The sequence below is a fragment of the Shewanella sp. BJSY2023SW001 genome (assembly GCF_047314685.1).
Classification (GTDB): Bacteria; Pseudomonadota; Gammaproteobacteria; order Enterobacterales; family Shewanellaceae; genus Shewanella; species Shewanella indica.
The window spans coordinates 585-55,229 of record NZ_JBKORF010000056.1 but is presented as its reverse complement, the minus strand read 5'-3'; the positions used below and the strand labels follow the sequence as shown (position 1 = coordinate 55,229).

The window sequence follows — 54,645 nt, the reverse complement described above, 5'->3', positions numbered from 1 at the left end:
GCAACGTAATCCACCTCTTGAGGTAAGACGATATCAAGCTTATTGATGAGAGAGCGGACGGACTCGCCTCTGAATAGAGCCATACCAATCACCGCCCAAATCATGGCATCCATAGGTAACTTACGCCGCCTTAAACTGGCAACACCATGTGAATCAAGGCACGACTGAATTAACTCAGGCTCAAGCACATCGGCCAGACAGGTGAATTCGGTAAGACGATTGATATGAGTACGCGCCAAAGCTTCTGAAAGTTGCATAAAAAAATCCGATGACATGGGGTCATCGGATTTTGATCCTTTCAGTGAGATCGTCAAGCGATCTGTCTTAACTGATCGGCATTACTGCCAAGGCAGCGTTTTTTGTTGGACTGTACAGAAAGTTACTCAAGCTTCTTTAAGAGCTGAGATTCTATCCTGGACGGCATTAAATACCGTACTGTTCACGATAGGCGCTAACGGCGGCCAACTCTTGCTCCATCCCCGGTTTCTCGGCCAGGTAGGCAATCAAATCGGCCAGCTTGATGATGGCCACTATCTGGCAACCAAAGTCGCGCTCCACTTCCTGAATGGCAGACAGTTCGCCCTTGCCCTTCTCCTGACGGTCGAGGGCAATCAATACCCCGGCCAGAGTCGCGCCATTGGCCTGAATGATCTCCATGGACTCGCGAATAGCGGTACCTGCGGTGATCACATCATCCACCAACATCACCTTACCCTTGAGCTCGCTGCCAACCAGATTGCCGCCTTCGCCGTGGTCTTTCTTCTCTTTACGGTTAAAACAGTAAGGAATATCCAGATCATGGTGTTCGGCCAAGGCTACAGCTGTGGTTGTGGCGATGGGGATCCCCTTGTAGGCCGGGCCAAACAGGAGATCGTAGTCGATACCGGCATCCACCAGCGCAGCAGCATAAAAACGGCCCAGGCGGGCCAGATCCCGCCCTGTGTTAAACAGACCGGCATTGAAGAAGTATGGGCTCTTGCGGCCGGACTTCAGGGTAAACTCACCGAATCTCAACACCTGACGCTCAAGGGCAAATTCAATAAACTCGCGCTGATAGGCTTTCACGATCTCTCCTCTTGTGATTATGGGTAAGCCCTTAAGGCTCACGGGTACGAAAAAGTACTCTCTGGAGTACGAAAAAAAGGACCCTCATGGGGTCCTTAAAAAAACTTAACTCAATGCAGCCTTCTGCACATCGATAATCTCACGAATGCCATGCTTGGCCAGCTCCAGCAGACTCAGCAACTCTTCATGGCTGAACGGCTCGCCTTCGGCGGTGCCCTGGATCTCGATGATCTTGCCGGTTTCTGTCATCACCACGTTCATATCGGTTTCGGCGGCGCTGTCTTCGATATATTCCAGGTCACAGATAGGCTCACCTTCAAAAATCCCCACGCTCACGGCGGCGATAAGGAACTTGAGCGGATTGGCCTTGAGAATACCCTTGGCACGAGCCCAATTAAGCGCATCCACCAGAGCCACACAGGCACCAGTGATGGCCGCAGTGCGGGTACCGCCGTCGGCCTGAATCACATCACAGTCGATCACTATGGTGTTTTCACCCAGCAGCTTCATATCCACAGCAGCGCGCAAAGCACGGCCGATGAGGCGCTGAATTTCCTGGGTACGACCAGACTGCTTGCCCCGGGCCGCTTCGCGATCCATACGGCTATGGGTAGAACGGGGCAACATGCCATATTCTGCCGTCACCCAACCTTGGCCCTGGCCTTTGAGAAATCTCGGCACCCCTTCGGTAAAACTGGCGGTACAGAGTACTTTGGTATCGCCGAACTCGACCAGCACAGAACCTTCCGCATGGGCGGTAAACTGGCGAGTGATTGAAATGGGGCGGGTTTGAGCCGGAGTTCTGTTGCTGGGACGCATAGTGAATTCCTGTATTTTGTCGTCTGGACTGAATTGGCTGCATATTATAGGGCCTTGCGGCGCTTGACGCCATGACGGATCCGTATCGAACCGACAAAGTGTATACACTTCACTTTAACCCCGGGGGCAAGCTGTCTATAATCCTCTGCTACACCCGTCTTCAAGCAACTGGAATATCTGATGATCCACAGCATGACCGCCTACGCCCGTATCGAGCATAAAGCCGACTGGGGCACAGCCTCCTGGGAAATCCGCTCAGTCAACCAGAGATATCTGGAAACCTATCTGCGCCTGCCGGAACAGTTCCGCAGCCTGGAGCCTGTGCTGCGAGACAGACTGCGCAAGCGTCTCAATCGCGGTAAGGTAGAAGTCAACCTGCGCTACGAGCTGAACGATCAACAAGGTACCCAGCTGAATATGAATCAGGACTTGGCACTGCAACTGTTGCAGGCCGCCAACTGGGTAAAACAGCAAGCCGGCCAGGGTGAGCTCAATCCAGTGGATATTCTGCGCTGGCCTGGGGTCATGTCCTCATCTGAGCAAGACATGGATGCCATTGCCGCCGAACTGCTCAAAGCCTTCGACGGCGCCGTCGATCAGTTTATCGAAGCCCGCGGCCGTGAAGGCAGCGCCATCAAAGAGATGCTGCTGACCCGCCTGGATGCCGTTGAAGCCCAGATCGCCATAGTCCGCGAGCACATGCCCAAGGTGATGGAATGGCAAAGGGAAAAACTCAGTAACCGCCTGGCCGAAATCCAGGGCGAACTGGACCCGGCCAGATTGGAACAGGAAATGGTATTGCTGGCCCAAAAACAGGATGTGGCCGAAGAGATGGACCGCCTTGAAGCCCATGTGGCCGAAGCCCGCCGGATCCTCAACAAGGGTGGCAGCGAAGGCCGCAGACTGGACTTCATGATGCAAGAGTTCAACCGCGAATCCAACACCCTGGCCTCCAAGTCAATCAGCAGCGAAATCACCGCCGCCGCGCTCGAGCTTAAAGTGCTGATTGAACAGATGAGAGAGCAGATCCAGAACGTGGAGTGATGTTTTAACATTCACAAGTACAGCATAAAGCCTCATTTTTTGAGGCTTTTTTGTTTTCAGAAGATTTCAGGTCTTTGCCTCTGTTTTCAACCAACTGGTGAGTTTAGTGGTGAGTAGGATTGATCTAGTATGCCCTTAAATGGTGAGTAACTTTCCATACCTAAGGAGAACTATATGGGCAAGCTCAATGCACGCAAAGTCGCCGCTTTGGCCAAAGATGAACCACGCAAAACCGCAGATGGTAATGGCCTCTACTTCGTTGTACCCGCCTCTGGAGAACCTTTTTTGGATCTTGCGATTTTCAATCAACGGTTGTCGTCCAGAAATGACAATTGGATCTTATCCAGAACTATCCCTTGCAGATGCACGAGATGCGGCCTTCACGATCTTTTTATATGTTAATTGTAAATTGAAACGTTTGTTTGAATAAGGGCTGAATTTGAGCTCTTCTGACGACCGGCTCAGCGTTTAAATAACGCCTTGGATCTATGGTGATAAATCCCCAAAACTGTAAAAATCGCTTAATAAACCTGGATTCAATGAGCATGCTTAAGTTTCTTTCTGGCGCGAAGTAATCATCTGTAGAGAATGCCTGTAGTAAATCGGGGAAAGCAGTCATCACCTCTTTAACAAGCTGCTCCACATTGTTGTGACACTGAATGCGCCACAGCATAAATAACCAAAATGGTCGCAAGTCGACATCGTATTCAAAGCCGTCCATATACCCCCAGTTATATTTGCTGATTGCGGCTTCTAACATAGGTTTGAAGAATGCTTGTATACCTAAAGCCTGATACTGTTGTTGTGCTAACTTTTTGACATGGTAGCGACCGCTGCGGCGATAAATAATGCTGCTAATTTCGGCTAGCACTCGGGTGTAGTGCAGGGCATTAAATTTATCTTCGTTACTGCCCGCAAACTCGCTGATGCTAATATTTTGTGGGAACTGAGCAACGGCAAACTCAGGCAATAACTCACTGGCCTGTTTGACCAACTTAGCCGGTAAGTTGCCTTTACTCGTGGCTTTGAATGACCCATCTTGCGCCATAGCCTCATCAAGAATAAGAGCTAAATAGCGCATCACAGGACTGGCTAAAAGCGCATCTGGTGTGCTGATTGTCACCCACTGTAATTCATCAAAAGGCGCATAAAGCCAATTGGCCATTTGCGTTGGTGTTACACCACAAAAATCGGGATGAGGTTGATTATTACGATCCTGCACTTTGTGCTGTAAAACAGTGTTGAGTTCATCAAGGCTCAAATTGGGGTTCATTGCCAGCATGGTGTCAATATCATCAAATATTTGGGCATGTTGCTTGGAGACACTGCTCATACAACAACGTTTAAACTTTTTACCACTGCCACAATGGCAAGGATCGTTTCGGCCAAGCTTCATGTTGTCCCTTCTTATTATTATAGAAAAAGCGCTTCATTTTCTTGTTTACGCTGGTTCAATGTATGAGTAATAGCAGACACTGTGATTTTACTTACCCCTTGCTGCTTTGCTAGATGAGCAAACTGACTGATGGCTTCTGCGACTTCTTCAATAACTTGCCTCACCTCATTCCAATTGGCAAAGCCTGCGCTGGCAGCCAGCTTTTGCATTAGCTTAAGCGGTGGCGCTTTGCCATAACCTCCAAAGGCAGTGGCATGTTCGTTAAATGGATGTGGGCTGTAGGTAACATCGTAAAAAGGTGCAGGATTCCATTGGCCATCGTCCGTTTGCAAAAAAGCCCAGTTTTTACTGTGATCGTCTTGGTTAGACGACAGCAGGTTAAAAATGGCACGGCGAAATTGCAGTTGCCCAGCGGCTGGAGATTTACACAGCTGTCGGCTGGCTTTGATTAAATCAATATAATCTAAACTTGGCGTTCGGAAGTCTGCATCAAGCAATCCGCAGGCGCTGTGCATATGCAAGCGGCCTGAACTGCGCTTGCTGCCTAAATTGGTCTGTTCAGCGACATAATCAAAACGCTTGAGTGCTAACCACGCAGGCGCACCGCTTGTATGCGGCGCTTCAATAAGTTGCCAAATTGGCGGTTGGCACTTTGCTTGCTCGGCCATTTGCAAATAAACCGCCTCGCACAAACCTTCTTCATGTCCGAGCGCTAGATTCTTCGAGGTAAACTTAATCAACCAAGCTTCATCACCGGGCTGTGCAAAGGTTCGACAATGCCGAGTTTCCCCAGCAGGCGTATAAATCTGCGCCTTTGGTCTTGCACCACCCGAACTACCTCCGGCGACTAATGCGGCCAACACGTGTTGAGTATGCCCATCTAACTCATCTTGGTTGTCGTCCATATAATCTGACATTGAAGAATCGAACAGTGTTTGTGCTTCTAAACCCAAGGTTGCTAAATCAATGTCAGCGTGCGTCGTGGCTGAAAACTCAGATACCGGAGAAAAAGAGAGCGCTCCCATACCTTTATCACCGACAAAAGCCAGTCTATCCATTGCTGTTAATTGATTAGGCAGAATGCCTTTTTGCCGGAAAATACGATCTTGTAACAGCATGCCCCAACCATCGGGCAAACAATCCCCGAATACACCATGCACACCTTGGTGTGGCTGTTTAGGTGCGGCTTGTACTTGTGTGCTTGCCTGAATAGTAAAAGGCGATAAATTGCCAAACTGCTGCAAATAGCTGTCTGCATACTGAAAAAAAACGCCTTGTCGATTCTGAGCCAAAACCCCTACAGTGACCTGCTCACCTGAGCTTAACGTACGGGATATGGTGAGTTTTTGAATGGGTTTAAAACTCATCTTTTAGCACCTCATCAATGCTAGATGGTGTAGAAACGCGTTCTTTACTTGGTAGCGTGAGCTGATAGAGCCTATCCAATGAGTCGAGGGTCTGCCAAAGCAACAGCAATTGACGAAATGAAATTTGCCCAGTCAGCTCAAACTTCTTAATAGTGGCCGCTGGGACGCAGCTTCGCTCTGCCAGTGCTGTTCGTGACAGCTTCGCTCGTTGACGTAACTCTCGTAAATAAGCCGCATAGGCTTGGCTTACATCGATATCATCAAGTAAAGTAAAATTCATTCGCAATGACTTATTGGATACAGTTATATCCATTGTATAGGAAAATAACCAGAAATGGCTATTATTGTATCCAATAAGTGCAGTGGTGTTGAAAGTTCACTCGATCAAGCCTTCCGAAACTGTTATTTTTGAACCCAACTGTAGAGTGAAAACGGCATTGTTTTTCCGTACTCATAACCAAGAAGTGCTACCAAGATTTAGTAAAAGCCATAGGTTAGTGGTAGGTTTTTTGGTGGTGGAGGCAGCCATTTTTGAACGGTTTATTTTTATAATTTATTGATTTTTAAAGGGTATAGTCTGCTGCTCAATAAGCAGTTCCTGAACCTAGAATAATGTTCCGCGCTGTTAAAAACGTTCAAAAATCCGGCAAACCCATAGCCCCTTCAATAAGGGGCTTTGTCATTTCTAGATCTTACCTAATAGCTGGTCGGCACGCACAAATGAACACTAAGACCGGAGACAGGGCCTAATAGCGCAAACTCTGCATTGAACAGTAGCCAACTGCAGCAAACTCATCAACGAACCCGGCTTACCAACAGCGCCATGCTGCCGCAGGCTAACAGTACCCATCCCAAGTGCTGCACCACACCTGCCAGAGCCAAGCCGCTGCCGATGAGTAAGTAGTACATCAAGCCGAACAGGGCACCGGCGCTGCCGGCCTGCTGTCGGTACTGAGCCAAAGCCATGCTGAGCACATTGGGGATAGCTATTCCGAATGCCATAACCACGAGTAGCATAGGCGCCAGAAACCCGATGGAGTTCAGCGAGAGTTGTACTCCTATGGCTCCCAGAAGCAGCAGTAAAGCGGCGCCTTGCAAGAGCTTGCCTTGAGAGACTCCCTTGGAGATCAGGCATTTATTGCTGTAGCTGCCAACCAGTGAGCCCAGGCCAAGGATTAAGCCGCTGTAACCAAACTGTTCCGGCGTGAACCCAAGCCTGGCAAAGTTGAATCCACCGAGTTGGTAGTAAGAAAACAGGGCGACGTTATAGGCAGTGACCAAGAGTGCGGATTGCCAGATTTGCCTGTCACCGAGCATACGTTTACTCAAGGCGACCAGTTGCAAACTCTGCTTGCTGGTACGGGTTTCCGGCAGCCTGATAAAACAATAGGCGAATAAACCCAAGGCCATAATAAACAAAGCCAAAAACACCGCATGATGACCACCCACCTTGACCAATTGGCCACCGGAAAACATGCCGATAACCGGGCTGATAGCAATCCCAAGTCCCATCACACTAAACACTTTCCCCAACTCTTCACCGCTGAAGGCGTCACGCAGCATGGTTTGGGTGACGATAGAGCCGACAGCAATACCAAAAGCGCTGCAGGCTCTGGCGGCCATCAGCACGGCGAAGCTGGTTGTTGACATGGCCACCCAGGCTGCGACGCCATAGATAAAGAGTCCCAGCAACATGGCCTGGCGACGGCCGCAAGTGTCGGCCACTATGCCCCACACTGCCACGCCCAAAGCGAAAGCCAGGAAATAAACCGATAGAGTTTGCGCCGCCTGAGGGTAGGACACGGCAAATGTCTGCGAAATCGCCCCCAGGGCCGGGCTGTAAATGGTTTCCACTATTTGCGGGAACATTAGTAGCGCCAGCATCAACCATAGCGAAGGTTTGGTTTTCATCTCTTATCCTTATCACAATCAAGCAAGCTGCAAACCACGCCTTGCATCCAGGCTTGATTCGCGCTTTTCCGAGGCGGCGCGCAGTGTATACTCGTGATGAAACGGCACGTTAACGACATAAAGACAAGAAACATCAAAATAGGGACATCATGGCGATTATTGAGCAGGAAACTGAGTTCGATGCGGATACCTTTCCAGCCAGTGTTATCGGCATTGCGGCCGATGTTGGCCAGCATGATTCGGGCATGCACCAACACCATAAAGGGCAACTGCTTTATGCCCCCCACGGCTGCATGAGCTTTGCATTGGAGAACGCCATCTGCATCTTGCCACCCACCAAAGCCGTGTGGATCCCGCCCGGTATTTCGCACCGCGCGGTAATGACCAATGTGGTGGCCTATCGCTCTTTGTATTTTGATTGCGCCAGGTTCAACACTCCGGCTGAGCTTCGCATGATAGAGGTCAACGCCCTCTTGAAAGCCTTGATAGACAAAATGGCGCTGTGGCCGTGGAACACGCCGGAGTCGGATATGGTCAATAGCAGTGCGTTATTTTGGGAAGAGTTTTATGCCGCCAAGAAACATTCATTTCAGTTGCCACTGCCACAGGATCGCAGGTTTCGCCGATTCCGCCAGCAGCTTATCAAGGAAGCGTTTCTTGCGCCTGATATAGGCCGGCTTGCCGGCAGTGTCGGCGCCAGCACCAAGACAGTCACCCGGTTATTCAAGGCTGAAACCGGTATGACTTATCAGCAATGGCGCCAACAGTGGCGCCTTTTGAAGGCCGTAGAACTCCTATCCGGTGCCAGATCAGTCAGCGAGGTGGCCCACAAGCTGGCGTTTTCTTCCGACAGCGCCTTCATTGCCTTTTTTAAAAAGCAGACGGGCCAAACGCCTTTGAGCTTTATTCAGAATTCAATCAATTAAGGACGGTGTGAACAAGCCTCATGCGTACTCTGCGCCGGCTCATAAAATTGAATGCAAGGCTTGCTGCAGAAGCACAAATCCTTTGTAAACAGTGGGAATGGATGAATAACTTCCATAGGCGTTCCTTGCCAGAGACCACTGGGTATCGTTATAAATAACTCATTGACGCCAGGTCCCGCTCACGAGGCTACTGCAGGCAAGTTGTTGAAGCGTTGGCTGGCGTCAAGGTGTTAAACAAAGTCATAAGATTCGGCATGCCTGTTCGCCAGACCATCTTATGTTCCGGTGGTCAACTAAATACACTTTTGAATCCATGCACTATAGTGACCTGGATGTCATCAGAAGCGGTAGTCTACGCTCAGGTACAGTTGCTGGGTGTTGTCCAGCGCATATTTACCTGTGTCTATCTTGTTGTCATAGTCTTGCTTCAGGTAGCGATAACCTATCTCGGTATTGAGGTTGTCGTTCAACTTATACACAAGACCTGTCTGACCACCCCAGACAAAATTATTATCTGATCCCAGAGCGCCGCTGTCCGGTGAGGTGTGGTTAATCCCCGCGCTGGCACCGACAAACCAGTTCAGCTTGTGGGCCTGATCCAAACCTACCAGATAGTCATAGGAAACCAGTCCCATCTGCTGCTTGGCGAAGTCATCGCTGTTGTAGCTATAGGTGGCGTACAGGCGTTGGTTGGGGGTCAGGAAGGCACCACCGCGCACCATGTAGACAGCGTTGCGATCATCATCGCTGAACTTGCCGCCATCAATGGGCTTGTGAGAGTAGTCGTTTTGCTGCGCGCCGACACCACCGCCGACAAACCAGTCAGCTGCAAAGGAAGGGGCTGAGAAAGCGAGAGCCGCAGCGGAAGCCAGTATTAGAGATTGAATTTTCATAATTTACTCCTTGATCCGGGAAAGACCGGATGGCTGTTTTAAGCCGGGTCAACTTGTGTTCATCGGCAGGTTAGGGCCGTTTTGCTGAACTTTGACTGAATGAGAGCCGGAAGAGACTTTTTATCGTATAAGTTAGGTTTTTGTGTTAAAAAACTTGATGTTAGAAATGGCAATTGTTGATAGCCCGTGATGGGGTTGTGGTTGGAAATGGGACTATTAACCTGAGGGAAAAGGGATGAGACTGGTATTTGTACACGGCTGGAGTGTGACCTCCACAGAGACCTATGGTTATTTGCCCCAGGCATTGGCCAAGCTGGCAGACACTGAGCTTGAGGTGAGTCATCTGCACCTGGGGCGTTATATCAGTTTTCAGGACCAAGTGAAGCTGGAGGACGTTGCGCTGGCTTTCGAGGCTGCCAGACGTGAAGTGCTGGGGGATGAGCCTTTCGCGGTGATCACCCACAGCACTGGCGCGGCCGTGATACGTTGTTGGTTGGAAACCTTCTTCGGCGCTCAAAAGCTGGCGGCTTGTCCCGTGACTCATATGATCATGCTGGCACCGGCCAATCACGGCTCAGCTTTGGCACAGCTTGGCAAGTCGCGCCTTGCCAGGATTAAGGCCTGGTTTGATGGATTGGAGCCAGGGCAGAAGATCCTTGACTGGTTGGAGCTGGGCAGCCTGGGGCAGGCTGCTTTAAGTCAAGCCTGGCTTAACTATGATTTTGAAGTTGCTAGGCTTTGGCCCTTGGTGCTGACTGGCGAAAGCATAGATGCATCCCTCTATGATTATCTCAACTCCTATACCGCCGAGCCTGGCTCGGATGGTGTGGTGCGGGTCGCGGCGGCGAATATGAATTATGCTCGGCTGCAATTGGTGGAGCAGGCTCAGGAATGTGACAGCTTTGATGGTGCCTGCGTGGCCAAGCTGGTGCCGGCAAGTTTCATTCAGGCTCCTGTCAGTGGCTTTGGCATTATTCCCAGGGCCAGTCACAGCAAAGAAAAAATGGGGATCATGCGCTCTGTCAGTCGCAGAAATGCCACTAACAAGCCGGTGGTGCAGGCGATTCTTAATTGGTTGAAAGTCGACTCGGTAGAGGCTTATCGTCATGCCTGTCAGGAGTTTGCGCGGCAAACCCAAAGCCGGGCTACCAAGAAGCGTTACACTATGTTGGTGATTCGGGTGTGGGATGATACCGGCGCCGCCATAGAGGATTTCGATTTCTATCTGCTCAGTGGCGAGCAGTATCTGCCGGGTATTTTGCCTAAGGGCTTTATGCAGGATAAACAGCGCAATCAGCAGAGCCGCAACTGCCTGACTCTGTATCTGGATGCCGCCAAGATGCAGACCCTGCCTCAGGGTAAAATCGGTTTTAAGCTGGTACCGCGCCCCGATGATGGCGGCTGTTATTATCGCGCGGCTGAGTTCCAGTCTGATGCCGGCGCGGTATCCAGGCTGCTGAAGCAAGACGCCACTTTGGAAGTGGATCTCTTGCTTAAGCGGCATCGTGATGGCGGGCTGTTTACCCTTGTCAGCCCTGAAGAGGGCGGCGATTTTTCCCGCTTACCTCCCCAGGGGGAACTTGCCGAGATTTGATGGCTAATTTTTTACAGTACTCCTGCTAGCCACAGACCTTGGTCCTCTTGACATTGTTCCGGGCGCTCCCTAGTCTGCTTGAACAATAGTCAAGGTGGTAAGCAATGGAAATCAAGTATCAGTTAAAGCCCGCCGCAGAGCGTCGCTCAGAGCAGTTTTGTCCTGAAGGTAATGTTGGCTTTGGTCGTCTGCGCACCGACCATATGTTCATGATGGATTATTATGATGGCGAGTGGCGGGATCCCCGCATCGTCCCCTACGGTCCGTTTGAGATGGCTCCCGGCGCGATGGCGCTGCATTATGGTCAGAGTATTTTTGAGGGCGCCAAGGCCTTTATGCATGAAGACGGTGAGATTTATACTTTCCGGCTCAACAAGAATGCCGAACGCATGAACCGCTCTGCCGATATCGTCTGTATTCCCAATATTGATGAAGCCATGCAGCTTAAGGCGATCAACGCCCTTATCGATGTCGACCGTCTCTGGTTCCCCATGCAGGAAGGGGCTTGCCTCTATATCCGGCCCTTTATTTTTGCCACCGAAGACAGACTGTCAGTCAGCCCGGCTAACCGCTACACCTTCTGTGTGGTGATGAGTCCCAGCGGCGCCTACTATGGTGAGAGTCTCAACGCCATTCGCCTGCTGATCAGCAAAGAATTCCATCGTGCGGTATCCGGCGGTACCGGAGCCTCCAAGGCTGCCGGCAACTATGCCGCTTCCCTGCGTGCCGGTAAGGCCGCCGCCGCTCACGGTGCTTCCCAGGTGTTGTATCTGGACTCGACCAATGAATATATCGAAGAAGCCGGAGCGATGAACCACTTCCATATTCTCAAGGATGGTACAGTGATCATCCCTGAGTTTACCGATACCATACTCAAGTCGATCACCTCTCAGTCAATTATTGAGCTGGCGCCACTGCTTGGCTGTGATGTCCGCCAGGAGCAGGTCAAGCTTGATGATTTTATCGCAGGTGTCGAGTCAGGCGAGATCATCGAAGCCGGCGGTTTCGGCACAGCGGCCGTGGTTTCTCCGGTCGGCTCCTACATTTTTGAAGATGGCCGGGTGGTCACCGTTGGTGACGGCAAGGTGGGTGAACATGTCAGCCGCATCTATAAAGTTTTCACCGAAATCCAGAAAGGGCACAGACAAGGCCCACAAGGCTGGGTCTGCAAAGTGCCCAGGCAGGAAAAGGCATAAGCCAATAACCCACCATTGATAAAAACGCGGTCATTTGAGCCGCGTTTTTTACGAGCTGATTTTATTTTCGGCTGAGTAAGGCTTGTGCTTGCACTTCTGTCATTGGGCGTCCCAACAGGAAGCCCTGGGCCTGATCGCAGCCCTGGGCGGCGAGGAAGTTAAGCTGGGCCTGGGTTTCAACCCCTTCGGCCACCACCTGTAACTCCAGGCTGTGAGCCAGTACTATGATGGCGCTGGTAATGGCGGCATCGTCAGGATCTTTGGTGATATCGCGGACAAACTCACGGTCAATTTTTAAGGTATCCAGCGGAAAACGCTTGAGATAGGCCAGACTGGAGTAGCCGGTACCGAAATCATCGACCGCCAGGCTTAATCCCAGCCCTTTCAGTTGATTGAGTATTTCCACCGATTCCAGCGGTTGTTGCATCACCGCTGACTCTGTCAGTTCTATCTCAAGTAGATCAGCGGCCAGACCATGCATGGCAAGAGCCACTTCTATGCTGGAAATAATGTCTGACTGCAGCTGTTTGGCAGAGAGATTGATCGCTATCGGAACTGCTTTCAGCCCTTGATTCTGCCAGCGCTCCAGTTGACTGCAGACACTCAGTAGTACCCACTGACCTATGGCGTTGATCTGGCCGGTTTCCTCGGCCAGCGGAATAAACTCTGCCGGAGAAATAGGCCCAAGCTCCTGGCTTTCCCAACGCAGCAGGGCTTCCATGCCGGTGAGTTTGCCGCTATGGACGCAGAATTTGGGTTGATACAGCAGGTAGAATTCATCGCGTTCCAGCGCCTGTTTCAGCCCGGCTTCCAGCTGCACATGGCGCACCGCATAGGCGTTGAGTTTAGCTGTATAGAACTGGAAGTTATTGCGTCCCAGTGACTTGGCATGGTACATGGCGGTGTCGGCAAACTTCAGCAGCTCCAGCGCATCTTCGGCATCATCCGGATAGAGGCTGATGCCTATGGATGGTGAAACATTGAGACTGAAGTTCTCCAGTGAGAAGGGGCGATCAAACACCGCCAGCAGTTTTTCGGCGATGACGGTCGCCGCCTCGGTTTTTTGCAGCCCTTCGAGAATGATGATGAACTCATCACCACCCAGACGGGCAACAGTATCCCCATCTCTTATCGCTTGGGTCAGTCTGGAGGAAACTGCTTTCAGCAGTTGATCGCCCACATGATGGCCCAAAGAATCGTTAATGTGTTTGAATCTGTCCAGATCCAGGAACAGCAGGGCGACCAAGTTACGGTTACGGTGCGCCTGGCGCAGGGCATGATCCAACCTGTCCTGGAACAGAGTGCGATTGGGCAGGCCTGTGAGCTGATCATAGTTGGCCAACAGGCGCAGATCTTCCTCGGCCTGTTTGCGGTCTGTGATATCGGTAAATACCACCACGAAATGGCTGGCTTCGCCCTGGCTGTTGAGCACCTGATTGACTTCCATCCACACCAGCAGCGGCTGCTTGCAGTGGGTGCGGATCTGCACTTCACCGGACCAGTGTTTTTGGTTCAGCAATTGATGCTCTATCTGTTGATAGAAGCTTCTGTCATAGAGGCCACGGGTCAGGAACAGGAAAGGCTTACAGGCGATCTGCTGTTCGCTGAAGCCTGTTGTGCTGCAAAATGCCGGATTGACCGAGATGATGCGGTAGTTGAGATCGCAAACCACCACAGACTCATTCATGCTTTCCAGTACCTGGGATGATAGTCGCAGCGCCTCTTCCTGACCGCGGCGCATACTGATATCTGTGAAAGTGCCTGCCAGGCGCAATGGCTTGCCGCTACGGTCGCGCTCGACGATCTTGCCGCGATCCAACACCCAGCTCCAGTTGGCGTCGGTGAGTTTGATACGATACTCGGCCTCGAAGAATTCGGTATCTCCCTGCAGGTAGCTCTCCAGTGCCGCTTGAACCTGGGGCCTGTCATCGGGATGCACCAGTGCCATCTGCCTACTGGCGTTGGTTTCCGCCGGTGCTTCCGAGCCTTGTTTGGGGCCGGTAACGAAGAAGCGATCATCTTCCAGCTGCCAGTCCCACATGCGGTCACCCGAGCCCCATAGCGCCAGTTTCAGCCTTTCTTCGGAAAGTTGAATGTTGGACTGGGTTTGCTGTTCGAGGCGGCGTTGAGCAAGGAAATGTCTTAGCCAGAGGCTAAACAGTATCAGTGTCAGTGTCAGGTAAAACAGATACGCCTGAGTGGTGCGGTAAAAGGGGGCCGGTACCGTGAGTTTTAGCAGTAGCTGTTCTTGTCCTTCAGGGTTGTGTTGTAACTGATGGCGGACAAACAGCCGATAGTTGCCAGGCGCCAAGTTGGTATAGCTGATTTCGTGCAGCGACTGGGCCGGGTGCCAGCTTTTGTCCCAGCCTTCAAGAAAAAAGCTGAATCTGTGGCGTTGGGGATAGGCAAAATCCAGTGCTGAGATCTCAAAGCTTACCAACTGCTCGCTGTAAGGAATCGTCAATTTGGGAACGTGACCAAGATCCAGCCGTGGGAAATAGCTGTTGCCCATGCGGTAACCTGCCAGGGCCAGTTTAGGTTGTTTACGAACTTTGGGGACTTGTTGAGGGTAGAAATGGTTCAATCCATTGATGCCACCAAACCAGATACTGCCATCCGTATCCTGCCAACTGACATTGCCGTTGAACTCCAACGCCTGTAATCCTTCATGTTCATTGAAAGTCAGCACCTTTTCCTTGTCTACGGCAAAGCGACTGATCCCTGAATTACTGCTGAACCAGAAGTCGCCACTCTCGTCTTGTTCAATGGCATAGACGGTGTTGCCCGGTAATCCCTGATTACGGTCGAAGTGCTGCAGCTCACCTTGACGCAAGCGGCTGAGACCGCCGTGAGTAGCAAACCAGATGTTGCCGTCTCTGTCTTTGAGTATGTCCCGCACCATGGGATTGACCAGACGATCACCGCGGATGATCTGCTGTTGACCTGTGTCAGGTTGCAGCCAATAAGCTCCGTTGGTAGTACCGACCCAGATGCCGTTATTGGCTGTGGTCAGACTGAGGATCATTTGCTCTTGTGGGCCATCTTCAAGATACTCGTTGACAAAGTGAGCTTGGAACCCCCTGGTTTCCGGGTTGAAATGGTATAGGGTGTTGCCGACACCGAGCCAGATATGCTCATCTGGACTGATGAGCAAATCACGAATAGCGGGTTTGTTACCCGGAGGACGATAGAGCTGCATTTCGCCGCTGTTGTTCAGGCTTATCAAGCCGCCACTGCTGGCCAGCCACAATCTTTGGTGACTGTCTTGGGCAATCGCACTCACGGTGAGATCCAAAAAGGATTCATCCTGGCCGAGCAGCTTGGCAAGCTGATTGTGGTGGGAAACAAAGCGGCCATCGGCCGTTATATGAAATAAGCCGGCCCTATCTGTGCCCAAATATAGCAGGCCGTCTTTAGCGCGGAATATAGCGCGGATATTATTGTCCCGCTGACGCTCCAAGGGTTGTTGATTGTTGTAGATATGCTTGAAGTATTGCCGGGCCAGGTTCACCTTGTCTATGCCGGAAAACAGGCTGCCAATCCACAAGATCCCGTTATTGTCCTGCAGCAGGCTGTAGACATCATTATCACTGAGGCTGTTGGGATCCGATGGGTCATAGCGATAGTGTCTGGCTTGCCACTGACCTTCTTTAAGCTGTAGTTGGATAAGTCCTGTCTGTTGCCCACCAAGCCAGATGTCACCTCTGTTGTCGAAGATAAATTCGAGAATGCCCCGATTGGGTTTGGGTAAACGATAGATAAGCTCTGGGTTGTTCAAACCCGGCGGATAACGCCAGAGTGCGTCATCAATTGCCAGCCACAGGGCGCCATCTTCGCTTTGGCGCGCCTGTACCGGATGTCCATGTTCGGCATCGGGTAAGGGCAGGGGCTTGAGTCCTTCATTACGCAAAAGCAGCAAACCATCACTCTGGCTGCCAATCAGCAAGGCATCTTTTCCTATGGGGGTCAGCACTTGGATATCTGTGCTGATATTTTGCCTCAGTGACAGCTCATGCAACTCGTCGCTGTCAGTATCCAGGGCGTAGAGTCCGTTGCCGCTACCGATCCAGAGTGTGTCTCCCACCAGAGCCAGGCGGTTAATTTTTTTGCTGCTGAGCCCCTGGTCGCGGCCAATGGAAGTGAATACGCCTGTTTGTAGATCCAGGCGGTTCAAGCCGCCATTGAAGGTGCCTACCCAAAGTTGTCCCTGGCCATCCTGTAGTATGTCGGTGACATGATTATCCGACAATGTCTGGCTGTGGTAGGGGTCATGCTGAAACAGGGTAAAGTCGATGCCGTTGTAACTGTGTAAGCCATCCTGGGTGCCAATCCACAAGATACCGGCCTTGTCCTGGTAGAGGCTGGTGATGCTGTTCTGGTTAAGGCCATTCATGCTGCTGACATGCTGAAATTTGAGCTGGGGCACAGGTTCAGCCCTGAGCTCAAACAGGCTGACAGATAACAGCAGAGCGGCGAGTAAGCAACAGATCCGCGACAAGAATCCCTCTTCTTTGGTGGCTTGGGTTAGTGATAATGTAACCATTCTCTATGGGGGAGGGCTGACAGGCGTTTCAAGGCATTATTGAAACTGTGCAGGCCAATGTTGACCTATCTTCTGCTTCCTTCCAATGTTTGCCTTGTATAAACATCCATCAGTCTCGCAGAGTCAGTAAACTCCTAATACAGAATGGTATTACTTATAACAGATTTCTTTTCTCTGTTTGGCAAACTTTATATTGCATGGTTGCAAATTGGAATGAAAAAAGGCCCCGCCGGAAGGGAGGAAGCGGAGCCTTTACAAAAGGGAAGCGGCAATCAATTACTTAACAGGGGGGATTGCCTTGAGCTAAAGCTCAACTGAATTTTAGCAGCCGCGGTCCGGGATCCGGACCTGACCTTCCATCAGAATGCGCGCCGAGCGACTCATGATGGCCTTGGTCACCTGCCATTGGCCGTCCTTGAATTCGGCCTCGGCGCCGACTTTCAAAGTTCCAGATGGGTGGCCGAAGCGTACCGAGCTGCGCTCACCGCCGCCGGCCGCCAGGTTAACCAGGGTGCCCGGGATAGCTGCGGCCGTGCCTATGGCCACTGCCGCCGTGCCCATCATGGCGTGGTGCAATTTACCCATCGACAGAGCGCGAACCAGGAGGTCTACATCGGTTTCGGCCAACTGTTTGCCACTGGAAACCTGATGCGCCTGCGGTTTGGCCACAAACGCTACCTTGGGAGTGTGTTGGCGGGTTTCGGCTTCGGATAGCTCCTTAATCAACCCCATTGCCAGCGCGCCGTGTGCCCTAAGCAGCTCAAAGCGAGCGAGCGCCTCGGGATCGCCGTTGATCTCCGGCTGTAGTTCGGTACCTTGATAGCCGAGATCGGCGGCATTGACGAAAATGGTCGGGATCCCGGCATTGATTAGCGTTGCCTGAATTTTGCCACTGGGGTGTACCTCGGTGGGAACCGTCAGCTCATCCACCAGCTTGCCGGTAGGGAACATGGCACCGCCGTCTTCTCCATCATCGGCGGGGTCGATAAATTCCAGCACGATTTCGGCGGCGGGGAAGGTGACACCGTCGAGCTCAAAGTCACCGGTTTCCTGCACTTCACCGGCGCTGACCGGCACCTTGGCGATAATGGTCTTGCCAATATTGGCCTGCCAAATCCGCACTTCGCAGATGCCGTTTTCCGGTACCCGTTCCGGGGCCACCAGACCGGCATGCAGGGCAAAGGCGCCGGCCGCGGTGGAAAGGTTGCCGCAGTTGCCGCTCCAGTCGACGAAGGGCTTATCTATGGAGATCTGACCATAGAGGTAGTCCACGTCGTGGCCGGGAACCTGGCTGGCATTCATGATCACGCATTTGCTGGTACTCGAGGTCGCGCCGCCCATACCGTCTGTGTGTTTGCCGTAGGGGTCCGGGCTGCCGATGACTCGCATCAACAAGGCATCGCGGGCCGGGCCGGGCACTCTGGCCGTCTCGGGTAGATCGTCCAGGCGGAAGAACACCCCCTTACTGGTGCCGCCGCGCATATAGGTGGCGGGAATTTTTATCTGTGGTTTAAATGCCATGGCATTGGATCCTTTGAGATAAATATTTTTATCAGTCGGCCATAACCTTGGCTATGGCCGACTTGGTCACGCATCAAGGGCCGGCTTAAACATTGCCTTGCAAGAAGTCCTGCGCGAAACGCTGCAGCACACCACCGGCTTCATAGATGGTCACTTCTTCGGCGGTATCCAGGCGGCAGCGCACAGGTACTTCCACCGTTTCGCCATTGCTGCGATGCAGCAACAGGGTCAGAGTGGCACCGGGAGTGCGCTCGCCGAGAACGTCGAAGGTTTCTGTGCCGTCTATGCCCAGAGTCAGCCTGTCGGTCCCCGGGAAAAACTCCAGCGGCAACACGCCCATGCCTATCAAGTTGGTTCGGTGAATGCGCTCGAAGCCTTCGGCCACAATGGCCTCGACTCCGGCCAGGCGCACGCCCTTGGCGGCCCAGTCTCGGCTGGAGCCCTGGCCATAGTCTTTACCGGCTATGATGCACAGGGGTTGCTTGCGCTCCATGTAGGTTTCTATCGCTTCCCACATGCGTACCTGTTGCCCTTCGGGCTCGATACGGGCCAGCGAGCCCTGGATCACCTTGCCGTTGTCGTCCTTGACCATTTCGTTGAACAGTTTGGGGTTGGCAAAGGTGGCCCGTTGGGCCGTCAGATGGTCACCTCTGTGGGTGGCGTAGGAGTTGAAGTCTTCCTCCGGCAGGCCCATCTTGGCCAGGTATTCGCCGGCGGCGCTGGATGGCAAAATGGCGTTCGATGGCGACAGGTGATCTGTGGTGATGTTGTCACCCAATACCGCCAGTGGCCGCATCCCCTTGAGCGCACGTTCACCGGCCAGGGCGCCTTCCCAGTAGGGTGGACGACGGATATAGGTGCTCATTGGGCGCCAGTCATATAGAGGGTCGACCCCATCACCGTATTCCACGGCGATATTGAACATGGGCTCATACACCTTGCGGAACTGCTCCGGCTTGACCGACGACTTGACGATGGCATCTATCTCTTCGTCGCTGGGCCAGATGTCCTTGAGGGTTACGGCGTTGCCGTTCTGATCTGTGCCGAGTGGGTCTTTCTCTATGTCGAAACGCACAGTCCCTGCAATGGCGTAGGCCACAACCAAAGGTGGCGAGGCCAGGAATGCCTGCTTGGCATAAGGGTGGATTCGGCCATCGAAGTTACGGTTACCGGACAATACCGCGGTGGCGTACAGATCTCTGTCGATCACTTCCTGCTGGATTTTGGGATCGAGCGCGCCGCTCATGCCGTTACATGTGGTACAGGCGAAGGCGACTATGCCAAAGCCCAGCTGTTCCAGGTAAGGCAATAGCCCTGCCTCGCGCAGATAGAGGTCCACCGCCTTGGAACCGGGTGCCAGAGAGGTCTTGACCCAAGGCTTGCGTACCAGGCCTTTTTCCACTGCGTTGCGGGCGATAAGACCGGCAGCAATCACGTTGCGTGGGTTACTGGTGTTGGTACAGCTGGTGATGGCGGCAATGATCACGGCGCCGTCCGGCATCAGGCCTTCTTGCTGCTCTACCTTGCCGGCAATGCCTTTGGCGGCCAAGTCGCTGGTGGCCAAACGGGCATGCGGGTTGGAAGGACCGGCCATGTTACGCACCACGGAGGAGAGATCGAACTCCAGTACCCGCTCATATTCGGCGCCTTCGAGGCTGTCGGCCCACAGACCCGTGGTCTTGGCATAGTTCTCCACCAGCGCCACCTGGTCGTCATCACGGCCGGTGAGGCGCAGATAATCTATGGTTTGCTGATCGATATAGAACATGGCGGCAGTGGCGCCATATTCGGGAGTCATGTTGGAGATGGTTGCCCTGTCACCCAGGGTCAGGCTGGCGGCGCCTTCACCGAAGAATTCCAGATAGGCACCCACCACCCGCTCTTTACGCAGGAATTCGGTCAGCGCCAGCACTATATCCGTGGCGGTAATGCCGGGAGCGGCCTTGCCGGTCAGCTTGACGCCGACTATGTCCGGCAGGCGCATCCAGGAGGCACGGCCGAGCATCACGCTTTCGGCTTCCAGACCACCCACGCCTATGGCGATCACCCCGAGGGCATCCACGTGTGGCGTGTGGCTGTCGGTGCCGACACAGGTGTCAGGGAAGGCTACGCCGTCGCGGCTCTGGACCACGGGGGACATCTTCTCCAGGTTGATTTGGTGCATGATGCCGTTACCGGGCGGGATCACATCGACGTTTTTAAAGGCTGTCTTGGTCCAGTTGATAAAGTGGAATCTGTCTTCGTTGCGTCTGTCTTCAACGGCGCGGTTTTTCTCGAAGGCATCCGCTTCAAAGCCGGGGTGTTCCACCGCCAGAGAGTGATCCACAATCAGCTGGGTCGGCACCACAGGGTTAACCTTGGCCGGATCGCCACCCTTGTCGGCGATGGCATCACGCAGACCGGCCAAGTCAACCAGTGCTGTTTGGCCGAGAATGTCGTGACACACCACCCGCGCCGGGAACCAGGGGAAGTCCAGATCCCGTTTGCGTTCGATAATCTGTTCGAGGAAGTCGTTGAGCCTGCCGGGCTCGGCGCGGCGTACCAGGTTTTCGGCCAACACCCGTGAGGTGTAGGGCAATTTGGCATAGGCTCCGGGGCTGATGGCCTCGACTGCGGCGCGGGTATCGAAATACTCGAGGCTGGTGCCGGGCAGGGGAATTCGGTAATTGGTATTCATGAGTTCTGTCCACTGAGAAGCAACTGCAAAAAGAGCCGGGCCCCTGCTTAATTGGGTGCCCGCTCTTGCTTATTCATCTGGCGGCCCTTTGGCCACCGCCGGGATCAACGCTCGCTGAGAGGCGTTACCTTGCGTGGCTCAACCCCAACATAATCGGCACTCGGGCGGATAATGCGGTTGTTGGCGCGTTGCTCCATCACGTGCGCGGCCCAGCCGGTGAGGCGGGAGCAAACGAAGATGGGGGTAAACAGCTTGGTGGGGATCCCCATGAAGTGATAGGCACTGGCGTGGAAGAAGTCGGCGTTACAGAAGAGTTTCTTCTCTTCCCACATCAGGGCTTCACAGGCGACAGAAACGCGATAGAGGCGATCATCACCGTATTCTTGCGCCAGCTTTTCCGACCACTCTTTGATGATCACGTTGCGGGGGTCTGACTCGCGGTAGATGGCGTGACCAAAGCCCATGATCTTCTCTTTGCGCTCCAGCTTGCCCTTGAGCACTTCGCGGGCATGGTCTTCATCGCGCATATCCTGAATCAGCTCCATCGCCGCCTCGTTGGCGCCGCCGTGCAGAGGGCCGCGCAGTGAGCCAATGGCGCCCGTGATGCAGGAATGCATGTCAGACAGGGTAGAGGCGCAAACCCGGGCGGTGAAGGTAGAGGCGTTGAATTCGTGCTCGGCGTAGAGGATCAGTGACACATCCATAACCCGGGCGTGCAGGGCCGATGGGGCTTCGCCGTGCAGCAGGTGCAGGAAGTGGGCGCCTATCTGGTCGTCATGGGTTTCTGTGTCTATACGCACGCCGTCATGGCTGTAGCGATACCAGTAACAGATGATGGAGGGGAAAGCCGCCAGCAGACGGTCGGCCACTTCACTCTGCTCGGAGAAATCTTTTTCGGTTTCCAGGTTACCCAGCATGGAGCAACCGGTACGCATAACGTCCATAGGATGGGCATCGGCCGGGATCCGCTCCAGCACCTCTTTCAGTGCCTGTGGCAGGCCGCGCATGCCTTTGAGTTTCTGACGATAGGCCGCCAGTTGAGTTTCGGTGGGCAGTTCGCCGTAGAGGATCAGGTAGGCCACTTCCTCGAAGCTGACGTTTTCGGCCAGATCTTTGACGTCATAGCCGCGGTAGGTCAGGCCTGAGCCGGACTTACCGACTGTGCTCAGTGAAGTTTCGCCTGCGCTTTGGCCGCGTAATCCGGCGCCGCTCAGTTTCTTGTCAGTCATAATGCATTCCCTCTTCCGTTACACTCTTGTCAATTTGTTGGCCAGCCATGGCTGGTCTGGTTTGCGGTTGCCTTTTTCAGCGCTCTGGGGCGCTGTGTAGGGCGGCAACCCCGGGTGTTTCATGGGGCAAACCCTGCAACCGGCGCGTCTGCGCCGGTCAATCATCCCTGGATCCAGCCGTTACTTTTGGCTGAACAGCTCATCGAGCTTGGTTTCGTAGTGGTGGTAGCCGAGGAACTTATACAGATCTTCACGGGTTTGCATGGCATCGACCACATTGCGTTGATGACCGTCGGCCATCAGTGCCTGCATCACTTTCAGGGCGGCCAGGTTGGCGGCGCGGAAGGTGCTCAATGGGTAGAGCACCATGTCGGCACCGGCTTCGGCCAGTTGTTCCTTGTTGAACAGTTCTGTCTTGCCGAATTCGGTCATGTTGGCCAGGATTGGGGCGTTGACGGCCGCCTTGAATCGACGGTACTGATCCAGCTCGGTCAGCGCCTCGGCAAAGATCATGTCGGCCCCTGCCTCGATATAGGCCTGGGCGCGTTCGATACCGGCATCCAGTCCTTCCACGGCAACCGCGTCTGTGCGGGCCATGATGACGAAGTTCTCATCTGTGCGGGCATCCACGGCAGCCTTGATACGGTCAACCATCTCTTCGGTGCTGACCACGGCCTTGTTGGGTCTGTGACCACAGCGCTTCTGTGACACCTGATCTTCCATATGCACGGCGGCGACACCGGCCTTTTCAAACTCCTTGATGGTGCGGGCAATGTTGAAGGCGCCACCCCAACCTGTGTCTATGTCGACCAACAGCGGCAGTTCGGTGGCCGATGTGATGCGGCCGGCATCGATCAGTACATCGTTCATTGAGGTCATGCCGAGATCCGGCAGGCCGTAAGAGGCGTTGGCGACACCGGCACCGGAAAGGTACAGGGCCTGAACACCGGATTGCTCGGCCATCAGGGCGAAATAGGCATTGGTGGTTCCCACGATTTGAAGTGGCTTGGCCTTGGCCAGAGCCTGGCGGAATCTGAGTCCTGCGCTGCGAGTCATCTGTTTGCTTCCTTATATTGAGTCCAGGGCGGCATGCTCCGCCTGAAGCTGTTTGAGTCTGAGTTCGGTATTGCGCCGTCCCTGCTCGATATGACGGCGCATCAGCAAGCCGGCCAGTTCGGCATCGCGCTGGGCTATGGCTTCGACTATGCGTCTGTGCTCGGCGATGGCTTTGACCGGGCGGTTCTTATTGGTGCATTGATAGCGATACATTCTCAGTAGGTGATATAAGCCGCCGATCAGGGTTTCTTGTAGGTGCTTGTTACCGCTGGCGCGGATGATCTGGTAGTGAAAGTCCACATCACCCTCTTCCTGAAAATAGGTATCGCCTTCTGCCAGCGCCGCTTCCTGACGGGCCAGCAGTTGCCATAACTGGCTGAGCTGCTCATCGGTTATCCGTTTGGCGGCCAGTTCACAGGCCATGGCTTCCAGCGTGCTGCGCAGTTCGTAGAGGTCGTTGAGCTCGGCCACTGTCATGGCGGCGACTCTGGCGCCCACATGGGGGATGCGTACTACCAAGCGCTGACGCTCGAGGATCTGCAAGGCCTCGCGGGTTGGACCGCGGCTGATACCGTACTTGAGTGCCAGCGCCTGTTCGTTGATCTTGCTGCCGGGGGCCAGCTCACCCTTGATGATGCTGGTTTGAATTTGCACTAGAATCTGATCCACCAGGGTACTGCTCTTCTCCGAAGTGGTTTTATCGACGCTGTTTTTGTCCAACACAGGTGCCTGAGTCACTGGTTAAGTTTCGCTCGATTGTTGACTATGGTTCGACATTAGATGTGATCCAGGTCATTGTCAACAATCTGCTTACCTAGACGTAAGTCTAATATTTTGTGGTATTTGCTCTTTAAGTTTTTACTAAACAAAGCCTTAGCTATTATTTTAAAACTTGCTGTTAGCATGGGTTTACACTTGCCATTGCAACTATTGTCGACAATCTTGTTTTAAACAGTTTTCTTAATGGGCGACAGATAGAATGCTTCTTGTCAGCGGCAGGCAAGGAAAAGAGGGGGAGCTTGGTTGTTTTTCTGACTGTGGGCCGTTGAATAGGGAGCATGAGTCATTGCCAACCAGGTAAGGGCGGCTCTCCCGGAGTGAGTCGTCCGAGTGATGAGAGAGGCAAGAATGACAAGAGTGAAAAAAGTATGAGCGCAGAAATCATCAGCACAGCAAAACCGAATCGGATATTGATAAGCGCCTGTTTATTGGGGCAAGAGGTACGCTATGACGGTGGCCATAACTTGCTCAATGATGTCAGAGTGCAGCTATGGCAGGCCCAAGGACGGCTGGTGCCTTTCTGCCCCGAGTGCGCCGGTGGCTTGCCGACACCCAGAGCACCGGCCGAACAGATACAGGGACGAGTGCTGACCTGTGACGGTGAGGACGTGACCGAGGCCTTTGAGCTAGGCGCCGAGTTGGCACTGGCCAAGGCACAGCAACAGCAAGTGGTTGCTGCCATTCTCAAGGCCCGCAGTCCTTCCTGTGGCAAAGGCCGGGTTTACGATGGTAGTTTCTCCCGCCAACTTAAAGAGGGCGACGGCGTGACCGCCGCCTTGCTGATGCGCCATGGCATTCAAGTGTTCAGCGAGTTTGAGTTGGACGCCGTTGAGAAGTATCTGACTGAATGCGATAAAAGTGCTTGAGTCGAAATACTCAGTTTTAAAATAACAATGCCGGGCTTAGACCCGGCATTGCTGTGTCTTCGACAATCACTGTCAGTGGCTTTTTTGTGCCAGCTTACGGTAGTCGTCGGCAGGTTGGTATTCGGCCAGTAGTTGATCGATTTGGGCATCCTTTTGTTGCCAGATGTCATTGAGCCAACGCTGAAACTCGACCCTGTACTCTGGTTCGCTGAAGTAGCGAACAGAATCCACCTGCGGCACAGGCAGAGCCTCAATTCGCACCACGATTTTGTGCACTTTACCCTGCATCACTGCACCGAGAATATCCTTGGGAGCATCGGGATAAACCACAGTCACGTTCAACAAGGCATCAAATTGCTCGCCCATGGCCGACAGGGTAAAGGCGATGCCACCGGCTTTTGGCCGCAGCAGGTGTTTGTAGGGGGATTTTTGCCTTTGTCGTTTGTCTTCGGTGAAGCGACTGCCTTCCACATAGTTGATGATGGAAGTGGGCAAGTCTTTGAACTTTTCACAGGAGCGCCGGGTTGTTTGCAGATCCTTGCCCCTGAGCTTGGGGTTCTTCTTCAGCTTTTCCGGGCTGGTACGGTTCATAAAGGGCATGTCCAGCGCCCAGCAACCCAGGCCCATGATGGGAACATACAGCAGCTCTTTCTTGAGAAAGAACTTCAGCATGGGAATGTTGTTGCGCAGGATATAAGTCTGCGCGGCAATATCAAAGCCACTGAGGTGGTTACTGATCAGTAGATACCAACCATCCGGCTTGAGGCTTTCAAGCCCCTGCACATCCCATTCGACCTTGGCTATTAGGTGCAGTATACCGCCATTGCAACTGGCCCAGGCCCACATGAAACGGTTCATTAGCCGGGTCATGGCGATACGGCCACTCTTCCAGGGCAGCAACAATTTGAACAGGCCGCCGATACACACCAGCGAGCCCCAAACGGCGGTGTTAATGATCAGCAGGCTCAGGCTGAGAATAAACAGCACTGGCCCGGGCAGGAAGTGTAACATCAGGAGTCCCCTTGAGAATGGTTTGCCTTGGCGGCCAGTCGCTCCAACACCTCATCCTTTTGCTGCCAGAGGGCGTTCAGCCGCTCCTGGAAGGCTTGTTTGAACTGGCGATCATTGGCGTAGTCACCTCGCATCCCCGGGTCTATCTCCTTGACCTCCAAGTGGAGATAAACCTCGGGCAAACGGCCGCTGATATAGTCCCAAAAACTGGGGATCTTGCCGGGGTAGTAGATGGTGACATCCACCAGTTTATGGATCTGTTCGCCCATGGCCGACAACGCAAAGGCCATGCCGCCGGCCTTGGGTCTTAGCAGGTGTTTGAACGGTGAGTTTTGCTTCTGGTGCTTGCTGGGCTGAAAGCGGGTACCTTCGACAAAGTTCATCACGCTCACCGGCTTGTGCTTGAATTTGGCACAGGCCTTACGGGTAATTTCAATGTCTTTGCCCCTGAGTTTGGGGTTCTTTTTCAACTCGGCCGTGCTGTAACGGCGCATAAAGGGGAAATCCAGCGCCCACCAAGCCAGCCCAAGTACCGGGACGTAAATCAGCTCTTTTTTCAGGAAGAACTTGAGAAAAGGGATCCGCCGATTGAGCAGTCGCTGCAGGATCAGAATATCGACCCAGCTCTGGTGGTTGGCTACCACCATATACCACTCCTGCTCTGATAGCTCCGGAAGCTCATCTATATGCATCTTCAGCGGATGAAACAGCTTTTCTATGCCGCCGTTAACACTGATCCAGGCACTGGCGCAGATGTCCAGAAAGTGGCTGCATAGGCGTTGCAACGGCTTAATGGGAAGCAGTTTTAACAGGCTGCCCAGTAGAATTGGCAGGCTCCAAAACAGGGTGTTGATAACATAGCCGCTAAAGGCAAGACAACCTCGGATCAAGGACAACTTGGGCTCCCTCAGGATCATAAAAAAGAAAAATCGACCGACTATGTTAACCGCAGTCGCCACCAGGCTTCAATCTTAAGCTGGCGTTAACAGGGAGTTAGGGCCTGCTTACTTAACCCTGAAATAGTTGACTTAACCAATATCAGAGGCATAAGTTGCGCCATCTGTTCTTTGCTCTGTGTTGAAGATGACTTGCAATGCAGTGTCTTCCAGTATTTTTCTGAGCCTCTTTCAGTATGTTGCTTTGTGGTGAAATAGCGCCTGTATCTTCAAATCCCCGGCGCATTTTTGGTGGAAGACGGTTGACTGTCAAGCGCAACACTGATGGCGGTAAATGGGACAATCGGCGCCGTTATAGGCTAGGACGGCACGGTGATTATGGCTGGTTAATTGATAGTGGCTTGTAGGCCGGGCAAATACTTTGGTCCAGCTGCTTGACTCTGGAGCTTACTCCAAGCTTTACACTCCTTGGCAATAGCAAACGGCCCGGATAGTCACATTTGAGTTCCGCGGCATCATTTGAGCCATAGCGCGAGGCACAGTTATGAGTCATTCCTGTTGTGATCCCAAATCTACTCCCGAGACTGTGAAGGCGGGGGCTAAGGACCCGGCAAATTGCACAGATAGCCAGATAGCCGGTAATGCCGTTGGTCATTCCAACGAGCATTCTGGCTGTTATTCAGCTTGTTGCCATGATCATCATGAGTCCCATCAGGCCGACTCTGCTACTGAAATAAACACTGCCCGGCTTGCTCAAGGCGAGCAGCATCAGTGGCAAATCCTCGGTATGGATTGTGCCAGCTGTGCCCGTAAAGTCGAAACTGCTGTTTCCAGGGTGAGCGGTGTTTGCAGCGCCAGGGTGGTATTTGCCACCGAAAAGCTGCTGGTGGAACTGACGCCCGGCGTTTCACCCCAAGGCATAGTCGATGCTGTGTCTGCGGCCGGCTTTAAGCTTAAGCAGCAGACCCAAGCAGGTAAGGAAGGCCCAAAACCCGGCTCGGCGAGCCGGCTTGGCAAATACTGGCAACCCAAATACTGGCAACCTTTGTCACTGGCACTGTTAATGCTGCTGGCGGCTCTGGCGCCTGCGAGTATCAGCACCAGTCTGTTCACTCTGGCTACAGTTTGGGGGCTGCTGCCTATTGCCCGCAAGGCCTGGGCCCTTATTCGCAGCGGCACCCCTTTTGCCATTGAAACCCTGATGACTGTTGCCGCCATAGGAGCCTTGTTACTGGGCGAAACGGCCGAGGCGGCCATGGTGTTGCTTCTGTTTATGCTCGGTGAGCAGCTCGAATCGTTTGCGGCCGGTCGCGCTCGCGCCGGAGTCAGCGCCTTGATGGCATTGGTGCCGGATAAGGCATTGAGGTTGCAAGATGGCCAGAGGCAAGAGGTGGCCGCCTCAGAGTTGCGCCCGGGCGATATTATAGAAGTTGCGCCTGGGGCGCGCCTACCTGCCGATGCCGAACTGCTTGATGCCTTGGCGGCATTTGATGAAAGTGCCCTGACAGGAGAATCTATCCCGGTAGAAAGGATTAAGGGCGAACGGGTCGCCGCCGGCTGCCTGGCAGCCGACAGGCTGGTAAAAATGCAAGTTGTCTCCGAGCCCGGCAGTAACGCCATAGACCGCATCCTGCATTTGATTGAAGAGGCCGAAGGGCAGAGAGCACCGATAGAGAGATTCATCGACAAATTCAGTCGCTGGTACACTCCAGCCATCATGCTGCTGGCCGTGATGACAGTGCTGTTGCCGCCTCTGCTGTACGCCGAACCTTGGGAGCAATGGATCTACCGTGGCCTGACACTGTTGTTGATAGGTTGCCCCTGCGCCTTGGTGATTTCGACGCCGGCGGCGGTAACCTCAGCGCTGGCGGCCGCAACCCGTCAGGGAGCCTTGATTAAGGGCGGCGCGGCATTGGAAGCACTGGCACATGTCGATACCGTCGCCTTCGATAAGACCGGCACCCTCACAGAAGGTAAACCTGAAGTCACCTTGGTGGAGAGCCTCACAGAGCAGGATGCGACCAAGTGGCTCAGGGTGGCCGCCGCCATTGAATTGGGCTCACACCATCCCCTGGCACTGGCGATAGTCAATCATGCCAAAGAGCAGCGGTTGGAATTGCCAGGCGCAGAAGCTATTCGGGCTTTACCCGGGATGGGCGTTGAAGGACGAGTCGATTCGCAAAACTGGCGACTGTTGGCCCCTTCAAGGCTGCCAAACCTTGCTCCTGAGTTGCTGCAACGCGTCACAGAACTGGAACAGCAGGGGCAAACCCTGGTGGTACTGTGTGATGCCGAGCGGGAGCTACTTCTTCCTGTGGCCATTATTGCCCTCAGGGATCAGCTGCGCGCCGAAGCCGCCGAAGCCATAGCCAAGCTACGCCGTCTTGGTATCGACAGCATAATGCTGACCGGTGACAACCCAAGAACCGCCAAGGCGATTGCCGAGGAGCTGGCCATCGATTGGCGCGCCGGGCTGCTGCCGGAAGATAAAGTTTCTGAGGTGGCGGCATTGGCCAAGCACCGTAATGTGGCCATGACAGGAGATGGAATTAACGATGCCCCGGCAATGAAGCGAGCCAGTATTGGTATTGCTATGGGCGGCGGAACCGATGCCGCGCTGGAAACCGCCGATGCGGCCCTGACCCATAATCAGTTGGGAGGGGTGGCGGCAATGATCCACTTGGCGAGGGCAACCCTGAGCAATATTCGCCAGAACATAGCTTTGGCGCTGGGGTTGAAGGCGATTTTTCTGGTGACCAGCTTGCTGGGGATCACCGGCCTCTGGCTGGCGGTGATGGCCGATACCGGCGCAACTGTGTTGGTAACCGCCAACGCCTTGAGACTGCTTAGAAAGCGCTACTGAAATGTATTGGTGTTGATAACAATAAAAAGAGGAAGGTACCCGTAGACCTGAGCACCTTCCTCTTTTAAATGGACTCAGGTCATGCCTTGGAGCATGCCATTAGGGTGTAGAGCTTGCCCTCAAAGGTATTGCTGCTGGGCCACACTGCAGTGTCTATCCGCTGAATATTGTTGAAGCCGCACTCGTTTAACAACTGCAGATATTCCTCATCTTGCCAAGCCTGCATCCGGCTGCCGAATCGCGTCACCTTGCCGTTTTCTTCAATCACCCAAAACAGTGTGGAACTGGTTTGGAGTGCCTCGTCCCAAGCATGCTCCGTCAGCAGCAGGTGGGGAGCATCGAGAAATAGGCCCTGTGAATGCCTTTGCCAGCTTGGCTCAGCCTGTCCCTGCCGTTTGACTTCATCAAAGCTGTGAACTTCTATAACAAGCTTGCCATTCGGCATCAGCCAGTTTGCACAATGCTTGAGTAAGTTCTTGGCATCCGCTGCGCTGAAAACATTCAGCTCACCGAAGGTCATCATGATGAAGTCAAACTTCTTGGTCGGCCGGTAGCTTCTGACATCCAGCAGTTGATAGTCGATATCCAGTCCAGCCGCCTGCGCTTGTTGTTGGGCGTAGGTTATAGAGGCTGGTGAGAAGTCGACGCCGGTGCAGCAAAAGCCGCGTTTTGCCAACAATTGAGTGTAAAAGCCGGGGCCACAACCCAGATCCAGCACTTGTGCGCCAGGAGCCAGCTGGCTGTAGAGCCAATTCACCTGGCGCTCAATCACCGCCAGTTTTCTACTGGCCCAATCGTGCTCCTGGCAGAGGTGGTTTTTCAGCATTCGCTGGCTGAAATCGGCATTATTCCAGGGAATTTTGCTTTCGTTCGGCGACAGCCTTATTGGCAAATGTTGGCTGATTAGCTTATTGATATTCATACATTTCCTTGCTTTTCTAAAGCTTACTTGTGTATGCGGCCTGTCATTTTGGTAAAGTTGAACCACTGGCCGTTTTCGGCGGCCATCATCTCGCGATCCCGTACGGCATAAGGGTTGTCGCATGCCAACCACTCCTGCCATGCCTGGGTGCACTGCCCGCTCTCTTCGCACTGCTCCATCTGTAAAAATGCGCTCTGTTGCCAGAGTTGCATCCACCAGTCGACGGTGAAAAAGTTCATCCCAGGCTGCCACCAGGGGGCCAGCTCAGGGGCAACGCTTTGCTGCAGTGGAAAAGGCTTTTTCAGCCCGGGCACCACTATGGCGACCTGGCCGCCCGGCTTGATAAAAGGGGCGAGGTGGGTGTCAAAAAACGCTGAACTGGCACCAAAGTAGTGGTAGGCATCGATAGACAAGACAGCATCGAAACTGTTTTCTGCAAATGGGGCATGTCCCGGCCGCATCTGGGTTACGTCAAAGTTCACTGCCGTGATCTTGTCTTTCACGCCTGCGGCCTTGAATCTTGCCTGATTGTCTTCGGCCGCTATCCAAAGATCCATAGCGGTGACTTCGAGGTTGAAGGCCTTTGCCAGATAGATGGAGGTGATGCCTGTGCCACAGGCCAAGTCCAGCACCCGCATCCCTGGTTGCAGTTGCAGTGACCGGCAGACTTCTTCGGCCAGCAGCAGGGCGTTGGGACCCATCATGTTGCTGTTGATATAGTCACGGGAAAATAGTGTATTCATCTTTCTTTCCTCAACGGTTGTCCAGTTGGGCGCGCACATTGTGCAAGCCGGCCGTGGTTATGCGATAGGGCTGACCTTTGACAGATTTGATCAGTTTTTTGGCTTTGAGCTTTTTGAAAATGGCGAGGGTACAGTCGCAAAGAACAAGCCCTTCGCGGCTATAACATTCAACGGCTGTGACGCGACCTGAAGTGTCGCGGAAATAACAAATGCGTCCGCCTTTGGCGAGGACGTGCAGGGTACGTTGTTCCTGACGGGATATATTCATACTGGAAAAACTCGATAATCATCATGAGCAAAACGTGCGGGCACTTGTCAGTGTCCACCTTTGATTTATGCGCATTGATAATCAGACCGACCTTGGAAGGTCAGTTAACTGATTATCTGATGATTACAATCTCCAGCATCAATGCCTCAATGAGAGTTGAAAGTAGCTTTACCGCTCAATTTTTACCACTAAGGATGTTAGATGTAAATCAACCGCTTGGGGAACTGTGATTTTAGGCTGTTTTTTGTGCAGGGTTATAACGGCAATACTAGGTCACTGATGAAGCTCATGTTTTGAATTGAAAGGCGCTCAGGTAAACGTGGGCTTATTCGTTTATCTGAGCGCCTTTGCATATTTGCTGCTTGGTTCAACTCTTAGGTTAAGTCCAGTGGGAACTACTCCTCGATTTGTTGGTGGCGGGTGAGGTACATAAGTATCAGCATTATCAGTACCAGCAATCCGGTTCCCATCAAGAGGGCGTAATCTTCCAGCTGGAGTATGGAGTAGAGTACACCGTAGAGACTTGCCAACATGGCGGCAACTATCGCTCCTTGGCGCCGACTACCACTGGCGCTGGCAACATACAGCGGAATACTGAGCAGGGGAACCGCAGCTGCCACCAGATAAGCGGTTAAAAACAGCAGGTGTTCCGACAGCGACAGCAGTAATAGATAGAAGAGGCACATGGCGCCACCCACCATCAGATACTGTACTGCGCTGAGGCGTGACTTGTTGCCCAGCTCGAAGATCAGCAGCAGTATGTAGGTCAGCAAAATAAAGAGTATGCCGTACTTGAGCGACCTTTCTATCTTGCCGTAGTGAGTCACGGGTTCGAACAGGGTGACACTGGCACTGATCTCGGTGAGATCCCGGCCATCACTGGCGCGGAACACCTGAGGGAAGTTGCGGCTCAGATGACTTATCTGCCAGTTGGCATCAAAACCTTCAGTGCTGAGATTACGGCTGGCGGGCAGGTAACCCTGAAAACTGGGATGTGGCCAATCGGCATGGATATCTATCTGGCTCAGTTCCGCCAGTGGCAGTACCTCCAAGCCCTCAGAACCTCTGAGGCTGAGCTGGAATGTCAGTTGGTATTCTCCTTGGCTCGGATCCAGCGCTATGGTGCGATGAAAGCCGCGGCTAAGGCCACCTGTGTTATCCAGCCCTGTACCTGACATCAAGCTGGGCACGCCCTGCTCACCAGCCAGATTAAAACGACTGACAGTCTCAATAGCCTGGTTGGCTGAAACGCCGAACACCAAGCGGGCCTGGTTATAGTCAAAGCCGAGTAGCCCTGGGATATTTATTTTAGGCAGTTCGAAGTCGGCCCGGCCTTTGACTTGGCCCAGATACACGAGTGACTGATAGATGCCGCGATGGCGGAATTCATGTTTAAGACCGGCATCGAGCGTCATGCCTTTGGGCAGGATCAAGAGTTCATCGCTGTAGACCTGACGACTGCGGTGTTGTTTGCCGTCGATATTGCTGTCGGAGATCACTTCGTAGCGAAATGGCAGTACCAAAACCGGACCGGCCAAGGTTTGGGCATCGCCCCAGGTATGGCCGATCTCACGCACCACTTGGCGATAGAGGCTTTCTCTGTCCTGGCTGAGATCCTGGATCATTCCAAGTGGGATCAATGACAACAGACCCACCATGGCCACCGCAAATAGCTTAAGAGTTAATTTGGATTTGAGTTGAGGCAGCGACGTGTGACCATTTTGTTTCTTCATTAGGCTTTTCAGCAGTAGATAAGCCCCGAAACCTATGGCTCCAAGCAAGGTCAGCGCTATTAGCATGAGGATAACTTGAAATATCATGAGGTATGTTCCTTTAACCTACTCGTTGCAGCATTAAAGCAGATTTGGCTGGAGATATCATGACAAGTCACTGATCAATAGTGGCAAAATTATGCCTATACCAAATTGGAGAAATATTGAATTAGGTTTACTTGAATAACGCCGACAAGTGAATGGTTTTACTGTCACATTTATTGTGACAATGTGGTCATGATTGAATCATCTATAATGAGTGTGAATCGATGCTGCAGTCATTTAAAATAACCGACCATGTGAATTGGTATGATGACTCTTATGAAGTACTTCTCTAAAGCTTGTTGGTTGCCGATTTTTTTCAGTCTGCCCCTGCATGCTGAACTGGCCGATTTTGACGACTATGGGCCGCTCAGGGTTTATGCCCAGTCTCCTCTGCAGTCCAGCAGTTTGACCCCCATGTTGCGTTCGGGCTTTTCCATGGCAAAGGGACAAAAAGAGTGGTATCTGACCGGTAATATGGCCAGCGTCTGGGCCGAGACAGAAGATTATCTGGCTGACTATTATCACAACTCTTTAACCGGTGGTCTCAAGTGGCAAATCGATGACCGTTGGATGTTGGACGCCAACTATACTTGGCGTTTCAGTGGTAACAACCATTTGGATTCACTGACAATGTGGTTTCACGATGCTTTCGGTTTTGATCAGAATGGTCGTGACCATCAGCCACGAAATCAGAATCAGATCTACTCCAAGCAACATAATGTGAATATCAGCGATTTTGGTGGTGAGACCCTAAACAATGCCTTCAACATTTATCTCGGGTATCAGTTGCTGCAGAATGAGCACCATGGCCTGTCTGTTGGGGGGAGCCTGTATTACAACTATGTGGGCTCGGGGCCTTTCGCCAATGAAAACTTTGAGCAGGCGTTGCAGCTGAATTACAGCTATCGCAACGGACGGCATAATTTCCATTCAACACTTGGCTTGAGTTTCCGTGAGGACGAAGAGGTACTGTCGGACATGCCTTATAAGTCCAATGCTTTGATGCTTGGGCTGGGTTATGAATATCGTGTTGGTCGTCATGGCTGGATGCTGGAGTATCACAGGTACGAAGGAATGACAGAAGCGGATGATGACTTCTCTGAAGCTTCAAATGAAGCTGTGCTGGGCTACCGCTATTATCTGGATCGCAGTGCTATAGAGTTTACTGTGATTGAAAACTTCCTCAACATGGATAACAGCACGGATATCGCCTTTACTTTGGGCTATCGGCATATGCTTTAATTTAGCTGTGTTGAAACATAAGGCCGCTCATGAGCGGCCTTATGTATTTTGGGGTGAGATGGGTTACTCAGCCTGCTCAGCTTTGGCTTCCAGCGCTTCGACTCTGGCTTGCAGGGCTTCCAATTTTTCCCTGGTTTTCAGTAACACGTGTTGCTGCACTTCAAACTCTTCCCGGGAGACCAGATCCAGCTTCAGCAATTGGTGTTGCAGTACTTGCTTGCTGCGTTCTTCAAACTCACCGGCAAATTGCTTCAGCCCAGAAGGCAGGTTTTCGCTCAGCTGTTTGGCCATTTCTTCGATTTTCTTGGGGTTGATCATCTCTTTAATCCACTGGCAAGGTTTTAACTGATTGTAACTTATAGGCTGCATTGAACCCAAGGCTAACCTAAGGAAGATGCGAACCCGTCCCATGAGTGCTCTGCTTTGGCTTACAGACCCGGAAGCAAGAATTGGAGCTCAGCAAATGGCCCTTGTCCTTTGCCAGAAGTATCCCTAACGGGATTTGGGGGCTGTCTCCGGCATTGATTCTGGTATGATCCCTGCTTCTAGAGTGTCCTTGTGTGAGATATCGATAACCCATGAAACTTAATCCTGCCCAGAATGAAGCCGTCCATTATGTTTCCGGTCCCTGCCTGGTATTGGCTGGCGCCGGTAGTGGCAAGACCCGGGTTATCATCAACAAAATAGCCCACCTGGTGCAGAAGTGTGGTTATCAGGCCAAGCATATTGCCGCAGTGACCTTTACCAATAAGGCTGCGCGGGAGATGAAAGAGCGGGTGGCTCAATCCATGGGCCGCAAGGAAGCCAGGGGACTGTGGATTTCTACCTTTCATACTCTGGGGCTGGAAATTATCAAGCGTGAACACAAGACATTGGGCCTCAAGGCCGGCTTCTCTTTGTTCGATGATCAGGACACCTTGGCGCTACTCAAGGAGTTAACCCAGGACGAGCTGCAGGAGGATAAAGATCTGCTGCGGGCGCTGGCGACCATGATCTCCAATTGGAAGGGGGGCTTGGTGATCCCGGATCACGCCCGCAAGATAGCCAAGGGTGAACAGGAGCAACTGTTTGCACTCTTGTATCAACGTTATGCCCAGCATATGAAGGCTTACAATGCGTTGGACTTTGACGACCTTATCCTGCTGCCAACTCTATTGCTGCGGCATAATGCCGATGTCAGAGCCCGTTGGCAGGCACGGATCCGTTACCTGCTGGTGGATGAATATCAGGATACCAACACCAGCCAGTATGAACTGGTTAAATTGCTGGTGGGGGAGCGGGCGCGTTTTACTGTGGTAGGCGATGATGACCAGTCCATCTACTCCTGGCGTGGTGCCAAGCCGCAAAACCTGGTGTTGCTGGGTAAAGACTTTCCCGAGCTCAAGCTTATTAAGCTGGAACAAAATTATCGCTCCAGTCAGCGAATATTACGGGCGGCCAATATTCTGATCGCCAATAATCCCCATGTGTATGATAAGTCGCTGTTCAGTGAGTTGGCCTATGGCGAGCCGCTGCGGGTACTGTTTGCTGCCAATGAAGAGCAGGAAGCCGAACGGGTGGTGGCCGAAATCATTCGCCATAAGTTCATGGGCAAGACCAGCTATGGGGAATACGCCATCCTTTATCGGGGGAATCACCAGTCCCGCTTGCTGGAACGGGCGCTGATGACCAACCGTATCCCCTATAAGCTCAGTGGTGGCACCTCATTCTTTGCCAGAGCCGAAATCAAGGACATCATGGCCTATTTGCGTTTGGTGGTGAATCCGGATGATGATAACGCCTTCCTGCGTATCGTTAACCTGCCCAAGCGTGGGATTGGCCCGGCAACCTTGGAAAAACTCGGGAATTTTGCCAACCAGAAACATATCTCCATGTTTGAGGCGATTTTTGCTCCTGAATTGAATCATCACCTGCCTCCGGCGGCTATGGGCTCACTCTATGAGTTTGGTCGCTTCATTGTCGATACCGGTGAAATCGCTCAGCGGGGTGAGGGAGTTGATGCTATCAAGCAGTTGATCCGCAAGATAAACTACGAAGATTATCTCTACGAGACCAGCACCAGTGCCAAGGCCGCTGAGATGCGGATGAAAAATATCTCCGAGCTGTATCGCTGGGTGACGGAGATGTTGGCCGGTGACGACCTGGATGAGCCCATGAGTCTGCCAGAAGTGGTTAATAGGCTGACGCTCAGGGACATGATGGAAAGAAACAATGAGGATGAAAGTGGTGATCAGGTGCAGTTGATGACGCTGCACGCCTCAAAGGGGCTGGAGTTTCCTTATGTGTTTATGGTGGGGGTGGAAGAACGAATTCTACCGCATCAGACCAGCATAGATGAAGATAATGTCGATGAAGAGCGGCGTCTGGCTTATGTTGGTATCACCAGGGCTCAAAAAGAGCTGTGGTTTATGCTTTGCCGTGAGCGGCGCCAATTTGGCGAAACCATGCGCTGTGAGCCCAGTCGCTTCTTGATGGAGCTGCCTCAGGATGACTTGGTCTGGGAAAATCGCAAGCCGCAGCAGAGTGAGCAGCAAAGGATGGAAACCGGTAAGGCTAATATCGCCAATCTGCGGGATATGTTCAAGAAGTAAGGGTTAGAGCCGGTTTCAAAACACGGCTTAGGCGCAAACTTGGGTTGCCGTATCTATGGGCTTGGTGCTGTTACCCTTGCTGCTGACTGGGTTCAAGCGATTCCCAAGAGCTTGTCCCTGGCCTGAGTTAAAGCCCATTTGTGCCAGTTGCTGTTTCTGCTCTTGGGTATTGATACCATCCAATACCAGCTCAAGTTCCAATGCACCAGCACTTAGGTTTATCGCTTTGAGTAAACGCCTGTGATGTGGGCTTTGCAGATGCGACACCAGGCTGGCATCTAGTCTCAGTACGTTGACCGGCAGGAAGGATAGGCTGATCAAGGGACTGTAACCACTGCCGTAACCTGTGATCCCCAGAGTGACTTGCAAACGTTTAAGCACTTCAAAACCATTGATATGGTTTTCCAAATCCCGTGACAGAGATTGTTCGTGGAAAAACAAACATAGGTCGGTAAGCGGGAACTGACAGTTCCTTAGGCAGTTTTTCAGGCTGCGAAGTGCATGTTTATGCTTGAGGTGCTGGCTACAGATGGCCAGATGTAATTTGGTGCCTGAGTTGAGTTGCAGCTTGGGAAGTTCACTGTTCAGCGCTTCGATTGCATACCTGTCCAGCTCCAGTTGTAAGTTGGCTTGCTCTGCCAAATTGGCGAGCTGTTGTTGTTTGATTTTACCGTGTTGTGGATGGGGCCAATACAGACGCACATCCAGGGCTTGAAGCTGCCCGGTTTTAAGATCCTGCACTGGGAAGTAATCGAGCTGGATTTGCTGGGTGTCCAGGGCGGTTCTCAACTCATTTTCCAGACTTACGTCTTGCATCAATTGCTGATGCGATTTTTCATCGAATACCACATAACAACCCTTGCCGCGGGTCTTGGCCATGTACATAGCAGTGTCGGCATCCCGCAAGATGGACTCACTGGTGTCATCCCTGTGATGGCCGCTGACGGCTATGCCGATGCTGGCGCCTGAGTTGAACTGTTTATCTGCTAGCTCATAAGGGCGTGACAGTTCCTTAAGGATCCGCTCTGCGACTTCTTTGGCATCGTCGGTTGTGCGTAATCCATCCAGCAAAATCACAAATTCATCTCCGCCCAGACGGGCGAGAGTGTCATTGTCGCGGATACAAAACTTGAGCCGACTGGCTGTTTCTACCAGAAACCTATCACCTTCCAGATGTCCTAGCGTGTCATTAATCAGCTTGAATCGGTCGAGATCGACGAACAAGAGTGCGAATTTATCTTGTAGATGACGGCGATTATGTTTAACGGCCTGGTTCAATCGCTCCATAAACATCAGCCTATTGGGCAGGCCTGTCAGGGCGTCGTGTTTGGCGTCGTGCAGCAGTTGTTGCTCAGCCTTACGGCGCTGGGAGATCTCTTTTTGCAACTCTTGGTTGGTGGTGGCCAGTTCACGGGTGCGTTCCAGAATCTTTTCTTCCAGTGCTTCGTTACTGCGTTTCAGTGCCTCTGTGGCCAGCTTACGTTCAATGGCTGTGGCGATATGCTGTGACACAAAGGTTAACAGTTCGAGATCCTTGAACTGGTAGTTCTGATGCATGCTGAAACTATAGATAGTTAGGGCACCGGCAATTTTGTCTTGAATAAATAACGGCACGCCGATCCACTGGTGCATGTTCTGTGTTTGATTCAGGTCAGGTGCCTTGCTGTAAATCTCTTTGGTGCACACCAGAGATTGGATATCGCTTTGATCCAGCAATACAGGACGTTTTAACCTGAGTAGGTATTCCACCAGTCCATCCATCAAGGGGCGACACTTGGGGGCGGTATCATTGAGTTGAGAAACATAGAAGGGAAAGTGCAGCTCAGTTGCGGTTTCATCCAGCAAGGCGATGTAACAGTTGTTGGCTGGTAGCAAATGGCAGAGAACCCGGTGCAGCTCGGTATAAAACTCGCGATCATCCAAGTTGGAGGAAGACAGTTCGGTTATCTCAAACAGGGACTTTTGTAGCCTCTCGGCTCGGCGTCTCTCATAAACTTCCTGTTTTAATCTACCATAGGCCTGGCTCAGCTCCTGGGTTCTTTGGCTGATGGCTTGTTCAAGTTGCTCATGATGCCGCAACCGTTCCATGACTCCTGCGATGTGATGGCTAATAAAAGCCATTAATTCAAACTCCATCTCGCCGTAGGAACTGGCTGGGTTGTAGCTTTGCACCACCAAGACACCAATAGCTCTGTCATTTTGTATTATGGGTACTCCAAGCCACTGATGACAGGATGACCCTAGAGCTATGATTTCGCCGGCATCGGCCAGTTGTTTTGCCTTATGTTCGTCACAAAGCAGGGGGGTGGCAGTTCGCAACACATAGCCGGTAAGGCCTTGCGTTAAAAGTTGGGATAACTCTTGCCCTGGATAGAGTTCGGAAGGGTGGGAGTCTTTTTCATCGGAGAAAAATGGTAGCTCAAGATGTTGTTTCTGGGCATCAAGCAGAGAGATATAAAAGTTGTCGGCAGGGATCAGTTGCTTAAGACATAGATGCATGCCCTGATAGAAGCCCTCCATAGAGGTAGCCTTGTTGGCAATATTGGAGATTTCCAGCAGTGCATTTTGGGTGGCTTCGGCTCGTTTATATTTGGCCGCCAGACGTTTGAGTCTGGCAACTCGTTTTTTCAGTCTTGAGATTTCCAGAGCCGAATTCTGATGGAAAGCGTCATCCCTAAACATGTTATCCGCCGAGGAACAAAATGATAATAGCTTTGTATGGTTTTTAATCAAAGGATAGAAATAACATGAAACATAGTATTATCCAAGTCAATTTTTTGGCTGGTGTCGGATATTTGTTGTACTGTTTCAGTCAAAACTTGAGCAAACAACCGAAAAAAAGCAAATCAGGTGTAGACGTGGGGGGGAAATCCACCTACTATATGCGGCGCTGACACGGCGGGCGCCCATAGCTCAGCTGGATAGAGCGCACCCCTCCGGAGGGTGAGGCCGAGGGTTCGAATCCTTCTGGGCGCACCAGTTTGATTCAAGCGTGCCAGTCAGTGAAAGAAATATCAGTGGTGATTGTAGCTCAGTTGGTAGAGCCCCGGATTGTGATTCCGGTTGTCGTGGGTTCAAGTCCCATCAGTCACCCCACTTCTTTCGTGAAGCGAGTCGGCTTCAAATCTTACGGTGATTAGCGCAGCCTGGTAGCGCATCTGCTTTGGGAGCAGAGGGTCAGAGGTTCGAATCCTCTATCACCGACCAAATTTGATTTATCTGACTTTACGTCGGGTAAAAGCTGGAAAGTATTCAGCAACACAGTATTTCGGTGATTAGCGCAGCCTGGTAGCGCATCTGCTTTGGGAGCAGAGGGTCAGAGGTTCGAATCCTCTATCACCGACCAAAACATTTAAGCCCCTGAGAAATCAGGGGCTTTTTGTTTTTATCTTCATAGTTTCGAGCTTGTGATGACCTTAAAGATATTCTCATGGGTACAAGTGGAATTCAGTGATTAGCGCAGCCTGGTAGCGTATCCTGACTTGGAAACCAGAGTGGAGTAGAGGGTCAGAGGGTCGCATCTTCCATCACCGACCAAAACACTTAAGCTATTGAGAAATAAGGGGCTTTTTGTTTTTTAGCATTCAAAGCCTTCCTGTTTTTATCCTCAAGGTGCGCGAGTATCTTGGAGCTTCCCTGTTTCGACGGCTTAGCCTAAAACAAAGGCTCCCCGAAGGGAACCCTATATCTGTTACTCAACATTCACAGGTGGTGAAATAAAGCCTTGGTATGCTTGGGTCTTTAGTGGTGTAAAGCGCTCCAATTGCGCTTTTTCCTGGATGCCTGTCACTATCACATCGATTTCCAATCCTCGGGCTACGTTGACCAATGCCCGGCACAATTCGCTGTTGTGCTGATTTTCATCATATTGAGCAAAGGATTGGTCCAGCTTGACATAAGCCGGCCGCAGGCTTTGCAGATAAGACATGGAGCCGAACTGACGGCCGAAGTGGTCTATCCCTATGCTGGCGCCATTGTCGCGAATTATGGTGCACAGCGCCTGGCAGGCGTCAATATCGGTATAGATGGCGGCTTCAGGTAACTCAAAGGCCAACCGGCTTGCGTGGCGGCTGTTACGCAGGAAGTGATTGAGCCATTCGTGGAACTTGGGATCGCTGATGCTGTGATGGGTCAGGTTAACCGCAATGGCTTCGGCATTCTTCTCCAACAACTCATCTTCACTGATCTTTTCAATCAGGCAGCGGTCGAGCAAGCTACCCAGAGACAATAGCTCGACATAAGGCATGAACTGGCCTGCATGCACCAGTTTGTCACCTATTTGCAACTGACAGAAAAGTTCCCGCTGCAGTATATTGTCAGACCCTTGATAGTGCACAGCTTGCCAACGGAAACGGAATTGTTTGCGGTTAATTGCGTCGGTAAGCTTATCGCGCCATTGTTCGCGGCTGAACAACTGCTGTTCGTTGGTCTCCAACCAGTGATAAACCTTGCCTTCCTTGAGGGCGATTTGCAGGGCGTTATCCGAGCGCGCCAGCAGCTCGGAACTGGTCATCTGCCCGATACGTTCGGCAATACCTATGGCGTAATCTTCATTGGGCTTACAACCCGCCTTGACCATTTCCTGGTTGGTTGTACGGATCAGGGTTTGTAGATACTTACTCAATTGTTCACGTTCAACATTGGTGATCAAGAAAGCAAATTCATAGGCGGCGATACGGGCAATGACAGATTCACAGATTTCGCCCAACTCATGCTGCAGTTTTTCTGAAAGCAGCTTGATGGTTTCGTCCCGTACCTGATAGCCATACTTGCTGTGGACTTCTTCGAGCCAGTCGAACTTGACCATCATCAGAGCGCCGCTGCCGGGTTCACCTAGCCAACCGCCAACGCGGCCCATCATATACTGACGATTAGGCAGGTTGGATACCTGATCCACCAGATTCTTTTTCCTGAGTGCAGTGACTTCTTCATCCAGAGAACTGAAAATTTTCTTCAGTTGGGCTGACATGCTGTTAAAAGCGTTGACTACATCCCTGAGTTCCAGGGTTTTAGGCAGCGGCATATCCGGGCCGAATTCCCGTTTGGCAATGCTTTTAGCGTGTTCGGCAATGGAGTGCAGCGGGCTGAGGATCCATGTCAGGCCCAGGCGTGCAAACAATATGGCGACCAAAAATAGAATTGAAAAGGCTATTAAGGTATGGCTCATAATGCGCCACAGTTCGTGGTAACCAAACCCAGGGTGTGCGGTAATTTCCAGTTTGGCCAGTTGCAGCCAACCTGAAGTAATGGTGCTTTCTTTACGCAAAGGGGTAAAGATCCCCAGATTGATAAACCATTGGGGAACATCTTCGATGCGGATATTGTTATTCCAGACCTGCTGTTTGCCATCAACCAGCCAAGTTAGCTTCACCTGTTGGTAATAGCCTCCCTCGAAGATGACATTAACCATGGTTTCTGCGGTGGCGAGATCACCGGCCTCCAGTGATGGAACCAACATCAATCCCAATGAATGGCTGACATTATTGAGGTCCGACTCCATCTGCTCGGTTAGAAAGTTCTGGGTCTCATTGAATTGCACATAGCCCACACTGGCGACAACCAAGAGAAACAGCCCAAACAGTAACGAGTATATCTGTCGAAACAGTGTCATTGCTGTAGCTACTCCAGTTTTAATTTTGGCTGACGCAAGCGATCAGCCCCTAATCTGTGTCTCAGATCATTCCACTTTTCCAAGCGAGCGGATGATCCTGCTAATACACCGCGTCCTTTCTCTTTGTTTAGCCACAATTGTTTACCGTTAAAGCTGTATACCGGGATCAGATCTCCACGTTGTGTTGCCGGTTTGAGCTCGCGGTCCAGATTGTCCAGAATAAGAGGGACAGAGGAGGGCGTCTCATAATAGGCCAGCACCATATGGTACTGATTAACACTGGTTGCTTTAACCATAGTGATGCGCATCTTGTCTTCAGGGATGCCCAACTGCAGCAGTGTGAAGTATTTGGCGATGGAGAAGTCTTCACAGTCACCGCCATTTACTCCGATAAACTCCAAAGGGGTGGCCCAGTAATTAGCCATCCCCCAGAGTTTGCTATCATCTACAAAGCGAAACAGGTTAAAGAAGTTGTTTACCTTGGTGATTTTTCCCATATCGTCCAACCCTTGCGCCTCGTCCAGTATCTTGAACCAGGCTCTGGCCCTGAGGCCTGCCCGCTCGCCATAACGTGATTCCAGCGTTTTGGTAATGCTGTTGGCGTCTAGCTGTTGGGTGGATGCGGCGTACAGGCATGACACGGCCAGAGTCGATGCCAGTACTGTGTAATGGCAGACCCTTCTGAGCAGTGAATACTGGTTGAGCCTGCCTGTCATATGGGGATATCAAGGTCCTATTTCACTTCTTGATCCACAGTGTAGATGTTCCACTTCATATCGGCCATAGTATCCTCGCCTGTTACCTCGGCGATAACCCGGCGGTTACGTTTGTGGGCCAACTGAGTGTCTGTTGGATCTACAGGTTTATCGTAGCTGTAACCTACTGCGGTTAGTCTATCGGCGGTAATGCCGAATTGATCTTCCAGCACTTTGGTTACGGCATTTGCCCGATTTTGCGATAGCTTCAGGTTGTGATCATAGCTACCGGTACGGCTACAGTGCCCTTCGATGGTCACCTTGGTGCTGGGATATTGCTTCATAAAGTCAGCAATGACACCAATTTGATCATAATACTGAGGATCTATGTAGAAGGAATCGTTGGCAAACAGTATCTTCAACTCGGAGCGTTCATTGATAGGCTTGATCTTACCACAACCATAGTTATCAATGTTGGCACCTTCGACAGTGCCTGAGCAGCGTTCACGGGCTTCAATAACACCGTCTCTGTCATGATCATTGAGGTCGTTGACCTGAGCCGTCGGTTGATCCATGGATACAGTGTCACGCATTGAGCAACCCGCCAGTATGGCGACGCTAAGCAGAGTGATAAAGAGTTTCATTATTTAACTCCTCCTTCATATTCACGCTCCCCTTTCCATACATCGGGGCGAGTGACTCTAAGCGAGTCGAGTAGTTGTCCTGTGGCATTGAGTACGCGGTATTTGGCAATCACTTCGTCATACTCGGCGGTCAGATAGTCTTTCCTGGCTTCAAACAGTTCATTCTCGGTATCCAGCAAGTCGAGCAGGGTACGCTGACCCAGGTTGAATTGCTGTGAGTAGGCGACTTGAGTGTCCTTGGCTGCAATGACATGATCGCGAATATATTGCTTCTGTGGTCCCAGGAACTCGTATGCGTTCCAGGCAAGGTTGGCGCCTTCAACCACTTCACGATAGGCGCGCTCACGGATCTCCTTCGCTTCACCTATCTTGTAGCTGGCTTCTTTTTCACGGGCTAAATCACGGCCACCAGCGAACAGGTTGTAACGCACTCTCACCATGGCAAGAATGTCATTGTTGTGGCCACCGACATTTTGGCTGGCGATCCGGCTAAAGCCGTCTTCACCGTCCAGGTTGTTGTTCATGTTACCTTCTACTTCCAGCGTGATCTTGGGGTAGTAGTTGGATTGAGCCGAAGACTTCTCATATTCGGCGGCGCGGATATCACTGGCGGCCGATTTGAGAATGGGATGGTGCTCCTGGGCCATCTTGATACTGGAGTCTACGTCCGCCGGCAACATATCGGCATCCGGAACCGGTACTATCAGGTCTTCCGGTTGCTGATGAGTAATGCGGAAAAACTGACTCTTGGCATCGAGGAAGTTATTGCGTGCAGACACTACGTTGGCATTGGCGCGAGCTAGACGACCCGTGATTTGCGACAGATCCGCGGTAGAGCCCAAGCCCGAATCGGTACGTTGCTTGATCTGCTCGTAGATGTCCTGGTGGCTCTTGAGGTTTTTCTCTGCCAGCGTCAACACCTGCTCGCTACGTATATAGTTGATATAGACCTTGGCAACATCCAGCGCCATATCTTCAGCAGCGGCAAACAGCGCCCATTGATCGGCACTGGCTTCGAAGCTGTATCTGTCGACTTCACTGCTGGTAAAGAAGCCGTCGAACAGCATCTGCTTGATGCTGACACCGAATTCGCCCCGTTTTAGTTCAATTTCATCATCCGTGGTGCCGGCCAAACGGCGGCGGGTAGCCGGACTGTCAGTGTATTCATAGCCATAACCACCGGTAATATCTACCGTTGGCATGTAACCGGCTATCGCCTGGTTTACCTGCTCTTCACGAGCTTTGAAACGGTTAAAGGCAAGTCGTAGTTCCGGGTTGGTATCCAATGTTTGCGCTACGGCTTGTTCCAGGGTCTGACTAAACCCTGCCGTGGGCAACATCAGCCCGGTAATCGCCAGTGCCAAGGCACTGGGTTTCACCAGCCGAGTAACTTTCTTGTTCATGCTAAACCCTCCAGGTTTATTGTGACTATGAGCCTAGCGTTCTCTTAACGCTGTTTCTTTGGCTCTTAGAATGGGATTAAGTATGTACTCAAGGACAGTTCTTTTCCCGGTAATTACGTCAACAGAGGTCAACATGCCGGGAATAATGGGCATCTCAGTGCCATCGTCTTTAATTAAGCTGGACTCTTCGGTCCGCACTTTTACCAAATAAAAGCTGTTGCCCTCTTCATCCTGAGTGGTGTCTGCACTTATCTGTTCCACTGTGCCTTTTAACCCGCCGTAACGGGTAAAATCATAGGCAGTAACTTTAACTATGGCGGGCAGCCCCGGATGCAGGAAGGCGATATCCTTTGGCAAAATTCGGGTTTCGATCAGCAGTTGGTCTTCGGAAGGGACTATCTCCATAATATCGATACCAGGTTGGACTACTCCTCCCAGTGTGTTGATATTTATTGTTTTAATGGTTCCGTTGACCGGTGAGGTGATAACGGCTTTGCTGACTTTATCCTTGGTGCCTACCTGGGCTTCATTCATGCGTGCCAGCTTGGCCTGCATTTCATTGAGTTGTGCGCGGGAATCGGCGGCATAAACCAATACCGCTTCCCGACGTTTGAGAATCGCCTCATCCATGTTGGCCTTGAGTTTGGGACGCATCACCCTGAGGGTCGCCAGCTCGCCTTGAATGTCGTTAACTGTACGTTCCAGTTTCAAGAGTTCCACCTCGGGCACTATGCCTTTTTGTGCCAAAGGTTTGGTCAGTTCCAGTTCACGGCTGACCAAGCGGTAACTGGTGCTCAAGGTGCCGATTTTCGAGGTTAACTCTTCGGTTTCCTGTTGCCGCTGTTGAATTTGTCTTGCCTGGATCTCCACTTGGTTGCTGAGGTTATCCAGGCGTCCGGCGTATTCTTCCTGCTGGCGCTTGACCAGTTCGGGTTCTTTTTCTGTCAACTCGGCAGGAAATACCAGCGGGATCTTGGTGATTTTGAGCTGTTCGCGCCAGTCGTTGGTCATATCCGAGATAAAGATGCTATTCAGTTCGGCCTGAAGGCGAATAACATTGGCCTGCAGGCTATAGACCTCTTGTTCCTGCTGGGCGGCATCGGAACGAAAACGGGTATCGTCTATGCGTACCAAGGGCTCACCTTGTTTGACCAGCATGCCTTCCTGAACGTACATCTCTTTCAAAATGCCGCCATCCAGACTTTGGATGACCTGAACCTGGGAAGAGGGGATCACTTTACCCGTGCCCTTGGTAACTCGGTCGAGGGATGCAAAATAGGCCCAGGTGAGGAAGCAGAGTATCATCGCCGCCAGCGACCAGATAATCAATCTGTGGCTGGTGGGTGCATCTGTCATCATGGCGCCGTAGACATCGTCTACCATTTCCAAGTCATCAGAAGTCAGGTGCTTATTCATATTACTTGCCTCCTGCCATCAGCCCTTGGTTGAGCTTTTCGAGCACCTTGTCTTTGGGACCATCGGCAATGATGTGGCCTCTATCCATCACTATGATGCGATCCACCAGATTCAGCAGGTGCATCTTATGGGTGATGATCAGTAAGGTTCTGTCGCGGCTGACATTATGCATCGAGCGCATGAATTGCTTCTCGGCTCTGGCATCCAAGCTGGCTGTGGGTTCATCCATCAACAGCACTGGTGGGTCATTGAGTATGGCTCTGGCCAAGGCCACTGTTTGACGCTGTCCTCTGGACAGCGAATGGCCGCCTTCACCTACCTGTTGATCCAGGCCTTCTGATTCCAAGTCGGTAAACAGGTTGACTCCGGAGAGCTGTACGGCTCGGATCAACTGATGTTCTGTGACCTGACGGGTGCCGAAGAGAATATTGTCCCGAACCGAACCGTGGAACAGGGTGACATCCTGTGGCAGATAGCCGAAGTTACGGCGTAGATCGCTCGGGTGGATCTGGGCGCTATCTATGCCATCGTATCTTAGGCTACCGTTGCTGGGTTTAAACAGTCCAACCAACAGCTTGGCCAGAGTACTCTTGCCGCTGCCGTTACGGCCGATAATGGCTATCCGCTCGCCGGGACGGATCCTCAAGGCGAAGGGGTGCAATACAGGTTTTTCCGAGCCGGGGTAGCTGAAGCTGAGGTCGTCGGCTTCTATCTTGCCCATCAATCGTTGTTTGCTGACAAGGTGGCCTTTGTTTTCAAATTCATCTTCCTGGGTCATTATCTGATCCAGCTGTCTCAGCGCGCTGGCAGTTTGGTTGGCTCGGGTCATTAAATTAGCCAGCTGTGCCATAGGCGCAACGGCCCTACTGGCAAGCATCACAGCAGCAATGATCCCACCCATGGATATATCATTATCGGCAACCCGGTAAACCCCTAGAATAACGACACTGACGACGGTCAGCTGCACCACAAAGTTGGCGACATTGGCCACTGAGTTGGAAAGCTTTTTCGAGCGTAACTGCCAATTGGCCGTGTGACCTATCATCTGCTGCCAGGCTTTCTGTACCAGGCCTTCTGCCCCATAGGATTTAATGGATTCCAGAGAGGCAAGACTCTCGATCAGATGACCATGCTTGAGGCTGGCAAATTTATTGCTTTCCTCAATAGCGGTCTTGAGCCTGGGTTGGACAATCAAGGTATAGCCGATGATGATGAGGCTGGCGAAAAGGGGGATCAGCGCCAGATCGCCTGCGACCAGATAGATAATCAACACAAACAATAATGCAAAGGGTAGATCAACCAGCGTGGTTATTGTTGCCGAGGTGAGGATCTCCCTGATGCTGTCAAACTCACCCAGCTGACGCGCCATACCACCGACACTGGCCGAGCGGTTTTCGAGGGGAATGCCGATTGCCTTATAGAACAGTCGCGATGAGACTATGATGTCGACTTTCTTACCGGCAACATCGATAAGGTAACTTCTCAGCTGCCTCATGACCAAATCAAACAGATAAGCAATACCGGCTCCGATAGCCAGAACCCACAGTGATTCGAACGCCAGGTTGGGCACCACTTTATCGTAGACGTTCATGATAAACAGCGGTGAAACCAGGGCAAACAAGTTCACCAAGATTGAGGCAATCAGTGCATCACGATAGATGGGGGCCGAGTCTTTAATGGTTTGCAGTAGCCAGTGTTTACTGTGGTCATGATGATAGACATCAAATCCCATATCGCCACGGTACTGTTGTTTCACCAGAAACAGATAGCCTACATAGAGGGTTTCCAACTCTTCTATAGATAGGCGTTGTTCGCCGCCGGTTTCCGGCATTTGGATCACCGCATGTTGTTGTTCCAGATCCAGTTCGCGCAGGATGCAAGCTTTCTTGTCTTTCAAAAGCAAAATACAAGGAAGCTGAATGGCAGTAACCTGATTCAAGCCTTTACGGGAAAGCTTTGCCGTCAGACCGGCCCTGGCAGCAGCCTGTGGCACCAGTTCCGGTGACAAAACGGCTGAAGACAAGGGGAGGCCTGCCGCCAGAGACTCGCTGGAACAGGGGCTGCCGAAGTATTCTGTCAATAGAACCAGGCTATCGAGCAGAGGGTCCACAGTGACTCGCTGGGAAGCCGAGATAGTCCATTGTTCAGGTTTAGGTGAAGCGGATGCGGTCACAGAACGACTTATCCTTTCGTTTTATATGATTAATTCTAGTATCAGCCATGCCGGCCTATATTGCGAATTGCAATATAGGCCGGCCTTCAAATCAAAGAGCTTTTAATACACTTCGTCTGGTTTTGACTGCTCCAGCCCAGAAGAACTACTCTGGCTGACATAGGAAGCACCTGGATTGGCCGATTGAGTATCGACAAGCAGAGGACCATCGCCGTTACTTCCCAGCAGGCCATTGATAATGTCGCTTTCATCACTGCCGTATTCCGCAAACAGGTCGACACCGTCGAGCACTATATGCTGATCGAATTCACCGTCCAGATCCGCATCGATAGAGATGGTGGTATTGCCATCAGCAACACTGAACTGGAAATATTGCTCCAGTGAGTTGTGCTCTTCACCCAACAGTAGCTCACTGAGATCCAGCTTATCTTTGTTGAGTTCAAAGTCAGTGATGTGGTCGGTGCCGGTTTCTCCTGCTTTCCAGCTGAAGGTATCTACGCCTTGACCACCAGTGAGCCAATCATCACCATTGCCGCCAACCAGCAGGTCGTTGCCATTACCACCGAACAGCATGTCATTACCATTGTCGCCGTAGAGTTCATCATTACCGCCTTGGCCAAACAGAATATCGCTTCCGTCACCGCCGCGGATGATGTCACCCATATCATTAATGCCTGACTTATCAAAGAGGTTAGGATGCTCGCTGATATAGCCGTGAATTTCAGCATCGGTTGCATTGCTTTGGCCCAACTCGCCGGCAATAAAGGCTTTGAGTGCGCTGTAACCCTGGCCTTGAATGCCATCAAAGCGAATCACATCACCGAAGATGATGTCGTTACCCGCACCGCCATCCAAGGTATCTGAGCCAGGTATATCGGTGATTTCATTGCCGAGAATAGCCTCGGCTAGTTCATCGGCAGAGACATTGGTTTGGACATTTCCATCACTGTCAAACTGTTGCAATGTGCCAGTCGAAATATTGTTACCTATCCCTATGGCTTGCACAATGACATCATTGCCTGTCAGTAATGGCAGGGCACTTAGGGCGTTTTGCAATGCCCAGTAATTACCATTGAGGGTGCTTGATATCTCGTAAGTACCGTCCCCTTGCGCTCGAATATGACCAATATAATTCGGACTCCAATCCCCTCTATCTTTGCTCCATTGATAAAGGTTACCGTCGGCATCTATGATTAGTCTCGCTTCTCCTCCGATATTGGCGTAAAACGCCTCACCCAGAGTAAAGTTATTGACGTTGACCAAGTCATCCAGAGTCTCGCCAGTCTTTCGATTGACTATCGGGTTGGTATCCTCATAGTACTGATAGACAGATGGCGCGCCATCCGTGATAAAGAATGCCAGATTCTCAGCGTTACTGTTGGCAAGAGCCGTATCGCTGTGGAACCAGTTGGCCGTTGTCTTGATAACATCTTCATAGTTGGTGCCACCACCGGTCCAATAACCTCCATCCATGCTATCGATAACGGTTTGGAGCTTACTCAGGGCATCTGGATCTCCCAGGTCGACGCTGACTGACAAATTAGCTTGAGAGTCGAAATCGGTCAGGAATATGTTAACTGTGCCGGCATTATCTGAATCGGCGCTGGCTTTCAGTGTCTCAAATACTTGAGTCAACTGAAGTTTCATCGCCTCCATAGCCCGATATCCAATACTTCCTGAGCTATCGACCATAAAGGCGATATTGTAATCCTGCCCGGGAACCACGACTGAGCCATCCAGGTCGCCGATAACGATATCTTCGGCGTTACCCAAATTGAGCGTTTGAGCGCCTGGGCCCGCTTCAGTGACCTGATAGTTAAATACAGGCACCACAGCGATATTGCCACTGTAAGAGTCGCCATCGGCATCGGTTACCGTGACCGCAAAGTCCAGGTCGCCGTCTTCGGTGCCCTGCATCGTCTGGTACTGATAGAAGTCCCAGTGACCCGTGCCAGGGGTGAATTCCAGCTTAAAGACCAAGTCGCCCGAGTCTGTTTGACCCAGCAAAGTATTGCCTGAAAGGGTCACTTCAACGGCTTCCCCGTCGGCGGTCACCAGGGATGTGTCGGTCACACCTGCCAATGCAAGGCTGCCTTGGCCATCAGCGCCCCATTGGGCCGTTACTTCACCTGAGGCATAGGCGATTGCCGGGGCGTCGCCTGTGCCAGTGAACTCTAAGGATTTGATGGTGAAGTCACTGTTGTCTTCATGGCTGGGAGCTTTACCGTTGTCGGTTGCCTTGATAACAACTCTATCAAAGCCGCCATCCTGCACGTTAAAGTCAGCCGCATAGTCACCGTTGCTTTTATCCGAGCTGAAAGTTTGGCTGGATATCAGTTGGCCATCACGCCAGAACTCAACCACACCGCTTTCAAGCTCACCTCCAAAGATATTGGCAAACTCTATCTTCATGCCGAACGCCAGGGTATTGGGGTCCAGATCTATGATGATCTCTTCAGAAACCCCAGTGCCATCGGCAAATACCCGGAAATCTATTTCGTTATCTATGTTGTGGTATGGCGAGCCAACACTGGCAACCCCTATGCCTGAACTACTGCTGTTAATGTTTGCAGAGGTCAGAGTGTGATCGGTAGATGAGGTGAAACCTCTGGCCGTGATGGTGAAACCATCAAAGTTCAGTTGCCCTCTATCATCAGTGTCACCGGTCAGATTGAAGGCACCGACCAGGGTGTCCGGGATATCGGTTGCCGTAGCCGTTACCGGTGCGGTATCCGGCATGTAAGGCGCATCATCTTCAACGCTGACCACGAAGCTGCCGGAGACAGTACCGCCATTGCCGTCATTGACACTGACACCAAAGGTCAGATCTTTAACATCTTCAATGCTGGTATCTGGGTGATCTATTGGTCCCAACAGATTGACCTGATAGTCCCAATCACCGCTGCCATTACCCGCTGGCGGTGTCAGTACCACAGTCATTACTGAAAGGTTACCTACAGAGCCTGTCAGGGTGTGAGTCGCAGCGTCCCACTGCCAGGTAACAGTCTGGCCACCTGAGGTGATACCGCTTGGTGGTGTCAGGCTAACAGTCAGTGCATCAGCATCCACATCCTGAAGTTGGATAGTGCCATTTGCAGTGGCACTGTCAGTGGTATCACTGCTGCCGTTTGAATCCGGCAGGCCATTGGTCAAGCCTTCCTCAGAGACAACGGCATTGGTTGTGGTAACGATAATCGGAGCGTCGTTGACACTGTTGACCTTGATAGTCAGGGTCGCAGTATCACCATTGTTGGTCACATAGGTGATAACGGGCACAGTACCGTTCCAGTTGGCTTCCGGAGTGAAGGTATAACTACCATTCAGGTTGATAACCAGAGTGCCACCTTCAACCGAGACTTCTTCTCCTGCGCTGTAGACTTGGCTATCCCCGGCTACAGTAAAGCTCGCCAACTCAAGGTCTTGGCCATTGTTTAGTTCACCTGTGTCATTGTCAAAAATGTTGCCGCTTGCCAGCTGATCTTCATTGATTTCCTGGTAATCATCCACAGCAGCCGTGTACTTCTCGACTTTAACATCCAGAGTCGATACAGCGGTTTGGTTGTTGTTATCTGTACCAACAATCTCAATACCTGAAATCTTCAGCGAGTCGACATCTATACTATGAGGCAGATTCCCTATCAGCTCGGCGTTGACTATGATATTGCCTTCACTGCCAGCCGCTATGGCAGACCAATCCAGGCTTATCTTCAATACATCTTTGTTGGGGCCATTACCCGGCATTGAAGCTATCAGATACTCACCCTCAAGGCGCCAGCTCAATGGGAAGTTTTCTCTTATCCCTTCCACTGTAATACCGCTGAAGTCACCATTTTGATAGTTGAAGCCGAAGTCTGAAAGTTCACTGTCACCGGCCTTGAAGCGCAGCGATTGTTGATCTGTATCCAGGTTGTCATCCTGCAAACCAAATTCATCCAGACTGGCCAGTGCATGGGAGATAATAGCGACTGGTGCGCCTCCTGGTGCATCCAGGTGAATATCCAGATTACCAGTGGTCTGGTCGCCGTCACTGTCGGTGACTACAACCTCAAAGTCCAGATCCAGAGGCTCTGTTGAGCTGACGATCTCCTGAGCGGTTGTGCCGGTCAGTTGGAACTTGGCACCGTCAGGCGTTACAGCACTCAACTCGATATAGGCGATAGCGCCCAAATCACTGATAATTTCGTTGGGGCCGATTTCGCCTTCACCCAACAGTTGGCCATTGGCGTCATAGGCCTTGTAGTGCACCAGCATAGGGTCGTTATTACCGACGTTGAAGTTAAAGCTGGCACTGGCTACTGTGTCTGCATAGTCAACGATAAGGGTCTCACCACCGGAAACCCAAGGGTTAGCCACCCCAAAGCCGTTATCTGTACCATTGACGTCGGCCAAGTCCCCGTTGCCATCACGGCCATAAAGTGTGAAAGCAACTTCGGCATCAGAGGGCACTTTGCTTGGATCGTTGTAAATGTCGTAGGCACCGGTAGCATTGTCATAAGTGACATACACAGTGCCACTGATACCGCCTTTACCTCCAACCAGTGCGCCGATGTCGATCTCTTTCAGCTTATCTATGCTCTGTAGTATATCCAGTTGATAGCTGTCGCTGTTTGGATCTGTGCTGAGAGTAAAGATCAGCGTCTGATCAGGGTTAGACGCATCATAGGCCGTAGCAGGGTTTTCATCGCTTGTATAAGCGAACAGTTGATCCGGGTTGTTTGGATCGACAAAGAAGAAGACTGTTTTGCCTCCGGCTGTGATATCAGACGCACCAAAGTAGGTTTGAGAACCAGCATCCCAGCCGTTTACGTTGCCGCTGAGATCGGAGGTGTAAGCTTGATCTACCCCACTGGTATCAAGCGTACCGATATAAGTATCAGGAGCATTGGTACCATTCAGAGGACCAGCAATCAGAACGACCTCATCATCCGCTACAGTAAGGTTAACTGTGCCGCTAGCACTATTATTGAGCGAATCGACAGCGTTAATAACAATGCCTGTGATATTGATTGAATCGATATCAACAGGAACACTCCCATGTTGTAAGTTATCCAGCAAAGTTGCAGTGACACTGACATTACCTGTTTGACCTGAGCCAATAACGCCACCATTAAGTGATAAAACAATCATTGGTGTACCGTCAATGCTTCCTACCAAGTCTCCGGAGCTGCTATCGACGAGCCAGGTAATATTCCCATCCAAACCGCTGACAGTAATTCCTGAAGTTGGACCAAACGTGAAGTCGATGATATCGGCCGCACCACTAGCTGTGAATGTAAGGAATGAACTATCAGTGTCATGATTATCTCCAACAGTATCAGCATCTTGCAAAGATAGGTTAATACTGCCTCCTCCGAGAATGTCATTGTCGGTGATCTGGGCGGTGCCCGTCACAGTGCCATTCGCGCCGGTGCCGCTCAGCGTATAGTCTTCGGTGCTCTCAAAGATGGTGTCATCGGTGGTATTGACC

38 protein-coding genes, 4 tRNA genes and 1 pseudogene are annotated in these 54,645 nt (G+C 51.9%); 14 read left to right on the top strand and 29 right to left on the bottom strand.

Annotated features, from left to right (window positions below):
• The 3 genes from ACMHXH_RS13385 to rph form a co-directional block, all read right to left on the bottom strand.
• On the bottom strand, positions 1–275 hold a 275-nt coding region (locus tag ACMHXH_RS13385; RefSeq protein ID WP_186297179.1), incomplete at its 3' end, for a transposase domain-containing protein.
• 148 nt (positions 276–423) lie between these two features.
• Positions 424–1,065, bottom strand: coding sequence for an orotate phosphoribosyltransferase (gene pyrE, locus ACMHXH_RS13380; protein ID WP_025010866.1), 642 nt, complete (start codon positions 1,063–1,065; stop codon positions 424–426).
• A gap of 105 nt (positions 1,066–1,170) precedes the next feature.
• Positions 1,171–1,884, bottom strand: coding sequence for a ribonuclease PH (gene rph / locus ACMHXH_RS13375; protein WP_025010865.1), 714 nt, complete (start codon positions 1,882–1,884; stop codon positions 1,171–1,173).
• Between the two features lie 180 nt (positions 1,885–2,064).
• Between rph and ACMHXH_RS13370 the strand changes: the two genes are divergently transcribed.
• Together ACMHXH_RS13370 and ACMHXH_RS13365 are read left to right on the top strand one after the other, a co-directional pair.
• Entirely contained in the window at positions 2,065–2,928 is an 864-nt protein-coding gene (locus ACMHXH_RS13370) for a YicC/YloC family endoribonuclease (RefSeq protein WP_039035361.1), read from the top strand.
• A gap of 139 nt (positions 2,929–3,067) precedes the next feature.
• Positions 3,068–3,358: an Arm DNA-binding domain-containing protein gene (locus tag ACMHXH_RS13365; protein ID WP_413738162.1), complete on the top strand. Its 291-nt coding sequence runs from the start codon at positions 3,068–3,070 to the stop codon at positions 3,356–3,358.
• Here ACMHXH_RS13365 and ACMHXH_RS13360 read toward each other — a convergent pair.
• From ACMHXH_RS13360 to ACMHXH_RS13345, 4 genes are all read right to left on the bottom strand, one after another.
• The gene (locus tag ACMHXH_RS13360; protein WP_101056441.1) at positions 3,320–4,324 is read right to left on the bottom strand and encodes a YecA family protein; all 1,005 of its coding nucleotides are present in this window, start codon (positions 4,322–4,324) and stop codon (positions 3,320–3,322) included. The genes ACMHXH_RS13365 and ACMHXH_RS13360 overlap by 39 nt on opposite strands.
• 17 nt (positions 4,325–4,341) lie before the next feature.
• Positions 4,342–5,691: a type II toxin-antitoxin system HipA family toxin gene (locus ACMHXH_RS13355; RefSeq protein ID WP_071476412.1), complete on the bottom strand. Its 1,350-nt coding sequence runs from the start codon at positions 5,689–5,691 to the stop codon at positions 4,342–4,344.
• Positions 5,681–5,971, bottom strand: coding sequence for a helix-turn-helix domain-containing protein (locus ACMHXH_RS13350; protein WP_071476413.1), 291 nt, complete (start codon positions 5,969–5,971; stop codon positions 5,681–5,683). Before ACMHXH_RS13350 ends, ACMHXH_RS13355 begins: the two co-directional genes overlap by 11 nt.
• A gap of 515 nt (positions 5,972–6,486) precedes the next feature.
• Positions 6,487–7,602, bottom strand: coding sequence for a multidrug effflux MFS transporter (locus ACMHXH_RS13345; protein WP_335912697.1), 1,116 nt, complete (start codon positions 7,600–7,602; stop codon positions 6,487–6,489).
• Positions 7,603–7,751: 149 nt separating this feature from the next.
• Between ACMHXH_RS13345 and ACMHXH_RS13340 the strand changes: the two genes are divergently transcribed.
• Positions 7,752–8,528, top strand: coding sequence for an AraC family transcriptional regulator (locus ACMHXH_RS13340; protein WP_226685291.1), 777 nt, complete (start codon positions 7,752–7,754; stop codon positions 8,526–8,528).
• Positions 8,529–8,614: 86 nt separating this feature from the next.
• Positions 8,615–8,800 (top strand): annotated as a pseudogene (locus tag ACMHXH_RS13335) (IS5/IS1182 family transposase); the annotation flags it as partial.
• Between the two features lie 66 nt (positions 8,801–8,866).
• Here ACMHXH_RS13335 and ACMHXH_RS13330 read toward each other — a convergent pair.
• Positions 8,867–9,421 (bottom strand): outer membrane beta-barrel protein, encoded by a 555-nt coding sequence (locus ACMHXH_RS13330; protein ID WP_071476416.1) that lies wholly within the window; start codon positions 9,419–9,421, stop codon positions 8,867–8,869.
• A 235-nt stretch (positions 9,422–9,656) separates the two neighbouring features.
• Between ACMHXH_RS13330 and ACMHXH_RS13325 the strand changes: the two genes are divergently transcribed.
• Both ACMHXH_RS13325 and ACMHXH_RS13320 read left to right on the top strand, forming a co-directional pair.
• A complete protein-coding gene (locus tag ACMHXH_RS13325) occupies positions 9,657–11,015 on the top strand; it encodes an esterase/lipase family protein (RefSeq protein ID WP_071476417.1) in 1,359 nt (452 codons plus the stop codon).
• A 104-nt stretch (positions 11,016–11,119) separates the two neighbouring features.
• Positions 11,120–12,211: a branched-chain amino acid aminotransferase gene (locus ACMHXH_RS13320; RefSeq protein WP_071476418.1), complete on the top strand. Its 1,092-nt coding sequence runs from the start codon at positions 11,120–11,122 to the stop codon at positions 12,209–12,211.
• A gap of 61 nt (positions 12,212–12,272) precedes the next feature.
• Here ACMHXH_RS13320 and ACMHXH_RS13315 read toward each other — a convergent pair whose 3' ends face one another.
• The 6 genes from ACMHXH_RS13315 to ACMHXH_RS13290 form a co-directional block, all read right to left on the bottom strand.
• A complete protein-coding gene (locus tag ACMHXH_RS13315; RefSeq protein ID WP_335912699.1) occupies positions 12,273–16,709 on the bottom strand; it encodes an EAL domain-containing protein in 4,437 nt (1,478 codons plus the stop codon).
• Between the two features lie 366 nt (positions 16,710–17,075).
• A complete protein-coding gene (prpF, locus tag ACMHXH_RS13310; RefSeq protein WP_144361379.1) occupies positions 17,076–18,275 on the bottom strand; it encodes a 2-methylaconitate cis-trans isomerase PrpF in 1,200 nt (399 codons plus the stop codon).
• A gap of 85 nt (positions 18,276–18,360) precedes the next feature.
• Positions 18,361–20,952, bottom strand: coding sequence for a Fe/S-dependent 2-methylisocitrate dehydratase AcnD (gene acnD / locus ACMHXH_RS13305; RefSeq protein WP_071476420.1), 2,592 nt, complete (start codon positions 20,950–20,952; stop codon positions 18,361–18,363).
• A gap of 104 nt (positions 20,953–21,056) precedes the next feature.
• The gene (gene prpC, locus ACMHXH_RS13300; RefSeq protein ID WP_025889866.1) at positions 21,057–22,181 is read right to left on the bottom strand and encodes a 2-methylcitrate synthase; all 1,125 of its coding nucleotides are present in this window, start codon (positions 22,179–22,181) and stop codon (positions 21,057–21,059) included.
• A gap of 180 nt (positions 22,182–22,361) precedes the next feature.
• Positions 22,362–23,237 (bottom strand): methylisocitrate lyase, encoded by an 876-nt coding sequence (gene prpB / locus ACMHXH_RS13295; protein WP_071476421.1) that lies wholly within the window; start codon positions 23,235–23,237, stop codon positions 22,362–22,364.
• Positions 23,238–23,249: 12 nt separating this feature from the next.
• Complete coding sequence (locus ACMHXH_RS13290; RefSeq protein ID WP_208622114.1) at positions 23,250–23,960, bottom strand: GntR family transcriptional regulator; 711 nt, start codon at positions 23,958–23,960, stop codon at positions 23,250–23,252.
• Positions 23,961–24,385: 425 nt separating this feature from the next.
• Between ACMHXH_RS13290 and ACMHXH_RS13285 the strand changes: the two genes are divergently transcribed.
• Positions 24,386–24,883, top strand: coding sequence for a DUF523 domain-containing protein (locus ACMHXH_RS13285; RefSeq protein WP_144361378.1), 498 nt, complete (start codon positions 24,386–24,388; stop codon positions 24,881–24,883).
• 72 nt (positions 24,884–24,955) lie between these two features.
• On the opposite strand, the gene ACMHXH_RS13280 is transcribed toward ACMHXH_RS13285, so the two are convergent.
• Both ACMHXH_RS13280 and ACMHXH_RS13275 read right to left on the bottom strand, forming a co-directional pair.
• On the bottom strand, positions 24,956–25,894 hold the full coding sequence (locus tag ACMHXH_RS13280) for an acyltransferase (protein ID WP_039035373.1): 939 nt from the start codon (positions 25,892–25,894) through the stop codon (positions 24,956–24,958).
• Entirely contained in the window at positions 25,894–26,790 is an 897-nt protein-coding gene (locus ACMHXH_RS13275; protein WP_260852967.1) for an acyltransferase, read from the bottom strand. The genes ACMHXH_RS13280 and ACMHXH_RS13275 overlap by 1 nt, the downstream gene beginning before the upstream one ends.
• Before the next feature lie 544 nt (positions 26,791–27,334).
• Here ACMHXH_RS13275 and ACMHXH_RS13270 point away from each other — a divergent pair.
• On the top strand, positions 27,335–29,653 hold the full coding sequence (locus tag ACMHXH_RS13270; RefSeq protein ID WP_335912700.1) for a zinc/cadmium/mercury/lead-transporting ATPase: 2,319 nt from the start codon (positions 27,335–27,337) through the stop codon (positions 29,651–29,653).
• A gap of 79 nt (positions 29,654–29,732) precedes the next feature.
• On the opposite strand, the gene ACMHXH_RS13265 is transcribed toward ACMHXH_RS13270, so the two are convergent.
• The 4 genes from ACMHXH_RS13265 to creD form a co-directional block, all read right to left on the bottom strand.
• Positions 29,733–30,575 (bottom strand): class I SAM-dependent methyltransferase, encoded by an 843-nt coding sequence (locus ACMHXH_RS13265; RefSeq protein WP_335912701.1) that lies wholly within the window; start codon positions 30,573–30,575, stop codon positions 29,733–29,735.
• A gap of 23 nt (positions 30,576–30,598) precedes the next feature.
• Positions 30,599–31,318, bottom strand: coding sequence for an SAM-dependent methyltransferase (locus ACMHXH_RS13260; RefSeq protein WP_144361374.1), 720 nt, complete (start codon positions 31,316–31,318; stop codon positions 30,599–30,601).
• A gap of 10 nt (positions 31,319–31,328) precedes the next feature.
• Positions 31,329–31,586 carry a YjhX family toxin gene (locus ACMHXH_RS13255; RefSeq protein WP_025010861.1) on the bottom strand — a complete coding sequence of 86 codons (258 nt, stop codon included), beginning with the start codon at positions 31,584–31,586 and terminating at the stop codon, positions 31,329–31,331.
• A 395-nt stretch (positions 31,587–31,981) separates the two neighbouring features.
• Positions 31,982–33,403 carry a cell envelope integrity protein CreD gene (gene creD, locus ACMHXH_RS13250; RefSeq protein WP_411911894.1) on the bottom strand — a complete coding sequence of 474 codons (1,422 nt, stop codon included), beginning with the start codon at positions 33,401–33,403 and terminating at the stop codon, positions 31,982–31,984.
• Positions 33,404–33,679: 276 nt separating this feature from the next.
• Here creD and ACMHXH_RS13245 point away from each other — a divergent pair, with 276 nt between their 5' ends.
• Complete coding sequence (locus ACMHXH_RS13245) at positions 33,680–34,645, top strand: DUF3187 family protein (protein ID WP_101095981.1); 966 nt, start codon at positions 33,680–33,682, stop codon at positions 34,643–34,645.
• Between the two features lie 63 nt (positions 34,646–34,708).
• Here the strand turns inward: ACMHXH_RS13245 and ubiK are convergent, their stop codons facing one another.
• Entirely contained in the window at positions 34,709–34,963 is a 255-nt protein-coding gene (ubiK, locus tag ACMHXH_RS13240) for a ubiquinone biosynthesis accessory factor UbiK (protein WP_025010065.1), read from the bottom strand.
• Positions 34,964–35,223: 260 nt separating this feature from the next.
• Here ubiK and rep point away from each other — a divergent pair, with 260 nt between their 5' ends.
• Entirely contained in the window at positions 35,224–37,236 is a 2,013-nt protein-coding gene (gene rep, locus ACMHXH_RS13235) for a DNA helicase Rep (RefSeq protein WP_071476428.1), read from the top strand.
• A 27-nt stretch (positions 37,237–37,263) separates the two neighbouring features.
• On the opposite strand, the gene ACMHXH_RS13230 is transcribed toward rep, so the two are convergent.
• On the bottom strand, positions 37,264–39,918 hold the full coding sequence (locus tag ACMHXH_RS13230; protein ID WP_052248223.1) for a diguanylate cyclase domain-containing protein: 2,655 nt from the start codon (positions 39,916–39,918) through the stop codon (positions 37,264–37,266).
• 220 nt (positions 39,919–40,138) lie between these two features.
• Here ACMHXH_RS13230 and ACMHXH_RS13225 point away from each other — a divergent pair.
• From ACMHXH_RS13225 to ACMHXH_RS13210, 4 genes are all read left to right on the top strand, one after another.
• Positions 40,139–40,215, top strand: a tRNA-Arg gene (locus ACMHXH_RS13225).
• A gap of 41 nt (positions 40,216–40,256) precedes the next feature.
• A tRNA-His gene (locus tag ACMHXH_RS13220) sits at positions 40,257–40,332 on the top strand.
• 34 nt (positions 40,333–40,366) lie between these two features.
• Positions 40,367–40,443: transfer RNA gene (locus ACMHXH_RS13215), tRNA-Pro, on the top strand.
• A 62-nt stretch (positions 40,444–40,505) separates the two neighbouring features.
• Positions 40,506–40,582: transfer RNA gene (locus ACMHXH_RS13210), tRNA-Pro, on the top strand.
• 345 nt (positions 40,583–40,927) lie between these two features.
• Here the strand turns inward: ACMHXH_RS13210 and ACMHXH_RS13205 are convergent.
• From ACMHXH_RS13205 to ACMHXH_RS13175, 7 genes are all read right to left on the bottom strand, one after another.
• Positions 40,928–42,847 (bottom strand): EAL domain-containing protein, encoded by a 1,920-nt coding sequence (locus ACMHXH_RS13205; RefSeq protein ID WP_071476439.1) that lies wholly within the window; start codon positions 42,845–42,847, stop codon positions 40,928–40,930.
• An 8-nt stretch (positions 42,848–42,855) separates the two neighbouring features.
• The gene (locus tag ACMHXH_RS13200; RefSeq protein ID WP_039035380.1) at positions 42,856–43,563 is read right to left on the bottom strand and encodes a transglutaminase-like cysteine peptidase; all 708 of its coding nucleotides are present in this window, start codon (positions 43,561–43,563) and stop codon (positions 42,856–42,858) included.
• A gap of 17 nt (positions 43,564–43,580) precedes the next feature.
• A complete protein-coding gene (locus tag ACMHXH_RS13195; RefSeq protein ID WP_071476441.1) occupies positions 43,581–44,186 on the bottom strand; it encodes an OmpA family protein in 606 nt (201 codons plus the stop codon).
• Complete coding sequence (locus tag ACMHXH_RS13190) at positions 44,186–45,589, bottom strand: TolC family outer membrane protein (RefSeq protein ID WP_039035382.1); 1,404 nt, start codon at positions 45,587–45,589, stop codon at positions 44,186–44,188. Before ACMHXH_RS13190 ends, ACMHXH_RS13195 begins: the two co-directional genes overlap by 1 nt.
• A 33-nt stretch (positions 45,590–45,622) precedes the next feature.
• Positions 45,623–47,005 carry an HlyD family type I secretion periplasmic adaptor subunit gene (locus ACMHXH_RS13185; protein WP_039035383.1) on the bottom strand — a complete coding sequence of 461 codons (1,383 nt, stop codon included), beginning with the start codon at positions 47,003–47,005 and terminating at the stop codon, positions 45,623–45,625.
• A 1-nt stretch (position 47,006) separates the two neighbouring features.
• Positions 47,007–49,178, bottom strand: a complete 2,172-nt coding sequence (locus tag ACMHXH_RS13180) for a type I secretion system permease/ATPase (protein ID WP_335912702.1) — start codon at positions 49,176–49,178, stop codon at positions 47,007–47,009.
• A gap of 102 nt (positions 49,179–49,280) precedes the next feature.
• Positions 49,281–54,305, bottom strand: a complete 5,025-nt coding sequence (locus tag ACMHXH_RS13175; RefSeq protein WP_335912703.1) for a type I secretion C-terminal target domain-containing protein — start codon at positions 54,303–54,305, stop codon at positions 49,281–49,283.
• Positions 54,306–54,645 lie beyond the last annotated feature (340 nt).

Excerpts from the sequence above, each read along its gene's own strand:
- rph (WP_025010865.1), bottom strand. The coding sequence starts at position 1,884 with ATGCGTCCCAGCAACAGAACTCCGGCTCAAACCCGCCCCATTTCAATC.
- ACMHXH_RS13370 (WP_039035361.1), top strand. The coding sequence starts at position 2,065 with ATGATCCACAGCATGACCGCCTACGCCCGTATCGAGCATAAAGCCGAC.
- ACMHXH_RS13365 (WP_413738162.1), top strand. The coding sequence starts at position 3,068 with ATGGTGAGTAACTTTCCATACCTAAGGAGAACTATATGGGCAAGCTCA.
- ACMHXH_RS13360 (WP_101056441.1), bottom strand. The coding sequence starts at position 4,324 with ATGAAGCTTGGCCGAAACGATCCTTGCCATTGTGGCAGTGGTAAAAAG.
- ACMHXH_RS13355 (WP_071476412.1), bottom strand. The coding sequence starts at position 5,691 with ATGAGTTTTAAACCCATTCAAAAACTCACCATATCCCGTACGTTAAGC.
- ACMHXH_RS13350 (WP_071476413.1), bottom strand. The coding sequence starts at position 5,971 with ATGAATTTTACTTTACTTGATGATATCGATGTAAGCCAAGCCTATGCG.
- ACMHXH_RS13345 (WP_335912697.1), bottom strand. The coding sequence starts at position 7,602 with ATGAAAACCAAACCTTCGCTATGGTTGATGCTGGCGCTACTAATGTTC.
- ACMHXH_RS13340 (WP_226685291.1), top strand. The coding sequence starts at position 7,752 with ATGGCGATTATTGAGCAGGAAACTGAGTTCGATGCGGATACCTTTCCA.
- ACMHXH_RS13330 (WP_071476416.1), bottom strand. The coding sequence starts at position 9,421 with ATGAAAATTCAATCTCTAATACTGGCTTCCGCTGCGGCTCTCGCTTTC.
- ACMHXH_RS13325 (WP_071476417.1), top strand. The coding sequence starts at position 9,657 with ATGAGACTGGTATTTGTACACGGCTGGAGTGTGACCTCCACAGAGACC.
- ACMHXH_RS13320 (WP_071476418.1), top strand. The coding sequence starts at position 11,120 with ATGGAAATCAAGTATCAGTTAAAGCCCGCCGCAGAGCGTCGCTCAGAG.
- prpF (WP_144361379.1), bottom strand. The coding sequence starts at position 18,275 with ATGGCATTTAAACCACAGATAAAAATTCCCGCCACCTATATGCGCGGC.
- acnD (WP_071476420.1), bottom strand. The coding sequence starts at position 20,952 with ATGAATACCAATTACCGAATTCCCCTGCCCGGCACCAGCCTCGAGTAT.
- prpC (WP_025889866.1), bottom strand. The coding sequence starts at position 22,181 with ATGACTGACAAGAAACTGAGCGGCGCCGGATTACGCGGCCAAAGCGCA.
- prpB (WP_071476421.1), bottom strand. The coding sequence starts at position 23,237 with ATGACTCGCAGCGCAGGACTCAGATTCCGCCAGGCTCTGGCCAAGGCC.
- ACMHXH_RS13285 (WP_144361378.1), top strand. The coding sequence starts at position 24,386 with ATGAGCGCAGAAATCATCAGCACAGCAAAACCGAATCGGATATTGATA.
- ACMHXH_RS13280 (WP_039035373.1), bottom strand. The coding sequence starts at position 25,894 with ATGTTACACTTCCTGCCCGGGCCAGTGCTGTTTATTCTCAGCCTGAGC.
- ACMHXH_RS13270 (WP_335912700.1), top strand. The coding sequence starts at position 27,335 with ATGAGTCATTCCTGTTGTGATCCCAAATCTACTCCCGAGACTGTGAAG.
- ACMHXH_RS13265 (WP_335912701.1), bottom strand. The coding sequence starts at position 30,575 with ATGAATATCAATAAGCTAATCAGCCAACATTTGCCAATAAGGCTGTCG.
- ACMHXH_RS13260 (WP_144361374.1), bottom strand. The coding sequence starts at position 31,318 with ATGAATACACTATTTTCCCGTGACTATATCAACAGCAACATGATGGGT.
- ACMHXH_RS13255 (WP_025010861.1), bottom strand. The coding sequence starts at position 31,586 with ATGAATATATCCCGTCAGGAACAACGTACCCTGCACGTCCTCGCCAAA.
- ACMHXH_RS13245 (WP_101095981.1), top strand. The coding sequence starts at position 33,680 with ATGAAGTACTTCTCTAAAGCTTGTTGGTTGCCGATTTTTTTCAGTCTG.
- ubiK (WP_025010065.1), bottom strand. The coding sequence starts at position 34,963 with ATGATCAACCCCAAGAAAATCGAAGAAATGGCCAAACAGCTGAGCGAA.
- rep (WP_071476428.1), top strand. The coding sequence starts at position 35,224 with ATGAAACTTAATCCTGCCCAGAATGAAGCCGTCCATTATGTTTCCGGT.
- ACMHXH_RS13230 (WP_052248223.1), bottom strand. The coding sequence starts at position 39,918 with ATGTTTAGGGATGACGCTTTCCATCAGAATTCGGCTCTGGAAATCTCA.
- ACMHXH_RS13205 (WP_071476439.1), bottom strand. The coding sequence starts at position 42,847 with ATGACACTGTTTCGACAGATATACTCGTTACTGTTTGGGCTGTTTCTC.
- ACMHXH_RS13200 (WP_039035380.1), bottom strand. The coding sequence starts at position 43,563 with ATGACAGGCAGGCTCAACCAGTATTCACTGCTCAGAAGGGTCTGCCAT.
- ACMHXH_RS13195 (WP_071476441.1), bottom strand. The coding sequence starts at position 44,186 with ATGAAACTCTTTATCACTCTGCTTAGCGTCGCCATACTGGCGGGTTGC.
- ACMHXH_RS13190 (WP_039035382.1), bottom strand. The coding sequence starts at position 45,589 with ATGAACAAGAAAGTTACTCGGCTGGTGAAACCCAGTGCCTTGGCACTG.
- ACMHXH_RS13185 (WP_039035383.1), bottom strand. The coding sequence starts at position 47,005 with ATGAATAAGCACCTGACTTCTGATGACTTGGAAATGGTAGACGATGTC.
- ACMHXH_RS13175 (WP_335912703.1), bottom strand. The coding sequence starts at position 54,305 with ATGATTGTTTTATCACTTAATGGTGGCGTTATTGGCTCAGGTCAAACA.